Consider the following 57,671-nt stretch of genomic DNA (forward strand, 5'->3'; position numbering starts at 1 on the left):
CGAAAGAGAGATTATTGTCTCTAAGGTCCCTTTAGGAAATCCTTCCTGCTTTTCAAAGCCTTTTAATATTTCTTGATAGCTTTTAGATAATTGAATTTTAATCCACTCCATTTTTTTAAGGCACTTTACTAGAATACACTTTCTACAAACTAATCATAAACCCTTTGAAGGTATAAAAAAAAAGCAGTAAGATTACTACTGCAAGGCAGACAATGGTTTTTTCTTAGATAACAGAATCATCATCTTCTGTCTCTTGAATATATTCGGGATCATCCTCCTGCAAATCAACATATAGGTTACCATCTGTTGATAAGGTAGCCAAGAAAACATCTCTTATGTTCTTAATGCTTTTTGCTGAAAGCTCATTATACAACCATTCATGTGTAAGGCTATTTTGTTTCAAGTTCTGTTCTACTATACTACCATCTCTAATGATTTCAGAGGATACACCTTTATAGTTGGTGCTAATGTTTAAATCCTTTGGTGTAGCTGCCAAGTACTGACTTTTCTTCAGAACACTTAGCTGTCCATGGGGTTCTAAAATAGCAAACTCAACTTCACTTAAATCAAATACTCCCTTTTCCCGAAGTTGCATCATCAGGTCATCCTGATTATAACGTATTTTACTCATATTTTTCTCATATATCTTGCCATTTTGCACCATGACAAGGGGTTCACCTTCTATTAGTTTTCTAGCTGGTATACTTTTCAAGGATAAGTAACCTAAAGCTACCACAAACAAAGTTAGTACTATTGGACTGATGAGGACATAATAGCCCTCTACCTCCATAGTTACGTAAGCACCACCTATTGTGCCAATTATAATACCTGTAACAAAATCAAAGAATGTCATTTGAGATAGCAGTTTTTTACCAATTAAACGAGTTAATGTAACTAATAGGATAAAAACTATTACAGAATGATGGATTGCCTGATAAATCTCTGTAAAATCAACCAAAGGGTCACCTCCACTAGGCTTCACCTTGTCATATTGTACAAGTAGACCTTAAGTAAAGATTTCCCTTATATTCTTGTTTTATCCCCTTATCGAAAATAGAAAATAGCTAAAGTACCTGGCCCCGCGTGGGTTCCAATCGTACAACCTATTTCAGTAATTATCATTTCCTTTGGATTTAGTTGCTTGATTACTTCTTGTCTAAATAGCTCTACCTTATCAGGACTATTTGCATGTGCAAGGGCAAGAGTTTTGTCTGCAAAGTTTCCACCTCGTTCTTTTGCAAGGTCAATCATCTTTTGAATAACCTTTTTACTTCCCCTCACTTTATCCAAAGGCTCAACAAGACCATCAACGACTGTCAAAATAGGTTTAATATTAAGTATATTTGCTATCGTCGCTTTCATAGGCTTTAAACGACCACCCTTTTTTAAATTTTCTAACGTATCTACCGTAAACAAGTGGTCTACCTTAGGTTTTAACTCTTCAATTTTCTGTACAATTTCCTGTCTTTTAATTCCAGCTTCAGCCATTTTTGCTGCTTCATAAACAACCAGCCCCCCTCCAAAGGATAAACCCATGGTGTCCACCACATCTATTTGCGCATTACTGAGCTCTGCTTTTGCTAGAACAGCTGATTGATGGGTTCCACTAGCCCGGGAAGAGCCATTTATACAGAGGATTTCCTTTCCTTCATCTAGTGCTTTTTGAAAAACTTCGACAAAAGCAGGTGGAGTAACTTGAGACGTCTTAGGCAACTCCTTGATCTGAGTCAGCTTTTTGTAAAAATCAGGGTAGCTTAAATCCACACCATCAATATACTCTTCTTCCCCAAAATGAATCTTTAGCGGTACTATTTTAATGTCATACTTATCTATAATATCCTTTGGTATATCAGTCAAACTATCTGTAATAACCTGTATTTTGCTCAAAAATACACCCCCTAAGATAGTGAAATAGCCTTTATCAGCGTGCCACGCATACTAAATATTTCCACAATAATTAGTGAAATCCTGTCAAATTACAGGATGAACTATTATTTTTTCATTAAGTTGATATGCTCTTGTTAATTCCTATGCAATCTATTTCTCTAATAGCATTAAACTTTATGCTTGATGGGGTCTTTCTTTTGGTTTAAGTGGTTCCGCGCTTTTAATATTACGTGTCTTAGAAACAGTATATATCACTAGAGCCATCCATATGAAGCCAAAACTTATTAAATGAATCCTTGTGAACGCTTCTTTAAATACAAACACACCAAGAAGTAAGCTTATAGTTGGTGCTATATACTCCATAAAACCAACTGTAGATAACTCAAGCCTCTTTGCACTTTCAGCAAACCATAATAGGGGAGTAGCTGTAGCTATCCCAGAACCTAACAACAAAAGTATTACTGGTAAAGATACAGAACCTAATGATCCACTACCGTCGATTTGTCTGAATATAATATACCCTAGAGCTACCGGCGCTATAATTGCTGTCTCTAGAGCCAGACCGATAATGGGTTCTGCTTGAAGAATTTTTTTGGTTAACCCATATAATCCAAAGGTGATAGCTAATACAAGTGCTATCCAGGGTATCCTGCCATACTGCACCGTCATTATAACGACTCCAATCAAAGCCATTCCTACTGCTATACCTTGCCAAAAATTAAATTTTTCTTTTAAGAAGCTTACCCCTAAGAATACGGATACTAAAGGTAGCATGTAATATCCCATACTAGCTTCTATAACAAAGTTAGAATTTACTGCCCAAATATATGTACCCCAGTTGAGAGAAATTAATACTGAACAAATCAATAGTATAGATAAATTCTTTCTATTCATTAAATAGTCTCTTAGACTATTCAGTTTTCCAAGAAATATAATAATAGTTGTCACAAAAACAAATGACCACAAGATACGGTGAGCAAGAATTTGGTCTGCTGGAATCTGATTCAACATTTTCCAATATAAAGGCAAAAGCCCCCATGCAGAAAATGCAAATAAACCATAAACTAATCCAAGGGTTTTTTCACTAAGCTTTGAATTTTTCATTTTGTTAGCTCCTTAAAAGTGTATAATACTTCACTAATCATACGCAAAAAAGAAAAGCATTTCAATAGTTGATTCTAAAAAACACTAAGCAGGCAAATTATACTGCCTGCTTAGTGTTTCTCATATCCTAGCCCATACTTATTAGTGTTTTACCATAACTACATTAATTGCCTCTACTAGGGCATCAATAGTATCTCCCTGCTTAAAGTTTGCTTCTTCTAAACTGTCTCTCGTCATCACGGACGTGAGTCGTGGCCTATCAGGGCCTCAACCACCCAGTCACATGGTAACTTGGGCCATTAATTCATCTTGCTTTATGCTTTCTACCTCACCATGCAAAGAATTTTTCACACCAGGCTTCATCAAAATCACCTCCTATTTCTTCCTATTATTCGATATTAGTTACAATTTATTCAATTTACTTATTATTGGATAGCTTTCTAGAAAAACTGGAAAACTACCCGTAATAAGGAGGTGATACTTGATGCCTGATGATATCAACTGTCAAATAGAGGAATGTATATATAACGATCAAGTAGGTGGATGTAAAGCTCCAAACATTGAAGTCCGTTCAAGTCTACAAAGTAGAGTATGTGAAGAGTCAGACAACACGTGCTGCCAATCTTTTCAACCAAGATAAAAATCAGGCCTGAGCCTGATTTTTTTGGAAACCTAATCAATTTCAACATCATAAGACCATTCTAGCATTCCACCAGATAAATTATAAAGATTAGTAAATCCTTCATCTACAAGAATTCTAGCTGCTTGCATACTTCTATTTCCACTTCTGCACACTAGCAGTATCGGACTATCTGGGTTTAGGGTATCTAGGTGCTCCTGCAAAATGCCTAAAGGTATTAAAATCGCTCCTGGAATATGCCCCCCTTGAAACTCATGAGGCTCACGAACATCTAATATAATTAAATTAGGTTCACTTTCAATTAGATCTCTAGCTTGTTGAGAATTAATACTGACTACTTTATTATCACTTTCTGGAGTAGCAGTCATGTTTATGAACAATAGAACCAATAATAATGCTACAAATAGCGAAACTAAAAGCTTCTTATTTTTTAATAGCTTATCCACATTCAAACCTCCCTGTAAGTTAAACAATAATCATAAGTCTTATAATAACAGAAATAGCTTGGGCATGTTGTGGATAATTTATGAATTTGCTATGAAGATAGATGCATGAAATTTGTGATATTGAAGCATCCAAGTTATCAAGGGGATATCCTGTTTATTGATAGACGTTTTTCCTGAATGAAAAGGCCAATAATTTTGTTGGCTTTAATCTTTTAGGTTAGAATCCATTTTCCACATTCACCACATAAAAATACACGTACTGCATCAAAGCAGTACGTGTATTAGAGATACTTCCAATCTGATCTAAAGAATTTAGTGCCTATTAGTCATCAAAACTTAATGTAACATTCTTGACTCTTCTTGTGTTTTTTACAATAACCTTAATTTCTTTGGTTTCATATTCATCTAGGCTAAATTCCAGCAAATAAGTACCAGCTGGTACATCTATTGAATATTTTCCATCATCACCAGTACTATCAACCTCTCCATATTCTTCATATTTATCATCAAGCATTACGCTAAGGCTAACCTTAACATCTTCAAGAGGTTTATCATCATCATCTGTAACCATACCTCTAATAACAAATAAATCGTCATCGTCTATTGCTTCCATCTCTATATTAACAGGTGGTACATCCTCATCAACGTATACTGCTCTAGAGACCGGTTGATATAAATAGTGGTTGAATTTTATAGTGTATCTTCCAAATGGGATATCTTCAAAATCATACTCACCATCTTCATCTGTATAAGTGTAATCCTCTTCATCATCTTCTATAAATAAAGATACTTTTACATTTTCAATAGGATCTTTTTCTTCATCTATAACCTCACCACTAATAGTGCCTTCCTCTTCATCTTCCTCTTCATCATCAATATTTATTTTACCAGTATTCTTATCATGACTTACTTTTAGACCAAACGTTTCTGCAATAAATCTAAGGGGTACAAAAACTCTGTTGTTAATAAATCCGGGAGGAGCGTCAATTTCAACATCTTGTGCTCTTTCACCATCCTTACTTACAGTAACCCTACCATAATTGTCTTCGTCTTCTACGTCTAGATAAAACTTTATGACAATATCATCTCTTGAAACAGTAACTATCTCATTCTTCCACTCTACGCTTGCTCCCAAGCCTTGGGTAATGGCCCTAACTGGTATTAGTGTACGCCCTTCTTTGATAACTGAGGGAAGTTCAGAATCAATGTCCATGTTTCTAACCTTAATCATGTTTTTTTCCATTGCCTTAAAATTTGTTATATTCCTTTCATGTTTCAGCTGGCCTTTAACCTTGTCTAGCCCATTACCAACTCCCTGCTCTTGGGGATTGCCTGCTAAAGCAGGTAAGGAAAAACTCATTACAAAAAATAAAGCGATAAGTATAGCTAACCATTTCTTATTCTTTCTCAAACTAACATCTCCTTTAGATATATTATATTTTCTCATCTAACAGTATATTCGCAGGATCTGGTGAATTTTAGTAGGCACTTTATAAACTATTTGGATTTATTAGGAAATAAAACTATAGAAAAGTAAATAACGTGCCATGAGTAAAATAGCACGTTATGTATGGTTCCTATACCTAGTTGCCAACAGCAGGCAGATATATTTTCTTAATAATTTTCTGGAAGTATTTGATAGTGGGCTTGAGGATGAACACAAGCGGGGCATTCTTCTGGTGCTTCTTTGCCTATGTGCACATAACCACAGTTCCTACAATGCCATTTTACTACCTCTTCACGTTTAAATACTCTTCCTTTTTTAATGTTGTCTAATAATGCTCTATATCTCTTCTCATGCTCTTCTTCTACTTCACCTGTTTCATGGAAGAATTCTGCAATCTCATCAAAGCCTTCTTCTTTAGCCTCCTCTTCCATTCGCTTATACATATCTGTCCATTCAAAATTTTCACCTGAGGCAGCATTTTCTAGATTTTCTTTTGTATCTCCTATGCCTCTTAAAAACTTGAAAGCTCTTTTAGCATGCTCTTTTTCATTATCAGCGGTTTCTAAAAATACCCCAGCGATCTGCTCATAGCCTTCTTTTTTTGCTGCGCTAGCCCAGTATGTATACTTATTTCGTGCTTGGGATTCACCAGCAAAAGCTTCCTGTAAGTTTTTCTCTGTTTTAGTACCTCTTAATTCTTTCATAAATAATAGTCCTCCCTTAAAATATATAGATTTCTAAATCTCTGTTTTTACCTTATGAGTATAGATTACCATAATTATATGGGACAAAAATTAAAGTTTTTGTGAAGATTTTTTGTAGAATAGGATGGTTACGCTTTTTTCCGGTCAACAATGAGTTTGCCCCCTACAGCCACATTTTCAGGCGCGTTTTCTTTAAAAATAACAACAATATTAGATGGATCTAGCTTAGTTGCCTTAGAAATAGTATCAGTTATTTCTTTAGCAGCAGTTCGTTTATTCTCTAGAGGCAAAGCTGGACCATCATAAGTAATCGTAGGCATTCTTTCACCCCCCATCAATTCTATGTCTTAATCATACCCAATTTTCTTTATTATAATATCATGAAACTTTTTGATAGTGCCAAAAAGGCTTGAAGGACTAGCCCTTCAAACCTTCTTTTATTAATTATATATTATTTTATATCTTTAGTAAATTACTGTAGGTTTTCTTCTACAGCAACGCGCGGATTAGCTTTAAGGATGGTAGCCAGGGCCTGGATTGAGCCAACCTTTGGTTTTGCCAAACTTAATGTAATTATCTAAGAGGTCGACTTCTTCTAACAGTAATTTTTTAAAAATGTTTCTAACCCTATCATTAAAGGTACATTGTTTTAAAGCTTGAGCGTGAATGGTTAATGCTCCTTGGATACCTATCATGATAATCCGGTATGTGTAATCATCTTCAAATAACTCAGTATTTCCAGGAGAAACTGTAACCTCGGGAGGTTTCTTCGGTAAGGGAATACCAAAATATTGCAGTTCTTTCTCAAGTAGCTGAGCATGCTTTGTTAATTGGTTAATTCCAACTTTTAGAATCATTTTGTAATCACCGTCAAAAGTAAAGGCCTGATATAGCTGTGTTTGACGTCGATTATCGTAACGGTAGCCTAAATGATCCCAGAGATGATAGGCGTCAATAGTTGATAGTTTTTCCTTAATGTTCTTGTTGATACTCTGATACAAGGGGGGTGTCTCCAACCAGCCTTTGAGTTTTAAGTATCCAACAACCTCATTCTGCTGATTGATAGTCTTTACTGACAGCTTTTTAAAAAGTCCCCGAACAGAATCATTATTCATACTAGTTCTAAATGCCCTTAATAAATTTTCCACATGTTCCTGCAAATACACAAAGAAATCATCGGCAATAAATTGATCATGTACTGCTTCTGGATTAACCGGAGCATTCATAGCGTATCTATTCTGTCCAGGGCCTTTAATCCCATATGTTGTCATTTCCTTTTCTAATATTGTGGCATTCTCCATTATTTCTTTAAGGTGCCTGGCAAGTATAAGCTTCAGGTCCATATCATGGGTGAAATTCTCCCAAATCTTTAGTTTTTCTATAGTTACATATTTTGTTTGCAAAATACCCCATAAATTATATGCTTCCTGGACATCCACCTGTTTTTGCTTTTTTTCAGTTTTGGTGCGGAGGTTTGTAAAAACCATCCCATTACCTCCAAATATTTAAAATATTAAGCTTAGCTTTTCCCATCTAGATTTTTTTATTTAAAAAATCTAATTAAAAAGCCAACCCTTAGGTTGACTTTTTTGCAAAACCTATAAACATTTTGCTATGTTACTCTTTTGCTACCATTGGTATAATTACTATTGTTTCATTATCTTCTACTGAGACATCCATTGTAAAAGTTTCATAGTTTGCATGGCTAAACTCTAAACTATAATCTCCAAAAGGTACATTGCTAGTGGTATATTCTCCATTGCTATCTGTTCTAGTTCTTACAATTAAATCATCCCCATCATATACACGCACATATACATTTCTGATTCCAACTGTGGTGTTGCTTTTTGTAACTTTTCCACTAATGAAACCTTCTTCAATTTCTGGACTCATTGTTGCATTAACTCTTATTGTTTCACCGTCTTTTACTGTTCCACGCACATTTACGGTTTCATAGTCGTCATGGCTAAACTCTAACCTATAGGTGCCAACAGGCAGATCATTGATTGTATATTCGCCATTTCTATCTGTAGTAGTTCTTTTAACCCAATCATCTCCATCATATACACGCACATATACATTGCTGATTCCTGTTCTGGTGCCATCTATTGTAACTTTTCCAGTAACATCCCCAACTTCAGTTTCAACTTTTGACATTATAACGTTGGTAGTAGTTACTCTATCTTCTTTTACCTCCACATCATCCCTTGAAACCGTATTATAGTCATCATGGCTAAATTCCAGGGTATATGTGCCAGTAGGAATATCCTTTAGAATGTACTGCCCATCCTCATCAGTTTTTACTCTTTGAATCCTTTCATCTTCTTCAAACACAATTACCATAACATCTTCAATAGCTTCGCGTTTATCATCTATCATTTCGGAAACATATCCTTTAATGTCTCCTACTTCATCACCAATATTAATTTCATCATTATCAGGATTATATTTTACTTTTTCACCTAAAACTTCTGAAATAAACCTTAAAGGTACGAAAACTCTGTTGTTAATCTTACCAGGTGGTACATCAATTTCCACTTCTTTACCATTTACAAAGACTTCACCAGATTCCAAGTCAAACTCTATTTCAATATCTCCCCTGGTAACGGTAACAATTTTATTTTTTTCATCCCAGTCCACTTCAGCTCCTAATCCCTGGGTGATAGCTCTTACTGGTATTAGTGTACGCCCTTCTTTTATTACTGGAGGTACATCAAAATTAATATGCTTATTTCTAACCTTAATCTTATTCTGAGCCATTTCTAAATACTCAGTTATGGTTTGCTCATATTTGGCTTTCTCGGCTTTCTTTAACAGACCCTTGCCTACACCCTGCCCATTGTTACCTGCTAGGACAGGTAAGGAACAAATCATGACGAACACCAATGTAATAAGTAATGCTATTAACCTTCTACTTTTTCTCATATCAATCTCTCCTTTTATTTTTTTGTATTGTCTAATAGATAATTCGCACCCCTTGGTTAATTTTAGTAGGTACTATAAAATTATATTTACAAATTTCCTATTTATGTCATGTAACTCGTTGATTGAAAGAGGTTCAGATTAAGTAAGGGACTTATACACAAAAATAGTTTATAATTAATTGTAAATTTATAATAAGCAGCATCATTGAAAGAATACCTAAGGGGAGGAAAAAAATGGGGATATTTAGTGATAAAATGATATTAACATATTCTCTTTATGGTCTCGCTTTTTTTACAATGGCCGTTGTAATTGCATCTCAAGTCAGAAAAGATAGCAGCTTCATTTTAGCTAAACCTCTGTGGTTTTTATCAGTATTTGGCTTAATTCAAGCTCTTGCAGAATGGAGTAAAGTTGCTAAGTTACTTCATATGTATGAGATTGCTTTGTTAGATATTTTTACACTTCATGTGATTGATGTCCTAACAGTTGGAATATCCTCTACATTCCTATTTTTATTTGGAATCCATTTAGTAATTGCCTCTAAGGGTAAATATACTCAATTAAGATATTTACCCTTGATTCTAGCAGTAATATGGGCTACTAAGTTCATAATAATTGACTTAATTATTCTACCCACAGATGATCTTCGAACTTGGAATGCTAACAGCATAGCCTGGTCAAGATATGTACTAGCCCTTCCAGGATCTATTTTAGTAAGTGTAGGATTAATTCTTCAGCTTCCAGTATTAAAAAGACTGCGCTTAAAATCTGCCTATTACCATTGCTTAGGCTCAGCTGCTATATTTGGCGCTTATGGCTTTTTTTCAGGATTAATAACTTTTCCCATAAATTTTTGGCCTGGAACTGTGTTGAATACTTCAACCTTTACTCAACTGACCGGTATGCCCGTACAGCACTTCAGAACTGCCTTAGGCTTATTAATGGCTTATACAATTATTCGTACAATAACCATTTTCAATGTGGAGCAACAGAGGCGTGTGGAAGAGGCTGAGAGACTGAGTGTTCTTATGAAGGAGAGGAAGCGCTTCTCAATAGATTTACATGATGGGGTTATTCAATCCATTTATGCAGCAGGTCTAGTAATAGAAACAAGCCAAGACATGCTTAAAAATGGAGAGCAAGTAAAAGCAAACGAACATTTAGAAACTGTTAAGAAAAGGCTTAATAATGCACTAATTGAACTTAGAAGTTATATTGTAGATTTAGGCAAAGAAACTGAGGGCAGTCTACAGCATATGCTAACAAATCTAATTCATGAGTTTCGTAGTATATCCATGGTCAATATTGACATGATAGATAAATCAAAAGGTAAACTATATTTACAACAAGCACAAGAGAACAATGTATTTCATATAGTCCAAGAGGCCTTGTTTAATATTATAAAACATGCCAACGCTTCAAAAGTAAAGATTTTCATTGAAGAAGGGCTTCATAATGATATTACTATTAGAATAATTGATAATGGTATAGGCTATAACCCCAAAGGATACTCAAGAAGCGATGCTTCTAAAGGTAAGGGTCTAACAAATATGCATTATAGGGCCCAACGTTTAGGTGGCACTTTGACTATGGATACTAAGGAAGGTAAGGGGACTGAGGTAGTGCTTTGTTTTAAGAAGGGTTGATGGATAGATAAGATTCCTATTCGGGCCTTAATTGTTCACTCCGTCCCTTCACCGGTTAGCCGTTAGATAAAGCAAAATTGTCAACTTGTCTGCAACAAGACTTTCTTGATCTTACCTAGTTTTTTTAATTCATTACAAAAATAGACCAGTATCTGGTTTATTGATAGCTTCCATTAAAGTGACAGGTTAAATATATATCTGATTTATTTTTCAAATTTATACGCTAATCTTCTATAGATGCACCCCGAAACTCAGCCAACATTAGGTCAACCATTCTGCCATAACTGTTCACTCCGTCCTTTTGCCGGTTAGCCATGAGATAGGTGTTGTTTATGTTGGTGGATATCTGATCAATAGGGCCTTGATAATGAGTCCAATATTTTTTCATGTCCTCAATATCACGATTAACCCCTTCACTATACTCATTTCTAACCTCGATCCAGGTTTCTGGGTTGTATCTATATAGTGTATTCATTGTGTAGGTCAGGGCCAGCATTACTCCAGAATACTGAAAGTCAGGATCCGGATGTAATGTACTGGTCAGGTAGGCTATATAATTTGCCTCATCTTCTCTGGCAAAGCCACGCTGGTGAGCCATCTCATGGGTAGTAGTGGAGGCAAGCATGAAGTGAGGCATATTGGTATTTATATTAGCCTCGGCTGTAAAAGGAAAGAATACTCCACCAATACCAGTATAAGACCAATAGGGTGAAAGCATTACTCCCTTAGGTCTGCCGTATTGACCCCCCAGTTCCGGATAGATTTCCGCTGCCCTCTCGTATCCTAGATTTGCCCGGCCAAACATATCCCGAATCCCATTTGGTAGGGTCATTACACCTCGTTCGTCCTCGGCTACTTGCTCTCGCAAGTCGTTGGCCCAATGTGTCAAATGTATAGCTAATTCAGCAAGCTCTTCCACGGAGGCAGATTCTACTGGTAAACCGGATATTTCAGCGAAGGTCATTCGATTGTAGTTAAATCCCCACATCAGGTTAAAAGCCAGATATAAAACAGCCAAGGTAAGGAGTAGCCTAACAGCTTTTTTCGGTAATTCTTTGATAAAACACTTTGGATTCCTGTTCAAGATGACAATTGTTCTGACTACTTTATACATTATAAAACCTACTATTGATACAACTATCAGCTCACTTACTGAAAACGGGAAAAGGCCCGTCAATAGAGAATAAGGCCTTATAGTCCAATAGTATAATTTTGTGGAATAACCGGACTCAATTAGCGCGGAAAACCGTGATGCAAACAGGGAAAAAACAATCCCAAAAACAAACAATGCATAAAAAACCAACCTAGTTATTTGTCTGAGTTTCATTGTCTCTCATTCCCCTTGTGTGATATTTATACAAGAGGATTATACCATATATGCTACTAAATTTTTATAAAACCTAACATTAGAATTATCTTATAATGTTTAGATTTGCAATTGATGACAAGCCAAAATGTCAATTTGTCAAGCCTGACCCCGTGTAAAGCCTGACCCCGTGTAATATGCAATAGCTATGGCACCAGGACCAACGTGTAATCCGATTACCGGACCTATAGCTTGGATACTAATGTCTACATCTAAAATCTGCTTCATATCATTCGCTAGTTCTCTTGCTTCATCTATGCAGTCTATATGATGAACTATAATTTCTCCTAATCCTAGAGTTCTAATATCCTCTAACACTTGCTCTACCATGGTTAATACAGCCTTTTTCTTTGTTCTAACCTTTTTAAATATTGTAGTTACACCATTTTCTACAGTTAGTATGGGAATGATTTTTAAGAAGTTCCCGATTATAGCATTTGCCCTCCCAATCCTTCCGCCCTTTTCCAAGTATTCTAGACTGTCTGGTATAAATAAAAACCGACTTTTTTTCATATTTTCTTCAGCTACTTTTTTTACTTGGTCTAGGGTTTTACCTTCCATAGCAGCTCTTGCTGCTACTATGACTGCAAATCCTAGCTGCATACAATTTGACCGAGAATCTATAATCTCTAGCTTGGCATTAGGGTAATTCTCTAAAATCATATCTCTGGCCGTATTGGCTGTTGAGTATGTGCCACTCATTTCTGAAGATAAAAAAATAGCTAGCAGACTATGACCTACTTTTACTATGCCTTCCATCTCATTATATAAATCGCCTATAGAGGGCTGTGAAGATTTGGGAATACCCTTTTTCTTCATCATTTCATAAAAGCTTTTATTATCTATTTCCGTTTCCTTAAAAGCATTATCTCCAAAATCTACACTAAGTGGCACAACGGCTATATCTAATGACTCTCTCACCGCTTCATTAATATAGCTTGTACTGTCAGTCAATATCTTAATACCCATGCAATCAATCATCCTCCCCCATCAAAACCCGTAAAGTAGTAACCTATGAAGAACTCTAGAAACATTATAGACTAATACAATATCAAACTCCAACCCCTTATTAAATAATACTAATAATTGCTTTACATAACTACAGATCTAAGGCAATGGTCCTTTAGCCCTTTTTTTAGTTTGGGTAGCATAATGTGAAAGAAGGCCCATTGGGCTTTAATTTTTTTGTAAAAGATATTTGGAAAATTATTGAGTAAAATATGACTCGCAGAAATATCTTGGGAAGGAAGTACCTTTTTTGGAGAACAAAGAGTATGAATGATAGAAGGACCTCCATAAATTAATACCGGAGATCCTTCTAGTGGAAACCATGTTTACTTTTTATTGCTACATTTTAGAACATTACCAGAGACAGCGGATTATGTCTTAGGCCTGGTTTTAATAAAGCTCTACTTCAAAAGTGCCAAAAACATCTTCTTCATAAACTGCCCAGAGTCCAAAAGATCCTTCCTCAGCTTCGTCGGTTACGGTTAATTTTCCATTATCCAGTTCTACACCAATTAGTTCTGTAATTTCTTCCCCATCTTCATCGGTCAAATACCACTCTACTGCTATTCCTTGCATTTCATAATCAAACTGGTCCAGAACAGAAGCCTTATATTCCTTTTCAATCTCTCCTTCAGACGGTATAGCTACTTCTTCGTCCCCAGCTATAAAGACTTCGGCAACATAAGGATAGTATACAGTAACTTCCAGTTCATCATCCAGTACTTCATCATCAACAACATATACTGCCTTCAGAGTAAATACAAGCTTTTCCTCCGGAAGTTCACTCAAAGTTACTTCTCCATTATCTATCTTAATATATTCATAGTCATCCTCCGCAAGAAGCCAGCTAACTGTTTTTTCCATGTCTCTGCCTTCCTGGTCTTTAACTGCTGCAGAATACTCTAAAACAAGTGGGACTTCGTCATCTTCTGTCAACGCCACATATTTAGGTCCTGAAATTTCCACTGAATTAACTTCCGGAGAATACACTATAACCTCCAGCGTTTCACTTACCTCACCGTTCTCTGCCGTAACGGTGAATTCCCCTTCTTCCGCCGGAACTTCTAATCTCACCCTATTATCCTCTTCACTTGTAATATCAAGCTCAGAACTTATGCTCCATTCCACAGTCTCATTCTCTATTACTGATCCTTTTTGATCTAAAACCAATGCAGTATAATCTACATTAATGAAATCTTCTTGGCCTTCCATGAAGGTGATATACTCCGGACCTTCTATTTTGATTTCACTAATTTCCTGCTTGTAAAGTTCTACCTTAAGGGTCTTAGAAAATTCTTCGTCCCCAGTTGTATAAAGAGCAGATATAGTTATAGTGCCACTTTCTGCATCGAGGCTTACTTCTAAAGTACCATCTTCAAAACTTATTCCGGCAATCTCATCATCATTTTCAATGCTCCAGTCTACAGTTACACTTGTTTTCTCCCCATTCTCATCTACAAATACCGCATTATAATCTGATGTTAGCGTTTCATCGTCAGGTATAACAATGAACCTGTCACCCGATATTACTAATCCGGGCTCAACTGGTTTTTCCTGTAAAACTTCTGCAAACCTCATTTGAATACCAGGTGGAAGTACATCTCTACCCTGCATTCCGGGCGGTAAACCACCTTTATTTTGCAAACCAGGCGGGGTACCTTTCCCCTGTAAACCCTGAGGTGTTTCCTTTTCCTGTTTTTTCTCCTGCTCAGATTTTTCTTTAGTATTACGTTCGTCATCGTCAAAAAATAGATCATCCTCATAGTCAAGGCTGTCTATTGACGCATTTGGCCCACCCGCATGCTCAGGGGGAGCTGCTACAGCCAGCCCTCCAAGACTAAGTAGAAACGTCAACAGCAATGCAAGAATTATTAGCACATTCCTTTTCATGAAATCCCTCCATATATGCTTTATTGGTTGAATATTAACATATCTGGCTGCATCCTTATATAGGCCAAACTTCCTAATTATGGTTAGGACGTATCACAAACCAAGCGAGATTAGCTAGGTATATAACTACTTTTATTTCCAGTATAGTAAAGCACTAATCTATGTAGTGCTCTTGTGCAAGATATATATAGCAGATTTTTGTCACGCTCATTCCAATAATTTTCACTAGAAACATCATAAACCAATACAACATCAAATTCTAACCCCTTTGCTAAATATCCTGGAATAATCATTACTCCAGATAGAACTTCTTTATCGGTAGAATTTATTAGGTTTATAGGAATAAAATCCTTTAGTCTATTATGGAGTGCTTTTGATTGAACCGTGCTTTTACAAATAATAGCTATTGTTTCATAACCTTGTTTAATGTAGTCCTTAACCTTACTGACTACAGCATCATCCATGCTTTGTGTACTATGCTTATGAATAATTTCTGGGTGAGCTTCATGCCGTTCAATGCTTTCATAATCCTGATTAAGGTTCAATATTCGTTGTGTAAAGGAGCTAATTTCATAGGAAGATCTGTAGCCCTTATTTAAGGATAGATGTGTTGTTGTTCTTTTAGATAATATGTCGCTAATTTTATCATAGATGGATAAGTTGGTATCTCCATTCACTGCTTGATGAACATCCCCTAGGACAGTATATCTTGCATCCCTAAAGAGAGTATTAAATACTTGATAATGTAATGGAAGATAGTCTTGAGCTTCATCAATCACTACATGTTTAATTCCTTTGACTCCTGAAAAAGCATCACTACCTTCAACCTTTAATTTTAGATATAGTAATGGAGCACAATCTTCGTAACGCAAAACGTTACCTTCTATGTCTTCTCTAGTCAATTCTACAATGTGTTCTATATCGTTTGGCAGCTTCAAATCTCCAGCCAGCCTGAATAGGAGCTCCTTGTCTGCAAAAAGCATGTGATATATTTGTACATAGTCAATCTCCGTAAATCTTCTAATTATCTTTAATAATCTTTTCGCTTCTTTAATAGAAAGTAATCTGCTAAAAGCTTTAATTTCCAGATCACGACCTTCAACGTTTTGAACAAGGTCTTCAATCTTCTTCAGTCTTTCTCTTCTCAAAGGATGAATTCTTTTAAAAATATTCTCTTCAATTGCTTTTAATCTTTTAGCCAAAGGTCTTCCCGTTTTATCATTAATAAGTCGTGCTTTCAGTAGTTGTTTCGTAATAATAATCTGATTCTGGAAGTAAATATCCTCAAAGCTTATCAAATTTCTTTCATAATACTGAAGCATTCTATTAAGGATTTGAACAAATATCTTTGATCCTTTAAAATTTATGGATTTTTGGCGTCTTTCCAAATCTTCCTGATTTTTGTAACTCACTAGAGCTTCAAGCTGTTCAACGCTTTTTTCTGTCATCAATCTATCTTGCAAAAGTATGGAGACAATATCATCAAATGTCATTTGTTGAACGTTTTCTTCTCCTAGTTCAGGGAGAACTCCAGATATATATCTCCCAAATACTTTGTTTGGAGAAATAATTAACATGTTCTTTGCCTTTAGGTTTTGATTCATGCCCTGATATAGTAAATAAGCTATTCTATGCAAAGCAATGGAGGTTTTTCCGCTTCCTGCAACTCCTTGAACAATTAGTAACTCATTTTCTAAATCTCGAATAATACTGTTCTGCTCCTTCTGAATGGTATTTACTATATTTCTCATTTTGGGAGAGGCATTTCCAGATAGTACCTGCTGTAACATTTCATCATCGATTTTTAAACTACAATCAAAAAAGTACTTCAATTCACTATCATATATTTTATATTGACGCTTCAATTTTACTTTTCCAGCTATAATTTTACTTGGTGCTTGATAGCTAGCATTTCCTAATTCATGCTCATAGAATATACTTGAAATAGCTGCTCGCCAATCATAAACAAGAATATTAAAGGAGGATAAATCCATTACATTGTACATGCCAACATATACTTCTTCTTTTTCCTTTGTACCTTCCTCAATAAAATCAAATCGTCCAAAATATGGGCATGAAAGCATTTTTTGATATTTATCAATTTCCTTGACAGTATTTTGACAGCTTACCACCTGGTTATTTTCAATAGCAAGATATTGATTCATCTCGGTAAGCTTTGTAAAGTCATTTGAAGAGTGTGCTGTATTCTCCCACATATCCGTTCTAATGGTTAAAAGCTCCTCTTTTCTCCTAGCTAGTGTTTTATTTAACTCAGCCATTTCCACTTCTATGAATTTTAAAGTAGATTTTAAACGAACTTTTTCTTCTTCCTCGTTCTGTTTATATAGATCCATAAACATCAACTCCTTCAAATGTCACTATTATTTGCTAATGCTTTTGTCTAAACAAGCTCATTATTCCAAATAAGTGATATGAATTAACAATATTTAAATACTCTCGTACTTCATTAAGATCTTTTGTTAGTTCTAAAATATTAAGTATTGTATTAATAAGATTTTCATAGATAATTACTATTACTAAATCCGATTTACTTGTACTTAAAATATTACTTTCTGCTACAGTATAATTATCTTTAATGAAACCCAAAAGAAAACCAATCAAATCTTTTTTAGCATGTTCATATTTTGTGCCTTGGTTTTTCTTGAGAAGGATTAAAATACGCTCACGATTCCCAACCATAAACTCAATAACTTCATTATTTATTAACCAAAATTGATCCAAATGTAGATTATTTTTTACTTTGAGTGCTGATATTTTATCCATTAATAGGGATTTAAAGGTATCCAATAAATCCTCTGGCATAATGGAGTAAAAAATTTCCTCTTTACCCTTGTAATATGTATATATATTTCCTACAGAAACACCAGCAGTTTCTCCTATGTCGGATATTTTAGTACCTCTATAACCCTTTTCAGCAAATACAATTAATGCAGCGGTGTCAATTCTTTGTTTGATTTCATCCTTCTTGTACTGAACCATAATCCCCCCATAAAAATGAATATAGTATTCGTTTTTATTATATGCTTATTTTAGCATTTGTAAACACAATATACCAGCTAATAAACAGGATTCTTTATTCAGGTGGAGTTTTGACTCCATCTGAATATTAGAAACCGTTATCCAGGGGCTTAGTACCACTTATCTCCCACTACGCCAGTAGTTCTAGCATTGTGATTTTTGCAATGCGTAGAAATACCAGTGCAGAGCAAGAGGCGGGGAGTCTTAGTGGTAGTTAGCCATCGGATAAAGTATCCAATTCCTACTCTTAAAAAAGTTTAAACCCCAGACAAAATATAAATTGCTGTTCCCGACATTACATCAGGAGCAGTAATTCATTGAATTCGACAAGGGGATCGGGGACCTGATGTCGGTAGGCTTCAGATACTTCTTAATGTTGCAGGATTTAACCCAGGACCTATAGATGGAATATATGGTCCAAGGACTCAAGCTGCAGTTTTGGCATTCCAACGTAGTGTCCGGGAAATTGAAGTTACAGGTATCGTAGATTTTGAAACATGGACGGCTTTAGGGGCTGAATGTGAACCTGGTCCTACTGTAGCGCCAGGAATAGTCAGATATACAGTAAGGCCAGGAGAGTCACTTTTTATTATAGCTGCCCGCTTCAATGTATCCGTACAAGAAATCTTGCAAGTCAATCCACAAATTACTAATCTTAATTCCATTCTTGCTGGTCAGGTTATTAATGTTCCTGTTAGATAACTTCCAAAAATAATAGTTTTGTAGGTTAATGAAATATGTCTACTACAAGTGAAGGACCGGGAATTTTTATAAAACGCCCGGTCCTTTATTTATTGTGTACGAAGGTTAAGTATTATTTTAGGAAAAAAATACCTTTTGATATAAACAGACCTAATTGATCGGTTTAGCTGTTTTATGTGAAATGCTGACATTCTAATTATCTTATAATAATATCTAGGCCTGCTATTGATAACAACGCAAAATGTCAATTTGTCAAGCCTGACCCCATTCCAATATTTCTATTAACAGTTTTACCAAATCAGGGTCAAATTGACTCCCAGCGCAGTTTTTGAATTCATCAATGATTTCTTTTTGCGATAATGGTGCCTTGTACGGTCTTCCATTGCACATAACTTCATAAGCATCCGCAATAGCTATTATCCTTGCCAATAAAGGTATTTCTGTTTTCTTAATTCCTCTAGGATATCCTGACCCATCCCATTTTTCGTGATGACATAAAATATCACCTGCAACATGAGCAAACTCTTCCGTTGAGCGCGTAATGCGGCATCCTATTTCGGGGTGCTTCTTTATAATCTCCCATTCTTCTTGCGTTAAGTTACCCTTTTTCCTTAATATATCCTCAGGAATATTTATTTTTCCTATATCATGCATACTGATTAAGAGATATAACCTAGACATCTCTGATTCAGGAAGTCCTAGTTTCTCACCAATTTTCATACCAATAAATTGCATTTGCCGTACATGACTCTCTGTTTCATGGCTTTTTTCTTCCAAAGTCTTTAAGATGGCTTTAAATAATACACTTTTTGCACTTTTACTTTCGGTGAGTTTATTCTTATACATAATGTATTCTGCTTCTTTCAATAACTCTGGAATATCTTTCTCTCCACTATTTTTGGTTGCAACACCTAAAGCCATGGAACAGGGGATATCTTCCACATATGTTTCGTTACACTTTTTAATAATTCTTTTGCATATTGCACCTACTTGGTTTGCAGATGTCTGGGGTAGAAGGATTACAAACTCATCCCCACCCCAGCGGGCAACAATATCTTCTTCCCGGCAAGACTTTTTTAAAACTTCAGCACTTTTTACCAGCATTTCATCCCCCACACTATGCCCATAAGTATCGTTTACAAGCTTGAGGCCGTTTAAGTCTGCCACAATGATGCTGAATGGCAACTGTCTATCAGTATCTAACCTACGAATCTCTTCCTCAAAAAAATTGCGGTTGTATAAACCAGTAACCTGATCGTAAAATGTTAGCTGAGTTAATTCACTTTCTAACCTTCCCCTTTTAATAGCACTTGAAATAATGCCTCCAACTATCTGCAGTATTAAAACATCGTTTTCATTCCATCGGCTCTCTGAGCAAACGGCATCAACACCAATAAAGCCTGTAACCCTATCCTCTACAATAGTTGGTACACAAATAAGAGACTGTATAGAATGCCGTTGAAACTCCTGCCTTTCTACATTTGCTTCAAAAGGTAGATCATCTGCTTTATTGATATGAACAGTTTTTTTGTTCATAATCTGCTCATACAACCACGGTAAGGGTTCCATAGGCTGATTCTGAGTTGCATCGGTTTTAGGTTTAACGCCCTCAGAACACCATTCGTATGTATTAGACATAATCTTATTATTAGCCGAGAATTCTAAAAGATAACATCGATTGGCATACATAACATTGCCAATCACCATAAGGACATCTTCAATGTCTTTGTGAATATGATTTAGACTTTTATTTAAAAAGCTGGTAGCCAATTGAGCTGCCAATTCCTGCCTTTGGGCCTGTTCAAACAAGGCCCTTTCCGCCTGCTTGCGGTCAGTTATATCAATAATCAACCCCTCTAGTGCTTCTATTTCACCTTCTTCATTATAAACGGGAACTCCCTGCTCCCAAACCCATTTTTCTTCAAGGTTAGCTGAACGAATCCGATATTCTACGCCAACTGGTTCACAGGAAGAAACCCCTTTTTCCCATGCTTTCCGTACTTGTTCATGATATTCTGGTAAAATTATGTCATTAAATGAAATGGACCGATTATAGAGAAGTTCTTCCTGCTTGTATCCAGTCAGTTCATGGCATCCTTGCGATACAAATTCCATAGTCCAATTACAGTCATAATGGCATCTGTATGACATGCCTGGTATATTTGACAGTAGTACTGATTTGCTACGTTCGCTCTCCTGTAATGCCTCCTCCGCCTGTTTGCGGTCAGTTACATTCTCAAAAGATACACCAACACAGTTTTTCGGTAAAGGAAAAGCCTTTATGGAAAAATGAACTTGAACATTTTTATGATCACTATAATATAGATTATCTAATTCTATTGAGTTACCAGTTCGAACAACATCAGCATATTTTTTTGCAACACCCATAGCACGCAATTTTGGATAAACTTCATCTATAGTTTTGCCAAGAACATTCTCCTTCTTTAAACCAGTATGCAAACTTGCAGAAGGATTCGTAAGAATCATCCTAAGAGATCTATCATCTTCAAGATTCTCTAAATGATAAACATGTAGACCAACTTGCATATTCTCGACGATATCCTGATATTGTGTAAGTTTATCCTCCGCTAGCGTTCGCTCAGTAACATCATGAAAAACCACAGCAAAATAACCTGGCTCATCACTAAAAGATGTAGCAGTATACCATTTATCTAGACACTCAGAATACTGCTGAAAACTAATGCTTTTACCTGTTACTGCTTCTTTACCGTAGGTAGTAATCCAGTCAAAGTTGGAATATTTGATCCCAGGTAATACGTTGGTAACTCTTTTGCCAATAATATTGACTTTTTTAAGTCCCATCATCTCTTGAAAAGCTAGATTTACATCTAAAATTACATAATCTATAGGCTGATCTTTCTTATCTAAAATAATCCTATGATAGGCAAAAGGGTTTGGAAGGCGTTCTAGCAATAAACGATATTTATCTTGATTGAGTTTCATATAGTTACCTCCAAATCTCAATTGTTATCTAGTCCCTGTTAGTTTTGTCAACCAATATTCAACATTAATTGTCATAGTTCCTTTATATTTCTTTCAAAATTATCAGATATTTTCATTTTCATTGCAAGATTAAAACAAAAATCAGCGAAAAAGCTGATGTTTGTGCCAAAAACCTCACTATTAAATAATAGCAGAGTTTTATAAATGGATATATTATCGTATGAGATACTTTTTAGTGGAATCTTAGATTTGCTGCAATTACACATTGTAAATTTGTCAGGGCATTAGTGAGGATTTTAAGGCAACAAGGATGTACTGTATGGATAGGTGACAGCTCCGGTGGCGAGATAGCTGGGATAGCACCTACTGCACTAAGCATGAAGGTGGCAGGATATGAAAAAGTAGCAAAAAGAAGTGCTATAATTAAGAACTTTGATAGTGAAGGTGTTGTCCCTGTATACCCTGAAAATATGTATTGATTGTATGTGCTGTCATGAATTATGTATGCACAAAGCTATAGATTTAAAAAAGAGAATTTCTTAGCTAGTATAGCAACAAGTCTTTACCGAGGAAGAGATAAATAGCAACGAATCCCAAAGGACAAAACACTTTATTAATATATATCAGAAAATTCAATATTAATTTTGTCGATGTTCGGAGTAAATTCATTACCTGGAATTTCTTGTTTATCTACCAGATCTGGTATTGTCTTGTCAGGAATTTCTATAATAAATTCGCTGCCCTTTCCTTGTTCGCATATAACCCTAATACTCCCATCATGCATTTCTACCAAAGATTTTACAATAGAAAGACCAATGCCACTACCTTCCCTACTTCTTGTTGTTGTCTTATCAACCTGTACAAACATTTCAAATATCCAGTCCTTCTTTTCCATGGGTATACCTATACCCGTATCCTTGACAATAATAAGTACTTTATTCTCTTTTTCATGAAGATTCACATATATGCTACCGCCCACAGGTGTAAACTTAACAGCATTTGAAAGTAAATTAAGCATTATTCTTTCAATTTTATCCGCATCACATGCAACTATCTTTTCTTCCACATCTGTGTCGAAAATCAATTCTATATCTCTATCTTGAATATATTTTGCTACGCCTAAGCAAATATCCTCTACAACTCTTACTATGTCCCAATTTTTCAGATTAACAGTAAAGCATTCTGCATCCAATTTAGTTATATCTAGAAGATTATTTATAATGCGTACCAATCTGTTAGAATTCTGCTTTATCACATTCATATAGTGGTTAACTTCTTCCTTTTTACTATTACCTGCAATGTCTTCAAGCTTAACCCTTATCATTTGTTCGGCTGAGAGTATTACATTAAGAGGTGTCCTAATCTCATGGGAAATATTAGCAAAAAAAGCTGTTCTCAATTTTTCATATTCTATAGCCTCATTTAGCTCAAGCGAACGATCCTTCAAAGCATCCTCAGTATCCTTATACATACTATTTAATTGTTCATTCATTTTCAGGATAGTTTTATTATCAAGATAGCCATTGACATATGAATTATAATTAATACTTGATACAAAAATTGCCAATGCTGTTAGTAGTGTTGAGAAAAAAATAACCTCTATCAAATAGTTCTGGTCATTTAAAGCTATTGAGGCTTTGCCGATGTAAATAACATATGGAAAAAGAAATATAAGATATCTCTCCCAAGGCGAAAGTATAACTATAGGGGCAATACAAAACATTGCAATGATATATGCAAATGGCTGCTGATTTATCAGTATATTATGATGTCCTATTACAGAACATACAACTAAAACTACAATACAAATGTATATATGCAACAACCTTGAGAATATTTGCTTATCAAAATACTTGCCTTTTATTCTGTAGAAAATTAAAAATACCATCGGTAGTAACAGCAATAATAAATGTAGTTTTGAAAAAGGCAGAAAAACATACTTATCCAAGTTCAATACCCTAAGAACAATAGTATTCAGGATTAGTAAGCTCAATACTACTATGATCAGGATATAACCAAGGGTCTTTTCCCGATTTAAATTTATTTCCAGAAGTTCTTGGGTTAACTCCTCTTTATACTCCTTCGGGATTAATATTGATCTTTTCATAAAAAAAGCATTTTTCAGGGATTTTGGCTGATTATTAAACATATATCACCTTTTAGTATAAAAATTTGAGAATTTACCTTTCTTGCTAGTCACTATTTGGAAAACACCAGCAAGGACATTTATGTGGCATAATTCTGCAAAATATTGTAATATTCCTCTATTATTGTAGGTGATTTTAGATATATTTTCCATATTTTTGAGTCCCGTTCAGATTATCAATGGGAGAACTTTAATAATTAAGGAAACCACCACTAATACTGAGGATCGGTATGGTTAACCAGTATGCTATTTCTTGATTTTTACCCATTAATTCTTCTCTCAACAGTTAACCCTTCATTGTATTTGATGACTAAATATAGACTGTGATAGTCTTTTCCAGGATTTACATCTATATGCAGGACTTTTACTTCTCTATCCGATAAATCAGCATCGTCAAAAAACCAGCGTTCCTGTGAAACATTGCCAGCATTTCTGGCCTCCAAGTATACTTCCTGCACTTTATAATAGCTGTCATCTGAAGCTGCCCAATGAAACATACCGCGAATATTGCCATTCTGCAATATGGTGATATCAGCATTGATTGGACTAAATATTCCATAGGTTATTTCCCACAGGTTTAGGCTAAGCACATCACTATTACGTATGCTCCCCTGTGTTTGCGAGGAAATGTAATATTCATATGATAACTCAGGCTCATCTAGTACTTTTTCTTCTACTTGTACCGAGTGTCCGTTGGAGGCCACACTACTTTCCTGACTAAACTGGAGATTTACAATGGGCTCTTTGGGAGGATCGATGGGTAATCTAACTGTAAAATAGCCGTTTGACTTTTTATCAGCCTCAATCTCTGTAAACTCACCTATATTTCCATCTCTGTAGTTGAAGGTAATCCTGCTATCTTCTTGATAATCTCTTAGCTGCCATTTGACCCTTACTACTGCTTCGTCTTTCGATAAATCCTCAACCTGAACTTGGGCAGGTGTCCACCATCTTTCCTGCTCTCTCATATCAGCAACGATTCCCCTAATCCCTGACACTTCATTTGATACCTGCATACTGATATTACTTATCTCACTCTGCAAGTAATTGATTCGGTTTTGCATTTCTTTCATCTTTGCTGAATTTGACATGCTAAGAAAGATAATAATTGCTAGACATACAAAAATTATTCTTCTGTCTCTTTTTTCAAACATTGAGCTACCCCCATTTTATGATCATAGAGCTTTATGGTTCTATAATAGTATAGACGAACAATCAAATGGAAAGTTGCATTAAAAAACTTTACAGTCATTTTAGTAGGGTGCGGCATCATCGCCTTTTAAGGCACCAGAAGCGGAACAGATGATTCAATATTATAAGTTGGAAAAGAAAATTACAGTTGGAGCACAATTTATCCGATGGCTAACTACCACTAAGACTCCCACCTCTTTACTGTAGCTTTGGCTGAACGAGTTCACTAGCTAGCCCTATAGCTCGAGCAGCATTTGGCACACCTATTTTTACAGCTATCTCTTTGTAAGCTACCGTCTTACCATAGGGTATTTTACAAAGACTTTCCCAAACTTGCTTCATAAAAGCCGTACCTTCAGGTGCAAGGGGCAGAAAAAATCCTTAATTTCACCTGAAAGATAGACCTTAAGCTGCCTAGCTGCTTCCTTCAAAATAGGTGTTTCGCATATGTTGAGAACTTGTGGTAAAGGCTCATTTGCAAAATGTAAATGAGTGATTTTTCCATCTTTTTCTGCTATACCAATTTCACCAACGACAGTATCATAGTAATAAATAGGCACTACCTTTCACCTCTGCCTTTTCTGTAATGGTTAGGGGTATAGCCAGTCTGCTCTTTAAAGCATTTATAGAAATTAGATAGGCTATTAAAACCTGTCATGTAGGCAATATCAAGAATTTTTACTTCTGTTTTTTCCATCAATTCTACCCCCTTAGTTATTCTTAATTTAGTAATATATTGTGAAATGGTAAGACTAGTATGATATTTAAACAATCTTGTCAAATGATTTCTGCTAATTCCCAGCTGTTTTGAAATATATTTTAAGTCTATTTGCTTATTATAATTTGCATTAAATATGCCTTTAGCTTTTTTAACTAGATCTAAATCCGGCTGAAAAGTTATTTGATCAGGACAGCACTTTTTGCATGGTCTAAATCCTTCTTCCATAGCCTTTATTGCGTGATCAAAGAATACCACGTTTTCACGAACAGGGGTTTTTGCTCTACATGAAGGACGACAGAAGATCCTTGTAGTTTTTACACCATAGAAAAACAGACCGTCATAGCTTGCATCACAACTTACAAGAGCTTGCCACTTCTCATTATTAGAAATTTGATTAGAAATTTGCAATAGTCTTTTCATTGCTCTCATCCTTATTAGTGGGCGTCTATGAAGCCTTGCAATTCATTATGCCATGCGTCAGGTTCAATAGTGCCAAGCGAAGTATTTTCATCAAACAAAAGATCAATTATATACCGTGGTTTTTTACCACCGATATGCATTGATTTTATACAAGAAACACAGTAAACTACTACATTATCACAAGGCATTTCTTTTGCACGTTTTTTCATCTGTCCTTTTGCCTTATCTATCTGATCCTTTGTCTGTTCTTTAGGTAATGCTCTGTAAAAGCTGTCCCCGCAACATACCGATTTGGTTCGAGTATTTGTGGGTTCAACAACTTTTATATTCATTCTTTCAAGGAGTTTTCTAATTGTTAAATGTACCCTTTCCTCTGTACGTGTAGGGCACGCATCATGTATAGTCATTTCTATACCATTATAATTAGGAAATGAAAAGGTTTTACTTTGGGCTAATATTTCCCAGAGTGATATGGTGGAAAATCCTTCATAAAGTTCTCTGTATCTTCTGTCACAGCCTGGACAGATATTGATGACCTGTGTTTTACTTTCAAGATTTGGTTCATGTCTGCAACATGTTAAGTGTTCATGTAGCTCTCCTAACTCTTTTTTCAAAAAATCTAATATTTTTTCAGCAAGCTCCGGCTTATAGATCATAAGTGCACAACCTGGTGCATAAACTTGTCTCAAGATTACCACTCCTCTAGTTACTATCACAATCCTATTTTACATGAAATACAACACTAATTCTTCCTACATTTCACCAAGTAATTTTTCCATTAAGAACAACCAGCAAAAATCAACCAACAAAACCTTCGCCAGTCAAAATACTCTCAATCACGATGACAATTTTCCTATGGCCTCTTCTGCACTTTCCAAGGGTACGTAGGTTTTATTTTTACCAGAATGAAAGTAGTTCTCCCCATGTGCTTTTTTCAAGCGGCATTTTGCAGAGAATGTTCTCATCTTTAAAAAAGCGATTCCCGCGTCGAACCCCTTATCTATACATAAACAAAAAAACCAGCCCCATAAGCTGATTTTGCGAACTCCTATCCGAGTTCATCCAACTATAACTATGTGTAACCTTTCAAGTATAGGAGAAACTAAAATATAGTGACACATTAGGAGGGCAATAACTATGATTATATTTTTTAAAGTACTGACTTTATATCTAATAGGCATTGCTACTATGAGAATATTAGGCAAGTCCACAATAGTACAAATGACACCTTATGATTTACTTGCTATTATAATTATTGGCACAGTTGTTTCAGAACCCTTAATTAGTACAGAATATGTGCCAACATTAATTTCTTTAGGAATTCTCACAGTATTACATATAGCTTTTGCACGGCTAACACTAACTTCTATGGGTAAAAAGCTATTCTTAGGCGAGCCTACTCTACTAATTAAAAGCGGTCAAATCGTAGAAGATAATTTAGAAAAGACAACAATATCCCTTGCCCAATTATTATCAATTTTAAGGAGCAAAGGATACCCCAAAGTGTCGGATATTGATTATGCAATACTTGAACCAATTGGAGAACTTAGTATTCTTCCCAAAGTGGAAAACACACCTATCACCGTTGGGCATATGGGTATTTCTATTATAGATAAAGGTTTACCAATTGCGGTAATTATTGACGGCAAAATCCAAGAACGAAATTTAGAATTGTTAAATCAATCCGAAAAATGGCTTCTTAGGCAGTTGAAGAAAAAGAGTGTTAAAATTGAAGATATTATATATGCCTTTGTGCCCGAAAGAACAAAAGAGCTAGAAATTAGTCTCCGTCAAGAAGCATCTCATGAAAATGCTAAGCCTAAAACTAAAACATCAATCATCAGTCTGATGAAAGTTGTATATTCAATTCTTAAAACAATTCGGAAGACATAATAGAGATATAACCAACATTTTTAAATGACCTAGCAATACCCTCTCAAATAGTAGTTTGTGGAGCTGGAATACTGTGTGGCACAATCCCATCGAAACCCTCTTTTGCACAAACAAAAAAACAGCTTATTTCAGCTGATTTTGTTTACATATTTGGTGGAGACGAGGAGAATCGAACTCCTGTCCGAAAGCCTTCAAACCAGTCCCAATTATTATTTCTGTTCTCTATCTTTTTCTGGTCGCTCAGGTAGGAATTCTTCTGAAAACTCCATATATGTTTGTGGCGTAAGAGTTTTTAAAGGAGTAATAGGTACCTCTTCAAGGGTCTTCCCTTTACCGTCAACATATCTTTTAGACAATATCTTCTTGCCAAGGAATATTCCTAAATAAAAGATAGTTAAAATCATTCCTGCCAGTAAACCGTATCCTTGTCCGGGAACTAGAGGCATGCTGAATATAATGCCAACTAGACTGATGATTGCTATCCACGAAGTAAATGGATAACCTGGTAGTTGACATTTCCCCTTAGGTGGGCAACCATTTTTCTTTCGAAATTTATGATGGGTCGCTAAAATAACCACATACGTAAAAAGAAGAGAAAATCCACCTGAACTAACTAGAAAAATATATACCTTTTCTGGCAAGACAAATCCAAAGAATAACCCTGCAAGCATCGCAGCACCAGAAAAAAGAATTCCTCTGTAAGGAATCTCACCTTTATCTTTTAGCCAATGTGGCGCATGTCCCTCGTCAGCAAGAGATCGTATCATCCGCCCTAGGCCAAACATAGCTGCAAGCATAGTAGAAAGGATTGCCGTTATAAGAACGATATTCATTACCCTTCCCGCCCAGCTTAAATTCCATGTGGTTAATGCCAATACCATTGGGCTTTTTTCTTCTGTAAGTTGATTAGTAGGGATCAGCGGCAAAAGGACGACTATGACTGCTATGTAAAGACCAACGAGACTGATTACAGTATAGTTTATAGCTCTTGGAACAATTCTATTTGGATCGTTTGTCTCAGAAGCAGCCAATCCAATGATCTCAAAACCAGCGTACGTAAACATAACTATAAGCATACTCCCAGCTATTCCTCCAATCCCACCGGGAAACAAATCGCTTTGTCGTAAAGCCCCCATTCCAACTTTTGGTACATCCAGAGCAATCCCCAAAATCAGGAAGGCACCTAAAATAATAAATCCAACAATGGCTAGAAGTTTAATCGCAGCCAAACCACTCTCCAGTTTAGTTAGCTTTTCAGCCCCCAGTAAATTTAGCAACGTAACCGCAACAATTATAATCGAGCCTATCAGTAGTAAAGAAACACCCGGTAACCATGCCCGAAGAAAAATCGATACTGCTGTTGCTTCACTAGACATTGCAAGTGCAATCCCTGTCCAATAAACCCACCCTACCACAAATCCCAACCCTGGCCCGTATGCTCTTTCTGCAAAGGTTCGAAAAGACCCTGGCGCTGCATCGGCTACTGTCATTTCTGATAAGGCAAAAAGTATAAAATATACTAAAACACCTCCAAGCATGTAGGAAATGACAACACCCGGGCCTGCTGCGCCGATTGCTACCGAAGATCCAAGAAAAAAAGAACCCCCAACCACCGTTCCCAATGCCATCATGGCAAGTTGTCCTGCTGATAATCCTTTTTGATGTTTTTTCATCATTACACCTCAATCTTATCTTTCCAAATAGTATCTGCAACTCGGGGTCTGACTACTCAACAATCAACATTTCTTTAAATATATCCCCACTTTAAGGGCATCCCTTTATTGAGGAAATTAGTATTCATGTGTCTCTGAAATGAAAAAACACCAAATTAATAAAATTCTAAATGGAAGAAATAAGGGATTTAAAGAGTTGGAGGAAGAAATACTGAAGCTAGAGAAAAATAGAATACAGGACGTGATTGTAGCAATTTTATAATGGACATCGAATCCCTCATTTTACACAAACAAAAAACAGCCCTATTTCAGCTGTTCCCATTTACATATTTTGGTGGAGGCGAGGAGAATCGAACTCCTGTCCGAAAGAGTACCCACAAGAGCTTCTACGAGTGTAGACTATAATTTGGTGTTTCGCCTCTCGCTGCGCCTATAGACAGGCTCAGCAGTCAGCTATCCCGATTTATTTCCCCAATTGACTATCAGGAGGTGGTCATTGGGTAGCCCGTTCATTTGACACCCAGGTCTTTCCCCACGGACTTAGGAAAGTTGGATGAGCTGCTATTAAGCAGCTAAAGCGTAATTATCTTTGCCAGTTAATTGGCTTTTCCACTGTTTAACGAGATCAAGTGGAATCTCGACTCGCTACTCATGCTCATACATCCCCCGTCGAAACCAGTACGCCCCCATGAATGAAATATTTACTATTTTATATACCCTATTATATCATAAAATCAACAATACTTCAATTTTCCTACCTAGTAATTGTCAAAAATTACATTTTTTGTCTTTCTCTTAGTGCTTTGGCAACTTGTCGCTCAGCATCTTTTTTAGCTAAGTCATCCCTCTTATCATATAGTTTTTTACCTTTTGCCAGGCCTATTTCTACCTTAACTCTATTCTTCTCATTAAAGTATAGTTTTATTGGAACAAGGGTTAATCCCTTTTCTCTAGTTTTACCCCATAAGCGCATTATTTCTTTCTTATGCATTAGTAGTTTTCTATCACGTACTGGGTCATGATTAAAATGGCTAGCCTTATCATATGGGCTAACGTGCATGTTAGACAGGATAAGCTCTCCATTTTGAATGTGAGCATAGCTATCCTTAAGATTGACTCTACCAAGCCGCATTGATTTTACCTCTGTACCCTGCAAGGCAATACCTGCCTCGAAGGATTCTTCAATGAAAAAATCATGGCGAGCTTTTCTATTATCTGTAATTACTTTTCCAAATGCCATTTAAACACCCCATTGTGAGTACTATCTCTACTTAATTACCCCTCCATAAGTTAGCCCTGTCAATGGATTTTTCCAAACCAGGGTCAAATGTAGGTAACATTTATTATATAATTATTTAATCAAAAATGTCAAGTTCTATTTCTTCCTTTCCTTGTAGCCGCACAGGAAAATTCCTTTAGCTATATAAACCTCGTAAGATGACTAGACAATTATTAAATGCAACAAATTATGTTGTAACTTTTTTCTTTCTTAAGAAAACTGTAAGAATTATGATAGTAGAATCTTAGAAAATATATGATATTATGCTAATGAGATATCTCAAAAGGGTTTAGGAGTGAAAACATGTACAATATTCTTGTGGTTGATGATGAAAAAGAAATAACAGATGCAATGGAGGTATATTTAAGGAACCAAAATTACAATGTTTTTAAAGCATATGATGGGCAAGGGGCACTTAGCATTTTTGAAAAAGAAGAAATTCACCTGATACTGATGGATATTATGATGCCAGTATTAGATGGTATCAAGACTACCATTAAAATAAGGGAAAAAAGTACAGTACCCATTATTATGCTCTCTGCAAAGTCAGAGGATATGGATAAGATTTCTGGTTTAAATATTGGAGCCGATGATTACATTACCAAGCCATTTAACCCATTAGAGCTATTAGCAAGAGTTAATTCAAATCTTAGAAGATACACAAATTACTCAAAAATTTTAACTAATGGCGCGACAGATGAGGAAAATATCATAAAGATAGGCGGAATCGATTTAAATGATGCAAATAAAGAAGTGCTTGTAGACGGCAAAGCTGTCAAAATAACCCCAATAGAATATAAAATTCTATATTTGCTGATGAGGAATCCCAATAGAGTATTTTCCATAGAAGAGATATATGAAAAGGTCTGGAATGAACCAGCATACAATCCAGATACAGTAACAGTTCATATTAGAAGGATTCGCGAAAAAATAGAGATTAATCCGAAGGAACCAAAATATTTGAAGGTGGTGTGGGGCATTGGATACAAATTCGAACAATAGGTTAACAGCTACTACATGGGGAACATTGCTAATCATCTTAATACTAACAGTTATCTCTGTAGGTATTTATGCACCTATAAAGGACTATGCTTTTAAGGATGATACGCAGCAATATCTAGAAAGTGACAATTTTGTCCTTACATTAACAGATTTAACAAGATACTTAAACCAACCAGAAGATCAGTCTTATTATCATAGATTTGAAAACTTAAAAAATATTAAGTACTATATTGGTCATGTGGATGCGGATGAAAATAAAACCAAAGTTATAAGTAATATATCACTTATATCAGATGATACTAACAGCAAGCTGCGGCAAGAGATAAACAACAGCCAGTTTTACTTGCAGGTAAAATTTGATGAAAAGGGTAATTCCACAATAGAAAGCTCACAAGGAAATGGATTTAATAAAGATTTTTTTATAAATAGATTATTAAGCCGAAGTGAAAATGGATTGGAAGAATATGCAAACTTAGAAATCGCTTATACAATACCGAAAAATATAGGTCAATATGATGATATTTTTACCTATGAGGTTAAATCATACAATTTAGTCCAATATATGATTTTGATTTTAACAATAGGTGCAATAAGCATTCTTCTGTTAACTGTTATAGCGTTTGCCATACCTTATTCTTCACAAAAAAGGGTTTCTATCATTAGGGTTTTTAATAAAATGTTTTTGGAACTTAAATTGTTAGCTTGGTTTCCTGGTCTCTTTTTAACATTCGGTATACTTCCAACCGGCTACAATCCTAATCGTGCTACTGACTATGTGCATATAATTTATGATGCTAATCAATATTTTTATTTAATTGGAATACCTGTGACATTTGCATTGAGTTTACTAATCTATTTAAGCATTTGCTATATCAAATATGTCTATAATGAAGGAATTAAAGAAGGACTGATTAAGAATAGTTTCATCGGTAAAGCATTCTTCTATGCAGTTGACAATATAAAGAAACTATCTGAACAGGTCATCGAGATCGATATGGCCAAGGAATATCATAAAAAATTCATGATGCTGTTGGGAATTAATTTGCTCACATTATGGATTATTGCCTCAGCTGGTGCTCTAGGTCTAATTCTGGCTATAGTTTATACCATCTTCTTATTTAAATATTTTATAAAAATGCTTGATAAGGTTAGGACCTTAAACTTTGCTACCAAACAACTGGCACAAGGAAACTTTGACATTGTCCTTGAGGAAGATTTCGGCATCCTAAACCCAATCTCCAAAAACTTAAGTAATATTAAAGATGGATTTAAAGTAGCAGTTGACAAAGAAGTAAAAAGTCAAAATTTAAAAAATGAGCTTATTTCAAATGTGTCACATGATCTTAAGACTCCTCTAACATCTATTATTACCTATGTAGATTTATTAAAAAATGAGGATACCACTAATGAGACTCAAAGGGAATATATCGATGTACTTGATAAAAAGTCTCATAGATTAAAGGTGCTCATAGAGGATTTATTCGAGGCAAGCAAGGCAAGCAGCGGCAATGTTGAACTCTATTTAGAAGAATTAGATATAGTAGCCTTGCTTAGGCAAACCCTAGGAGAACTAGAAGAAACGATAAATAATAGTTCCCTGGATATTAAAGTTAACGCGCCAGAAACCAAGATTATCTGCAAATTAGATGGCAAAAGAACATATAGAGTATTTGAAAATATTATGAGTAACATCTTAAAATATTCTATGCCAAATTCAAGGGTATATATCGATGTTTTAGAAAACGAAAAAGAAGTAAGCTTTATATTTAAAAACATTTCTGCCTATGAGATGAATTTTGATGCGTCTGAAATAACAGAGCGTTTCACAAGAGGAGATGAGTCCAGAACTACCGAAGGCTCAGGACTTGGGCTGGCAATAGCAAAAAGCTTGGTAGAACTACAAAACGGCAGTATAACCATAACTATCGATGGTGATTTGTTCAAGTTGATACTCAGCTTTAATAAGTCACCAGGAAAACCAGAAGGAATCGATGAAGCAGATAACAGTATTGCAGAAGCTTAATATATTCTCTCTCTTTTCAATCTTTACAGATTAAAAGCCAGGTTCATCACCTGGCTTTACTATTTAATTATAATTACTTTCTACTTCCCGGTTTTTCAGCAGTTGATCCGTCCTTACACATTGGACAATCTTCAGGCTTATAGGTTGGAATATCCAGTTCAAGAAGTGCTTTAAATGGTACTCCAAAGTCAGCCTTTCCACCACTTCTATCAATTAAGGAGGAAACTGCAACAACATCTCCACCCATTTCTTTAATAAGCTTGATTGCTTCCTTAGCTGAACCACCAGTTGTTACAACGTCTTCTACAACTAACACCTTTTGTCCAGGTTTTATTTCAAAACCCCTTCTAAATGCCATTTCTCCATCTGTTCTCTCTGCAAATATGCCAGGCACATTTAAGGCTCTTGCTAATTCATAGGCTATCACAATACCTCCAAGGGCTGGTCCAACAACTATTTCTATATCAATATCAGCTAGTTTTTCTGCTAATGCTTTACAAAGATTTTCAGCTTCCCATGGATAGCTTAAGACTAAAGCACATTGAACATATTTATCACTATGTAATCCTGAACTTAAAAGAAAATGGCCAGTTTTTAATGAATTAGTTTTTTTTAGAATTTCAATTATTTCTTCTCTTGTTAACATTTAAAACCCTCCTCCATTTCTTCAAGAACCTTTCTAGCAGCCTCTGCAGGATCATCTGCCCCAGTAATTGGTCTGCCAACTACTAAGTAGCTTGCTCCCTGGTTAATTGCATCTTTAGGAGTCATGATTCTTTTTTGATCTCCTGTAGCCGCCCAAGTGGGTCTTATTCCTGGACATACTGAAATAAATTCTTTGCCGCATGCATTCTTAATTTCTGAAGCTTCCTTTGGTGATGCCACCACACCGTCTAATCCAGCTTCCTTAGCAAGCTTTGCCCGAGCTATGACTAAATCCTTGACATCCTGTGTAATGCCAAGCTGCGATAAGTCATTTTGGTCTAGGCTGGTAAGAACAGTAACGCCAATTAGTAAAGGCTTTGGTTGTCCACCTACTGCTACCTGTTCTACAGCTTCTCTGGCACTTATCATCATTTGTTTTCCACCAGGAACATGCACGTTAAACATGAATACTCCCATTTTTGTTGCTTCTCTTGCTGCACCTGCTGCAGTATTAGGAATATCCATAAACTTTAAATCTAGAAATACCTTCCTGCCTTTTTCATGTAAGTATTCAACTACCTTACCTTTAGAGGCTAAGTATAGTTCTAATCCTACTTTAAATATTTCTACATCAGTCTCTAGCTTTTGGATCATGTCAATTGCCTTTTCCTTGGTGTCAAAGTCAAGGGCTACTATCAGCTTATCTTTTGCCTTCATAATATTCTCTCCTTTCACTATCACTTCCATGCCCTATCTGTAAGTTCACTAGCATTATTAATATTTCTTTCAACACAATACCTTTTTATTCCTTCAATTACCTCTACGGCAATCATTGGATTTGCAAAATTACCAGTTCCAATACAAACTACATCGGCGCCTGCCAACATAAACTCTATAGCATCCTGCCACGAACTAATGCCACCCATACCTATTATCGGTATATCTACTGCCTGGCTAACCTGCCACACCATGCGCACCGCAACAGGCTTAACTGCAGGTCCTGATAGACCACCCATTACATTTCCAAGTGCAGGTTTGCCAGTTCTAATATCAATTGCCATACCAAGTAGTGTATTGATTAATGATAGGGCATCGGCTCCTTGTTCTTCAACAGCCTTGGCAACCGATACTATATCTGTGACATTAGGACTTAGTTTTACTATTAAAGGTAAATCAGTTACTTTTCTGACTTCCTTTACCACATTAGATGCCACATTGGGGCAACTACCAAATGCCATGCCACCTTCTTTAACATTTGGACAGGAGATATTAATTTCTAAAGCTGCTATTCCTTCTTGTCCATCTAAGGAAGATGCAACCATGCAATATTCTTCCACAGTACTACCAGAAATATTAGGTATGATTGCTGTTGTTAAATCTTTTATTTTAGGTAGATATTCCTTGATGAATACCTCTACTCCTGGATTTTCTAAACCAATAGAATTTAGTATTCCAGAGGGTGTCTCCCAAAGCCTTGGAGGTGGATTACCTTCCCGTGGCTTATATGTAATACCCTTTGTAAAAATTGCCCCTAGTTTTTCTGGGTCATAAAATTCAGCATATTCAAGTCCAAAGCCGTATGTACCTGATGCTACAGTTACAGGGTTATCAATTTCCAATTTGCCTAGCTTCACTTTTAAGTTTACCATTTAAAGCTTCACCTCACTAGACCAAAATACCGGGCCATCTTTACACACCTTTGGATATCCCCCATGAACTCCCTTGACACAGGTACACCCTAGACATGCTCCCACTCCACATGCCATAGCTGCTTCAAGTGATATCTGACATGGCACATCCACTTCGGAAGCTGCTTTAACCACAGCCTTTAGCATGCCTTCTGGGCCACATGTATAAATTATTGTATTGTTCTTATCTATCAGGGGCTGGAGATACTCAGTAACAAGTCCCTTTTCACCTAGGCTTCCATCCTCTGTTATCTCTACAATATCACCGTAGGCTGCAAATTCCTTTGCTCTAACTAAACCCTCAGCTCCTGCTGCTCCTAGTAATGATACTACTTCTTTTCCATTAGCTTTTAATTCCTCTGCCAAAGCAAGCAGGGGGGCAATGCCTATGCCACCACCAACTAAAACAGTTCTTTTCTCTGGTACATTTAATTCAAAACCCCTTCCGAGAGGCCCCATAAGTGATATTGTGCTGCCTACTATCTTAGCAGACAATAAGGTAGTTCCTTTTCCTACAACTAGGTAATATAATTCTATAGTATTTTTTTCTTTGTTTATCCTGTGGATACTAATAGGTCTTCTTAGTAATGGATTTGCGCTTTCTGCTCCACAGGATATATGTACAAATTGCCCAGGTACTGCATCAGCAGATACCTGGGGACATGAAATTTCCATTAGGTATTGGCCATTTCCTAGACTTTCATGAGAAATGATCTTTCCATCTTCTAAAAACATTATTTCACCTCATTCGGAGTCGTGGAACATATCTCAAAGCCCTGTTTAAGGTCATTCTATAACTGGCTAATAATATGACCATGAGATATGCCTAACTTATATTTAAACGTCCATTTATTACCATCCCTGATAGAAACCAGCCAGGAGAACCGTCCCCATGGTTGTTCACCCGGCGATGTAGTCTTGAAGGGCTTTGACGCGGACCATGGATTCCATAATCTTTAAGATGGCAATTGCTGTATCAAGAGAGGTTGTGCAGGCTACTCCGTATTCAACTGCTGCTCTTCTTATCTTAAATCCGTCTCTTTCAGGCTCTTTACCCCTTGTTAGGGTATTGATTATAAGGTCAGCCTTGCCCTTTCTAATATATTCTACGACATTGTGGTTCCCTTCTTTAAGCTTGTTAACAACGTCTACAGGAATACCTTCCTTTTCTAGCATTTGTGCTGTCCCTGGAGTTGCTGCAATGTTATATCCTAGCAGATGATACCTTTTTAACATTGGAAGTGCTTCGGTTTTATCTTTATCAGCTATGGTAGCAAGTATTGTACCCTGTTGTGGTATATCATATCCAGCAGCCAGGAGTGCTTTATACATTGCTTTTGTGGGATCTGCATCAAGTCCTAGAACTTCACCTGTGGATTTCATTTCTGGTCCAAGAGAGGTTTCAACTTCAGTTAGCTTAGCAAAGGAAAAAACGGGCATCTTTACAGCTGTTAGATTTTTTGGCTCTATAAAGATGGTTTGTGCGTTATAGTTTGGTTTAAAACCCTGGTCTGCTAAACTTTTTCCCATCATAATCTTAGTAGCTACTTTTATTAAAGGTATATTTATCACCTTTGATATAAAGGGTACTGTTCTGCTTGAACGTGGATTAGCTTCTATCACATATACTTGATCATCTTGAACAACATACTGGATGTTTAACATACCTATCACTTGAAGTCCCTTAGTAAGTTTAGTTGTATAATCAATTATTTTATCAACTACCTTGGGCGCTAAAGATCGTGAAGGATATACTGCACTACTATCTCCAGAATGAACTCCCGCCCTTTCCACGTGCTCCATTATTCCAGGTATCAACACATTGATACCATCACTAATTGCATCTACTTCTACTTCTCTTCCTAGTATATATCGATCAACAAGTATTGGTTGGTTTTTTGATATTTTAACAGCCTGTTCTAAATACTGATTTAATTCTTCCCTATTATATACAATTTCCATGGCCCTTCCACCTAAAACATATGAGGGTCGCACCAAAACTGGAAATCCTAATTGGACTGCTATGCTTTCTACCTCAACTGCAGAAAAAGCAATTCTACCTTCAGGATGGAGAATATCTAGCTCCTTTAAAACTTCATGAAACTTTTCCCTATCCTCTGCTACATCCATATTCTCTACACTTGTACCTAACAACTTAACTCCAGCTGCTGCAAGAGGCTTTGCTAGGTTTATAGCAGTTTGACCTCCAAACTGTGTAATGACACCCATTGGTTTTTCCTGTTCTATAACATTTAAGACTTCCTCTTCACTTAATGGCTCAAAAAACAGAATATCGCTTGTATCAAAATCAGTACTTACCGTCTCAGGGTTATTGTTTATTACAATGGATTCTACCCCTATTTCCTGTAAAGCCCACGATGAGTGTACTGAACAATAATCAAATTCTATCCCCTGTCCTATACGAATAGGTCCCGACCCAAGAACAAGAACTTTTTCATGATGATTATCCTCTAATTCATTTGCTTCTCCATATGTGGAGTAATAATAGGGAGTTGCAGCAGGGAATTCCCCAGCACATGTATCCACCATTTTATAGCTTACATTGATACCTAATTCCATTCGCATTTCTCTAACTTGTCCTTCTGACATTTCCCATATAGAACCTATTTGTTTATCACTAAAGCCAAGAATTTTTGATTCTTTTAATAGCTCTTTATCTGGTCCTGTTGCAAGTTTACTCTCCCAATCTACTAAACCCTTTATCTTGAATAGAAAAAAACTATTAATTGATGTAATATCCTCAATCTCTTCAACTGTAAATCCTCTTCTAAAGCCTTCAGCTACTACCCATAGTCTTCTGTCATCAGCATTTTTAAGTCCATTAATTATATCTTCTGTAGATAACGCTTTTAATGAGTCCATAATCAGAGTGTCTGTATCCAACTCTAAAGAACGTATCCCCTTCAACAGGGCAGATTCAAAGTTTCTTCCAAGAGCCATTATTTCCCCTGTGGCTTTCATCTGTGAACCTAACTTTCGGTGAGCACTTTCAAATTTATCAAAGGGCCATCTGGGAATTTTCACAACCACATAGTCCAGTGCAGGTTCAAAGCAAGCTGATGTACTACCAGTTACGACATTTGTAATTTCATCAAGACTATAACCTATGGCAATCTTTGTTGCCACCCTAGCTATTGGATAGCCTGTTGCTTTTGAAGCCAGGGCACTAGAACGGCTTACTCTTGGATTAACCTCAATTACATAGTATTTTAACTCTGTAGGATGGAGGGCATATTGAATATTACAACCGCCTTCTATTTCTAAAGCCCTAATGATTTTTAAAGAAGCCGAACGTAGTGTCTGATGCTCAACATCAGATAAGGTTTGTGTGGGTGCCACAACTATACTGTCCCCAGTATGGATGCCAACAGGATCAATATTTTCCATACTGCAGATTGTAATACAATTATCTTTTCCATCTCTAATAACTTCATATTCAATCTCTTTCCAACCTGCAACTGATTGTTCTATTAAGAGCTGACTAATGGGACTAAGTTTTATTCCCTTAGATGCAATTATTTCCAGTTCTTGTGCATTGTTGGCTACGCCGCCGCCTGTTCCTCCTAAGGTATAGGCAGGTCTCACAATAACCGGGAATGATTGCTTTTTAGTAAATTCAAGTGCTTCTTCAACTGAGTTAACTATGGCACTTTTGGGAACAGGCTCATTTAGTTCTTCCATCATATTCTTAAAAAGCTTTCTATCTTCAGCCTTTTTAATGGCATCTGCCGAGGTCCCTAAAAGCTTAAGATTATACTGTTCTAACATTCCCAATTCCCAAAGCTTTTCAGCCATGTTTAGCCCGACTTGTCCCCCCAGGGTGGGTAATAAACCATCTGGCCTCTCCATTTTTATAACCTCTTCAACAAAATCCAGAGTCAAAGGCTCAAGATATACCCTGTCAGCTATTTCAGTATCTGTCATGATAGTAGCTGGGTTACTGTTAATCAGTACAACCTTTATGCCTTCTTCTTTTAATGTCCTACAAGCTTGTGTCCCAGCGTAGTCAAATTCTGCAGCCTGACCTATAATAATTGGCCCTGAGCCAATAACTAAAACCTTCTTAATAGATGTATTCTTAGGCACAGCTGCCACCTCCCTGAAGTGATATCATATTCATGAATTCCTTAAATAAGTAAGCTGTATCCTTTGGCCCTGGGGCCCCTTCAGGGTGAAACTGTATTGAAAATACAGGCAAATGCTTATGCTTGATGCCTTCAACTGAACCGTCATTTAGATTCAGATGAGTGATAACCACATCACTAGGCAAGCCCTCTTTGCTTACGCAAAAACCATGGTTTTGTGAAGTTATGAATACCCTATCCTTTTCTAAGTCTTTAACTGGCTGATTGCCACCCCTGTGGCCGAACTTCATTTTATAGGTACTCCCACCTAAGGCAGCTCCAAGAACTTGATGACCTAAGCATATTCCCATGATTGGCATGGACTCCAGCAAATCTTTAACAGTATCTATTACATCCGATATCATGCTAGGATTTCCTGGCCCATTTGATAAAACTAATCCATCGGGCTCCACAGATTTTATTTCATCTAGCGTAGAATTAGCTGGTAACACTACTACTGTACATCCTAGCTTGTTTAAGGACCTGATAATATTGCTCTTCACTCCAAAATCAAGTACAGCTACTGTGGGCCAACCACCAGGAATAGTATATTTTTTTGTAGTAGAAACCTCTTCCACAAGTTTCTGCTCTGTAATTAAAGGCAACTCATTAGCTTTTTGCACTAATTCTTCAACCGAAGTTTCTTCGCTGCTAATAATACCTCTCATTGATCCATGAGTTCTTAAATGTTTGGTTAATGTTCTTGTGTCTACTCCCTTTATTCCTACAAGTCGGTTTTCTTCTAAAAATTGCTGTACAGTTTTACCCTTAAAGCCTTTTTGGCAGGTAGTTGTCTCTTCCTTAACTATGATACCCTTTGCGGCTGTGCGAGCTGACTCTTGATAACAGCTAGCAATACCATAGTTTCCAATCAATGGATAGGTTAATGTGATGATTTGTCCAGCAAAGGAGGAGTCCGTAATTATTTCCTGATATCCTGTCATCGCCGTACTAAAAACAACTTCCCCACCGACCTCTCCTGCTATGCCACATGAAATTCCGTCAAATACAGTTCCGTCCTCTAAAACCAAAACCGCCTTCATAGGAGCCCCCCTTATAGTAAACCTTAACTATTTGTGTCTAATGTTTCAGTATTCGAAAAAGGTGACAAGCGAAACGTCCCCTTGACACCTATTTGATGACTTGTCCTTTATATATTGTCATAACTGGCCAGCCCTTTAGTTCTTTTCCATGATAAGGACTGTTTTTCCCCATGGAAACAAAACTATTTACATCTACCTTTTTAACCATGTCTATGTCTAGTATTGTAAGATTAGCTACCGCTCCTGGCACTAAGCCTTGATACTCAAGGCCTAAAATAGATGCTGGTCCTGTTGTAAACTTATGAAGCAATTCCATTAAAGGCATCTGCTTTTCATAGTATAAATGGTGCAATGATACTGCAACAGATGTTTCTATTCCTGATATACCAAAAGCTGCATAATCATATTCCACATTTTTATCCTCGCTTGTATGGGGAGCATGGTCAGATGCTATTGCATCAATTGTTCCATCCATTAGACCAGCAATAACTGCTTCAAGATGTTCCTCAGAACGAAGAGGAGGATTGACCTTTGTAGCAGTATTATACCCTACCACATCTGCATCAGTAAGTGAGAAATGATGGGGAGCTGCTTCAGATGTTACCCTTAGACCTTTTTGTTTAGCAATTCTAACCATGTCTACTGCGCCAGCGGTACTTATATGTTGTATATGGAGCTTAGCACCTGTATATTGTGCAAGGGCAATGTCTCTTGCTACTGCCACATCTTCTGCCACACTTGCTATACCCTTAAGACCAAGAATTGTGCTGAAATAGCCTTCATGCATGGAACCAATGCTCAAATTTTTATCTTCACTATGGGAAAGAATTGGCATGTCAAAGAGTATCGAGTATTCCATTGCTCTTCTCATTACTTCCGGATTTGTAACTGAATCTCCATCATCTGATATGGCAACTGCACCCGCTTTTTTCAGGATACCATATTCAGAGATTTCTTCTCCCTTGCGTCCCTTTGTAATAGCTGCACAAGGAAGAACTTCAATAACACCTTCTTTTTCAGTCTTACACTTCACATATTCAACTGTTGTTTCATTGTCTATTGCAGGCTTTGTGTTTGGCATGGCAACGACAGTAGTAAAGCCTCCTACTGCTGCTGCCTTTGTGCCTGTTGCAATAGTTTCTTTTGCTTCATAACCTGGTTCTCTCAGATGAACATGCATATCTATAAAGCCGGGGGAAACCACCTTGCCATCTAAATCTATAACCTTTGTATCTGGTCCAGGCTTTAATCCTTGGGCAATTGTACGAATTTTATCATTAATAATTAAGATATCTCCCGTGCTTTCAGTATTTGCAACTGGGTCTATTAAACGACAATTTCTAAGCAGTAACTGCATCAGTAGCTCCTCCTCCCATTAAGTACAGTAATGCCATTCTAACTGCAACACCGTTTGTAACCTGTTCTTCTATAACTGACTGTATTCCATCAGCAACGTCAGAAGCAATTTCTACTCCCCTATTCATTGGTCCTGGGTGCATCACAAGGGCATCTGGCTTTGCAAGCTTCAATCTTTCTTTATTTAAACCATAAAACTCTGCATACTCTCTAATTGAAGGAAAAAGACCCTTTTGCTGTCTTTCTAGCTGAACCCTCAGCATCATCACAACATCTGCATCTTTTACGGCTTCATCCATATTAGTTACTATCTTTGCTCCTGCCTTTTGAAAATCTCTTGGAATAAGAGTAGTAGGCCCACAAAATACCACATCTGCTCCCATTTTAGTAAGTCCCCAGAAGTTAGACCTTGCCACACGACTATGGGCTAAGTCACCAATAATCGCTACTCTTAAGCCCTCTATTTTACCCTTATATTGTTTAATAGTCAGCATATCAAGAAGTGCCTGTGTTGGATGCTCATGATAGCCATCTCCTGCATTAATGATCCTTGCCTTCATAGCCTTACCAAGAAGAGCAGGTGCCCCGGCGGCACTATGACGAATTACTACAATATCAGTTGCCATGGCATCTAAAGATTTTCCTGTATCTATCAGGGTTTCACCTTTTACAACACTACTAGTTGCCACATTTAAGTTTGACATATCTGCACTCATATACTTACCTGCTAATTCGAAGGATGTTCTTGTTCGGGTACTTGGTTCATAAAAAAGGTTTATAACAACCCTTCCCCTCAAGGTAGGGACCTTCTTTATGTCTCTATTCATAATATCTTTTAGTGAATCTGCAGTATTTAGAACCAGTTCTATTTCTTCCTTGGACACATTTTGTAAACCTAATAAATCCTTTGATTTAATACCCACAAATTTACCCCCTTCTTATTTTATCCTATCCCAACGGCGTTACTAGACTCCCACTTTAGAACGATTAGGAGTAATTGCCGCCAAGTTTCGAAATAAGTGTGTAAAGATTCCATCTGTACTAACTCTTATTTATTATTCCACTTTGTGGCGTAAAAAAACTCCTTACTTTCCCGGTAAGGAGCCTGTCTTTTTTAAAAAACCCTCTGGTTTGCCTGCCACCAGATTCCTTTTTAGCCTCACCGGACTAAATTAAAGGTTGCGTATTTAATTTTTGTACCAAAAAAGCCACCAACTGTGTGACACACAGCAAGTGGCTCTACTTACACCAATACAACCTTGCCAGCCTCACGGGACTCACTTAAAGGTACTTTATAAGATTGTAGTCTATAAACTTACCTTAGTCAAGTAAAAACGACAAAAAATCAGTAATTTTCTTAATCGTAGTTTAATCTAACTTTTGTACTTTTTCAAAGGTGTAACCATTGCGTTCAATAACGATCTTATTGATCCCGTATCTTTAGCGATACAGGCAAATATTTTACTTAATCAGTTCGAAGTCTATGTTCCTATCTTCTACATTGACTTTAGCAACTAGGACTTTCACACTATCTCCAATTTTAAAGGTTTCACCTGTGTGCTTTCCAGATAACATAATATGTTTATCGTCAAAATAATAATAGTCATCTGTGAGGGTAGATACATGCACTAAACCTTCAACAGAGTTATCTAGCTCCACAAAGAAGCCAAAGTTTGTAACACTACTTATAATGCCTGTGAATTCTTCACCAAGATGCCTTAGCATAAATTCAACTTTTTTAAGATCTACAGACTCTCTTTCCGCTTCTTCAGCAACCCGCTCTCTAGCAGAAGACTCTGCAGCTGCCTTGTGTACAAATTTAGCAAGTTTTTTCTTGCGTTTTTCTGTTGGTGTACCATCTAACAGGTTCTCTCTAATTATCCTATGAATAACAAGATCTGGATATCTACGGATAGGAGAAGTAAAATGTGAATAAAACTCAGAAGCAAGCCCAAAATGTCCAATAGGTTCATCAGAATAGGCAGCATGCTTCATTGAACGTAAGATAACAGTATTTACAGACTTTTCTTCTGGTCTTCCTTTAACCTTTTCTACGATTTCTTGCAAACTCTTGGGAGTGACTTTATCCAAACTTGTCCTAACATGGTAGCCAAAAGCATGAAGAAATTCATTGAGGCTTAGCAGTTTCTCTTCATTTGGTTCTTCATGAACTCTGTATATAAATGGTATTTCTAGCCAATACATATGTTGTGCAACAGTTTCATTTGCTACGATCATAAACTCCTCAATTATCTTTTCAGAAACTCCCCTGTCTAGTTTAATTATTTTATCGGCCTTTCCATTTTTATCTAAAATCACCTTGCTTTCAGGAAACTCAAAATCAATGCTTCCTCTGTTAGTCCTCTTGGATTTTAATATCTCAGAAAGTTGCTTCATTGCAAGGAATGTATCTACAAATCCCTGATATTCTGCTTTAGCCCCTTGGTCTCCAGCTAAAATCTCATTCACTTTATCATAGGTCATTCTATGATCAATATTAATTATAGAAGGTTTAATCTCATAGTTTTTAACATGACCCTTTTTACTTATTTCCATAAAAACAGTCATTGCCAGCCTATCCACTCTAGGATTTAGAGAGCAAATATTATTACTTAGTTCCTGAGGAAGCATGGGAATTACCCTATCAACCAAGTATACGCTTGTGCCTCTCTCTTGCGCTTCTTTATCTAGTATACTTCCTTCTTTAACATAAAACCCAACATCAGCAATATGTACACCAAGATAATAGCTGCCATCATCTAGTATTTCTAAGGACACAGCATCATCTAAATCCTTCGCATCTGCTCCATCTATTGTTACCATTGGATACTTTCTTAAATCTAGCCTATTAGGCGCTTCTTCATCTATCGGCAATTGGGATACCTTTTGTGCTTCATCTATAATCTTTCTCGGAAACTCCTCAGGCAGCTTATATTTTCTAACAATACTAAGAATATCTATTCCTGGATCATTCTTTTTGCCTAAGATTTCGATTATTTCACCTTCTGGGTTTCTTCTTGGCTCCGGCCAACGAGTAATTTTTACAACTACCTTATCTTTATCCTGAGCTCCCTTCATTTTTTCAAATGGAATAAAGATGTCCTGCGCAATTCTTTTATCATCAGCTACTACAAATCCAAAATTAGGACTCTTTTCAACAGTACCTACACACAACTCATTTTCTCTTTTAAGTACCCTAATTACTTCACCTTCTGGTTTACCCTGCATGTCAATGTGGGATATTAGCCTCACTATTACCTTATCCTTGTGCATAGCACCATTGAGATCTTTAGCAGAAACAAATATATCTCCACCTTTGTGAAAGTCTGGTGACCTTTCCGGGACCAAAAAACCAAATCCCTTTGCATGAGCATCTATTCTACCTACATAAAGTCCCATACCTTCTGTTATACCATACCTATTTTTACGAGTTAGAATAATTTCCCCTTCACTTTCAAGTTCATTTAACATTTCAAGAAATTCTTTAACATTTTCTATATTTAGTGTTCCTACTAAATCCTCTGCACTAAGTGGTTTATAAGTACTTATGCGCATATAATTAAGTATTTCTTCTCTATTCAAATCATTTCCTCCATATCTGTTATTTTTAGACTCTTTATTTTTATTTATTTTTGCTTGATTTTCAAATCTTATGTATCTGCTTATCTTATGATTCTTCATGTATGTATATTATTTTAGTTTTTTCCATTAATTCATCTTCTTAGTACTACCTTTTAAAGATATTCTTTATTTTTGTGCAGTTAAAGTAATAAGCCGGTCAAGACTGCTCCGGCTTAATTTAATAATAAGGATAATTAAATTTTCCTCTTCTTATAGAAACAATACTATATTCTGGCAGTTTTTGTCAAGTCAGACCCTTTAGTGGCTTACTTTACTCCATTGATGAAATAATTAATTTGTGCAAACATTTCTTCTCTTTCAGCTCCCATGGTTATAACATGGCCTGAATTTGCAAGCCATTTCAATATCTTAAGTGGAGACTTTATCTTATTGTGTAAATACTGAGCTCCCGTAGGCAATGACACCTTGTCATCCTTTGATTGAATAATTAATACTGGTTTTTTTATCTTAGATAAGCCCCGCTTAACCTTTCCCCTTAATTTAAGCAGTTCATGAATTCCATGGGTAATCTGTTCATTATAGGTTACCCTATAGTTACCATTAATGGTACTAGGGTTTCTATCCTTCTTAACACTCTTTCTGAAAAATTTAAGTAGTGGTGCTGTATAGGAAAGACGGTTGCCCATATGTATGGGTGGCGCCATTGTAACAACCCCTGAAATAGGCAATCTATTTACTGCACCATGTAAGGCAAGGAGTCCACCTAAAGATAAACCTATAAGATATATTTTTGTACATCTCCCTTTTATTTGGGAAAGAGCCTTAGCAACCTCCTGATACCAATCCTGCCAGGAGAAATTTCTGATATCCTCAGGCTTGGTGCCGTGGCCAGGCAACAAAGGAGCAGTAACTGTATAGCCTTTACTATGTAAATACTCACCTAAGAGCCTCATCTCTGATGGGCTACCTGATAGTCCATGTATTAACACACAGCCTATATGATTCCCTTCTAAGAAGAAAGGTTCTGCACCTTTTATTATCATAACCTAATACCCCCGTGACATATGGATGCTAATGCATAACAGGAACATTTTACCACAAATAAGCAAACCTTGGCTAGTTAGCTTGAAATAAAAAAAGAGTATTGCAGCTTAATGTGCAATACTCTTATCTATACCTTGAAGTTTGTGTCTTACATAAATAATGGAGCAAACACAAGTGACACAATTGTCATAAGCTTAATTAAAATGTTAATTGATGGACCTGAAGTATCCTTAAATGGATCACCTACAGTATCACCATTTACTGCAGCAGCATGTGCTGGGGAACCTTTTCCACCAAATTCACCTGTTTCGATGAACTTCTTAGCATTATCCCAAGCTCCACCTGCATTTGCCATCATAATAGCAAGCAAGAAACCTGTAACTAAAGCACCTGCTAACATTCCACCTAATGCTTCCTTGCCAAGACCCGGAAACAGTCCAACGGCTATGGGAGCAGATACAGCTATAATCCCAGGTATAATCATTTCTCTTAACGCAGCTTTAGTACTAATACTAACACAGTTAGCATAATCTGGTTTTGTAGTTCCTTCCATAATGCCAGGAATTTCTTTAAACTGTCTACGAACTTCCTCAATCATATCGAAGGCAGCACGACCAACTGCTTGCATGGTCATGGCAGAGAATAGGAATGGTAACATACCACCTATAAATAAACCAGCTATAACATTTGGAGATGTAATATCGATTGATGTGATTCCCGCCGCTTGAGTATAAGCAGCGAATAAAGCAAGAGCAGTTAATGCTGCAGAACCAATGGCAAAACCTTTACCAATAGCTGCAGTTGTATTTCCAACAGAGTCTAAAGCATCTGTGATTTTTCTTACTTTTGGATCAAGGTGAGCCATCTCAGCAATACCACCAGCATTATCTGCTATAGGTCCATAAGCATCAACAGCTACTGTCATACCAGTTGTAGACAACATTCCTACTGCCGCAAGAGCTATTCCATATAATCCAGCAAATTGATAGGCTACAAGAATTGCTATTACAATTACAAAGATAGGAATCATGGTACTCATCATACCTGTGCTTATACCTTGAATAATATTTGTAGCAGTACCAGTTTGTGAAGCCCTGGCAATCTCTTGAGTAGGCTTAAAGTCAGCAGAAGTATAGTATTCTGTAATTTTACCAATGGCACCACCTGCTAATAGACCAGAAACAGTTGCAATGAACACTCCTAAGGCTAGATCTGCAGATAATAAACCTCTAGTAAGGAAGAATATTGCTGCTACGGATAAAGCGTATGAAACCATGGAACCTGTATTTAAAGCCTTCTGGGCATTTGCACCTTCATTAGTTCTAACAAAGAAAGTCCCAATTATGGAAGCAACTATACCCGCAGCTGCAACCATTAATGGAAGTAGTATACCACCTTGTATGCCAAGGGCAGCCGCTAAAGCGATTGCCGCAATTATTGAACCAACATATGATTCAAACAAGTCTGCACCCATACCAGCCACGTCACCAACATTATCACCAACATTATCTGCAATAACAGCTGGGTTTCTTGGATCATCTTCAGGAATTCCTGCTTCTACTTTTCCAACTAGGTCAGCACCAACATCAGCAGCCTTTGTATAGATACCGCCACCAACCCTTGCAAATAATGCAATTGAACTGGCACCTAAGGCAAATCCGTTAACTATCTGAGGATTATCAAATATTATGTGAACTATCCCTAATCCAAGTAAGCCTAAACCAACAACAGACATGCCCATAACGGCTCCACCTGAAAAAGCGATACCTAATGCACTATTAGCACTAGTTTGAGCTGCATTAGCTGTTCTAACGTTAGCTCGTGTAGCAACACTCATACCTATATATCCAGCAACACCGGAACATAGAGCTCCAATAATAAAAGCTAAAGCTGTAGCAGGTTGCAAACTACCTGAACCTGGTGTCATATATCCTGCAACTACTATGATTACCGCTAAAATTAAAACGAATACGATTAGTGTAGTATATTGCCTTTTTAGAAAGGCCATAGCACCTTCCTGAATCGCTGCTGCAATCTCCTGCATATTTTCTGTGCCAGGATCCGCACTATTAACCCTATTAATAAGTACAAAAGCAAAAGCTAAAGCTAACACCCCTGCAATTGGGGCCAAGTATTCTAATGGAAACAAATTTTATTCCTCCCTTTAACCACAACAGTATTTTATTTTTTAATTATTATTTTTATAAATTTAAATAATAGATAATAGTAGAGTTAATAGCAAAAAACCCACCGCAAGGCCTGCTGCAACCTTGCCGAGTAATTGATCCATGCCCTTCTTTTTACCAAAAAAGGTTTCTGCGCCACCTGCAATGGCACCTGAAATTCCCGCACTTTTTCCTGATTGCAGTAATACTGAGGCTATGAGTCCCAATGAAACAAAAATTTGAATAAATACTAAAACAGTCTTCACTAAATGGTTCACCTCCTCATCATTTTCCTTATAGCAAACAAATATATTTTAGCATAACCCTTGGCAAATTACAACAAATTACAATTACATACCTTTATGGGTATTTTTGTTTATTTTTCAAATTTTTATACTAATATTCTCTAAACTTTCATAGCTAGAACAATAGTATATCACAATACAGAATTCAGGAAGCCACGCCCCTTACCTGAGATTATAAAACACTTTCTTTCCACGATATTGTGCTAAGTAGTCAAGTTCTCCCTCTATCCTTAAAAGTTGATTGTATTTAGCAACCCTATCAGTTCTTGAGGGTGCACCTGTCTTAATTTGACCAGCATTAGTAGCTACTGCTATATCTGCAATTGTGCTATCTTCAGTTTCACCCGATCGATGAGAAATTACACATGTATAGCCTGCTCTTTTTGCCATTTCAATTGTATCAAGTGTTTCTGTTAATGTGCCAATTTGATTAACCTTAACGAGAATTGAATTTGCTGTATCTGATTCAATACCCCTAGCCAGTTTAGTAACATTGGTTACAAACAGATCATCACCAACTATTTGAATTTTTTTGCCAAGCCTATCAGTCATTAGCTTCCATCCATCCCAGTCATCCTCAGATAGACCATCTTCTATTGAAAGAACGGGGTATTTATTTATTAGGTTTTCATAAAAATCAACTAGCTCTGTTGATGAAAAGACTTTGCCTTCACCTTCAAGGTGATATTTTCCGTCTTTAAATATCTCTGTTGCTGCCACATCTAGAGCCAGGCAAACCTCTTCTCCAGCCTTATAGCCTGATTTTTCAATGGCTTCCATAATAATCTGTAGGGCTTCTTCATTGGAGGATAAGTCAGGGGCAAAGCCACCTTCATCTCCAACAGATGTATTCAAACCTTTTGCTTTTAATACCTTCTTCAAGTTGTGAAAAATCTCTGTGCCCATTCTCAAAGCATGTGCAAATGATTCTGCACCAACAGGCATGACCATGAATTCCTGAATGTCCACATTGTTATCTGCATGCTTTCCGCCATTAAGAATATTCATCATGGGAACAGGCAGTTGTTTAGCATTAACCCCACCTATGTACTGATACAAAGGAAGTCCTAATTCTTCTGCCGCTGCCTTTGCCACCGCTAATGATACTCCTAGCATGGCATTTGCACCAAGCTTTTCTTTGTTATCTGTTCCATCTAATTCAAGAAGTAACCTGTCAATACCGATTTGATCTATTGCATACATACCAACTACCTCAGGAGCTATTATTTCATTTACATTTTCTACTGCCTTTAATACACCTTTGCCCATATATCTATCTAAGTCACCGTCTCGCAGTTCCACAGCTTCATAAGCCCCAGTTGAAGCTCCAGAAGGAACTGCGGCCCTACCCACAACACCGCCTTCTAAATAGACTTCAACCTCAACAGTAGGATTGCCTCTAGAATCTAAAATCTCTCTTGCAAAAACTTCACTAATAATTGTCATAAAATAACCTCCTTTTAATGTACAGTTTATCTTGCAAAGCATAGGTTGTTTTGATTGAATAAATCTTACTATTGCTAAAATTTAATTGAAGGTGAGCAAGCACACAACACTTTCAGTATGCTTTTTAAGTTAATAAACTTTGTCCTGTCATTTCTTTTGGTTTTTCTATTTCTAATAGTTCCAATATTGTAGGAGCTAAATCTCTCAAGCTACCCCTACAGCTTAACCCTTTATCTGCAGGTAACCCAAGAACAATAAGTGGTACTGGACTTGTTGTATGAGACGTGCATGGACTACCCTTAGCTTCTAGCATCTCTTCAGCATTTCCATGATCAGAAGTAATAAGCATTACTCCCTTTTTTTCAAATACTGTATCAACTACTTTACCAAGGCATTTATCAACTACTTCTATTGCTTTTACTGCAGCATGAAAATTGCCGGTATGGCCAATCATATCAGGATTTGCATAATTAATGATGATTACATCGTATTTGTCATCATTTATCTGCTCAACAACAGCATCAGTAACCTCGTAAGCTTTCATTTCAGGTTTCAAATCGTAAGTGGCTACCTTAGATGATGGTATTACTATTCTTTCTTCTCCTGGGTTTGCTAATTCTTCACCCCCATTAAAGAAGAATGTAACATGAGCATATTTTTCCGTTTCTGCAATTCTAAGCTGTTTTAAATTATTTTTTGCAAGAACTTGCCCTAATGTATTACTAAGCTTTTCAGGTGGAAAAGCTACTGGCGCATCAATTGTATTATCATATTCAGTAAAACAAAGGTAATCTAAATCCAGCCAGCCTGTTGGTCTTTCAAAGCTATCAAAATCAATATCAACAAAAGCCCTTGTTATCTCTCTTGCTCTGTCAGCTCTAAAGTTGAAAAAAATTAAAGAATCACCTTTCTTTACTGTTGCTACTGGTTCCTGATCTTTTAAAATAACTGTAGGCATAACAAATTCATCATTCTTCTCTTCTTCATAAGAATTGGCTATAGCTTCCATTGCAGTAGAAGCTTTATACCCTTGTGCAGTAACCATTGCTCTGTAGGCAGTTTCTACCCTTTCCCATCTTTTATCTCTGTCCATTGCATAATATCGACCAGAGATAGTGGCAATTTCACCAATACCAGCTTCCTTTAATTTATCCTCAAGTCTTCTAACATATTCTAGAGCACTTTTTGGGAGAACATCTCTTCCATCTAAAAAACAATGTATGTATAGACTTTCAACATTCATTTTCTTTGCCAAGTCTATAAGTGCAAAAACATGTTCAATGTGACTATGTACTCCTCCGTCAGATAATAGACCCATTAAATGAAGAGACTTCCCAGTTCCTTTGACACAATTAGCATAGACCTTTTGTAATGCAGGATTTTCAAAAAAATCTCCTTCTTTAATTGATTTACTTATTCTGGTTAAATCCTGATAAACAATTCTACCTGCACCAATGTTTAGATGACCCACTTCACTATTGCCCATTTGTCCAGCAGGTAGACCAACTATCTCCCCAGATGTCTCAAGAATGGTGTTTGGATATTGATTAAGATAACTATCCATATTAGTGGTCTTAGCGCTTAAAATAGCATTGCCCTGTTCATTGCTCGAAATTCCCCATCCATCTAAAATTGTTAATACAATTGGTTTATATTTTGCCATAAACATCACCTTTATCCTCGATCTCAGAATTTCGGTTAGGAGATGGTTTCCTTCTGAATTCTGTGTTCTCTTCTGTATTCTGACTGTATTCAAACTTCTGACTTCTGTATTTTAGTAGTTGATGAGCTTTAAGAAACTGCCTACTTCTAAGCTAGCACCACCAACTAGAGCTCCATCAATATCCCTTTGCTCCATAAGTCCTTTAATGTTATCAGGCTTTACGCTTCCTCCGTACTGTATCCTTACCTTAGCTGCGCTTTCATTACCAAAATCATTTGCAACAAACTCTCTCAGCTTTGCTATAACCTCCTGAGCATCGTTAGCTGATGCTGTTTTTCCTGTACCAATGGCCCAAACAGGCTCATATGCAATGATTAGTTTGTCCACTTGAAATTGACTTAAACCTTGCATAGCAACCTTAATCTGTCTCTCAATTATATTAAAAGTATTGCCATTTTCTCTTTCTTCAAGGGTTTCACCTACGCATAGAATAGGCATGATTCCATTAGCAAAGGTAGCTTTAAGTTTTTTATTAACAGTTTCATCAGTTTCTGCGAAGTACTGTCTTCTCTCAGAGTGTCCTACTATACAGTAACTAACACCTAGATCCTTCAACATACCTGGGGATATTTCTCCTGTAAAGGCACCCTTGTTTTCCCAATGCATGTTTTGAGCAGCTATTTTAACCTGACTACCTTGCGATGCCCTAACTGCCACATCCAAACAAGTAAAAGAAGGGCAAATAATGACATCAACTGCATCTGTTCCTTTCACTTCGGATGCTAGCTTCTCTACAAATTCATAGGTTTCTTGTGTTGTCTTATGCATCTTCCAGTTACCCGCTATAACCGGTTTTCTCATTCAACCACAACTCCTTAAATAAGATAAGGGGGCCGAGGGATGTCCCCAATTAACTCTTGCTTCTTGAATCAATTATGCATCTTGAAGGGCCGCGACTCCAGGTAGATCCTTTCCTTCTAGGAATTCCAAAGAAGCTCCTCCACCAGTAGATATATGGTAGATTTCACCCGTAACTCCGACCTTTTCTACAGCGGCTACAGAATCCCCACCGCCTACAATGGTTTTACCATTACATTCTGCCATGGCTTTCGCGATTGTTTCAGTACCTTTTGCAAAAATATCCATTTCAAAAACCCCCATAGGTCCGTTCCACAATACCAAGGCAGATTTCTCTACAACCTTGGCAAAAGCTTCAGCTGAAGCTGGCCCTATATCTAAAGCTTTAAACCCTTTTGGTACTTGTGTGTTAATGACCTGGGTTTTTGCATCTTCTTTCATTTCCTGCGCAACTATTAAGTCTTCAGGTAAAAATAAATTAACCCCTAATGCTTTTGCATTTCTTTCAATGATCTTTGCTAATTCTAGTTTATCTTCTTCGACTAGGGAGTCCCCCATGTCTAATCCTCTAGCCCTCAAAAAGGTGTTAGCCATACCACCACCAATAATCAGGTTATCTACCTTTTTTACCAAGTTCTCCAAGACAGCAATTTTGTCTGACACTTTAGCTCCACCAATAATAGCGGTAAAAGGCCTAGCTGGATTATCTAAAGCCTCTGTTAGTACAGCTAACTCCTTCTCAAGAAGAAAACCTGCTACAGCAGGTAAATACTCTGAAACACCTGCAGTAGATGCATGGGCGCGATGAGCCGCTCCAAAGGCATCATTCACAAAGACTTCCGCCAAAGAAGCTAGCTCTTTAGCGAAACCTTCTTCATTCTTTGTTTCACCTGGATAAAAGCGTGTGTTTTCCAGCAAGAGGACTTCTCCTGGCTGTAATCCTTTAGCTAATTCTTTTGTTTCATTTGAAATACAGTCATTTGCTCTTTTTACATCTTTCTTTAAAAGCTGCGAAAGTGTCTCCACAACTGGTTTCATGCTATATTTTGCATCAAATTCACCCTTGGGTCTTCCAAGGTGGGACATGAGAATTACTTTACATCCTTGATCTATAAGGTAATTTATTGTAGGTAAAGCTGCTTTAATACGTGTAGCATCTGTAACATTTCTTTGTGAGTCTAACGGAACATTAAAGTCAACTCTTACAAGTACCGTTTTTCCATTTACATCAATATCCTTAATGGTCGCCTTATTCATTATTTTACCTCCTAAAAACCTGACAAGGGAAACGTCCCCTTGTCTTTCCCTTGTCTTTTTACTTCATCATATATTTAGCTAGATCAACTACCCTAGAAGAATAACCCCATTCATTATCATACCATGCAAGGACTTTAACTTGAGTAGACTCCATTACCATAGTAGATAAACCATCTACTATAGAAGATCTTGGACTTCCATTGTAGTCTTTCGATACTAATGGAAGCATATTAAATCCTAAGATTCCTTTTAGCGGTCCATTGGCAGCTTCCTCAAGGGCCTTATTTACTTCTTCAACACTGGTCTGCTTTTCTACTTCTACTACAAGGTCAACTACTGAAACGTTAGCAGTTGGTACTCTCATTGAAAAACCATTTAGTTTTCCTTTTAATTGTGGAAGAACAAGCCCTACAGCTTTGGCAGCGCCTGTTGTAGTAGGTATTATGGATAAAGCACAGGCTCTAGCCCTTCTTAAATCCTTATGGGCTTGATCTAGGTTTCTCTGGTCATTGGTATAGGCATGTACTGTAGTCATAACACCATATTTAACACCAAATTTTTCATCTAAAACCTTAGCAACTGGAGCAAGGCAGTTTGTTGTACACGATGCATTAGAAACTATTTTATGTTTCTGAGGGTCATAAACACCTTCGTTTACACCCATAACTATAGTAGCATCTTCATTTTTGGCAGGAGCAGAAATTAATACCTTTTTTGCTCCTGCATCTAAATGTGCCTTTGCTTTATTTGCATCTGTGAAAATACCTGTAGATTCAATTACAACATCGACACCCAATTCGCCCCATGGAATTTGAGTTGGATCTTTTTCTGCATAGACCTTTACTACCTTTCCATTTACTAAAAAAGAATCTTCCTTTATCTCAACATCTGCATCCCATACTCCATGTACAGAATCATATTTTAGTAAATGGGCATTGGTCTCGGCACTTGTAAGATCATTAACCGCAACCACCTCTACCATTGGATCCTTTTCTGCAATTCTATGTACTAATCTACCTATTCTTCCAAAGCCATTGATACCAATTTTAATACTCATTATTTTTGTTACCCCCTTAAATTATATAGTGTATATTATTCTTCATTTTGCCTTAGTCTATGAACAAATACAACAAATTTGCAGGAAAATCCTTCAAATCTTAAAAATTGTATAGTTAAAAAATTACTTTGAAATATAACAATATTGCATATATGCATAGTTGTTAATTTATTTACATAATTTTATACCTATATGAAATACTTGTCAAAAGTATTTTCTACAAAAAAATTACAGAATTCAAAACTGAACTCTGTAAGTATCATTGTAGATATAATACAGTAACCAGGAGTCAGGAGTCAGAATGAAATATCAAAAACTAGATTTTCTTCTGAATTCTGTCTTCTGAATTCTGTCTTCAGCCTTATATTCTTCCTGAAACTAAATCATTAATTCTATCAATACCCTTTTTCATATACTCAATGGAGTTTGTGTATGAAAGTCGAAGGTTCCCAGGTGACCCAAAGGGTGAACCAGGTACCACTGCCACATAAACCTTTTCTAGTAGGAGTTTTGCAAACCCATTATCATCTTTAACTGTTACACCAGCTATAGTTTTTCCATAGAGACCAGTCATATCTGGGAAAGCATAGAAGGCTCCTTTGGGAAGTTGGCAGGTAATTCCTGGTATCTTATTTAACTCATCCACCATAAACTTCCGTCGTTTATCAAATTCTTTTCTCATATCTTCTACTGCGTCCTGATTACCTGCTATTGCTTCATAACTGGCCTTTTGAGATATGGATGCTGCGCCAGAAGTGGCGTGACTTTGGAATGCATCCATTGCATTAATAATTTCCTTTTCAGCAACAGCATAACCAATTCTCCATCCAGTCATTGCATATGCTTTAGACACTCCATTAATTGTAACTGTAAGTTTTTTAATGTCTTCATTAAAAGATGCAATACTCACATGTTTTTCATTGTCATAAATTAATTTTTCATAAATTTCGTCTGAAATAACATAAATGTTGTTTTCCACGCATACTTGTGCAATTTCTTTCAATTCTTTCTCTGTATAAACTGCACCTGTAGGATTATTTGGACTGTTGATAAATAGTACTTTTGTTTTCGATGTCACAGCATCTTTGAGTTGCTCGGCTGTCATCTTATATCCAGTTTCGCTGGTAGTTGCAATTACAACTGGAACACCGTCTGCTATCTTAACCATTTCAGGATAGCTTACCCAATAGGGACTTGGAATTATTACTTCGTCCCCCACATCACATAATGCCATGATTGTATTGAATACACTATGCTTTGCTCCAGAAGACACAATTACCTGCTCTGGAGTATATATAAGG

General features: G+C 36.6%; 46 protein-coding genes and 1 pseudogene (2 of these 47 cut by a window edge). 6 read left to right on the plus strand and 41 right to left on the minus strand.

The window, feature by feature from the left end:
- From APF76_11250 to APF76_11295, 10 genes are all read right to left on the minus strand, one after another.
- Window positions 1-111, minus strand: partial view of a hypothetical protein gene (locus APF76_11250; GenBank protein KUO50280.1) — the beginning only. Its footprint begins 1,908 nt before the window's first position; the window shows 111 of its 2,019 coding nt (coding positions 1-111); the start codon lies at window positions 109-111; its stop codon lies off the left edge, out of view.
- A 112-nt stretch (window positions 112-223) separates the two neighbouring features.
- Window positions 224-853, minus strand: coding sequence for a hypothetical protein (locus APF76_11255; protein KUO50387.1), 630 nt, complete (start codon window positions 851-853; stop codon window positions 224-226).
- Between the two features lie 191 nt (window positions 854-1,044).
- Window positions 1,045-1,887 carry a fatty acid-binding protein DegV gene (locus tag APF76_11260; protein KUO50281.1) on the minus strand — a complete coding sequence of 281 codons (843 nt, stop codon included), beginning with the start codon at window positions 1,885-1,887 and terminating at the stop codon, window positions 1,045-1,047.
- A gap of 174 nt (window positions 1,888-2,061) precedes the next feature.
- Window positions 2,062-2,991: a transporter gene (locus APF76_11265; protein ID KUO50282.1), complete on the minus strand. Its 930-nt coding sequence runs from the start codon at window positions 2,989-2,991 to the stop codon at window positions 2,062-2,064.
- A gap of 672 nt (window positions 2,992-3,663) precedes the next feature.
- Complete coding sequence (locus APF76_11270; GenBank protein KUO50283.1) at window positions 3,664-4,077, minus strand: hypothetical protein; 414 nt, start codon at window positions 4,075-4,077, stop codon at window positions 3,664-3,666.
- A gap of 322 nt (window positions 4,078-4,399) precedes the next feature.
- Window positions 4,400-5,488 carry a hypothetical protein gene (locus tag APF76_11275; protein ID KUO50284.1) on the minus strand — a complete coding sequence of 363 codons (1,089 nt, stop codon included), beginning with the start codon at window positions 5,486-5,488 and terminating at the stop codon, window positions 4,400-4,402.
- A 203-nt stretch (window positions 5,489-5,691) separates the two neighbouring features.
- Window positions 5,692-6,228 carry a rubrerythrin gene (locus APF76_11280; GenBank protein ID KUO50285.1) on the minus strand — a complete coding sequence of 179 codons (537 nt, stop codon included), beginning with the start codon at window positions 6,226-6,228 and terminating at the stop codon, window positions 5,692-5,694.
- A 128-nt stretch (window positions 6,229-6,356) separates the two neighbouring features.
- Window positions 6,357-6,548 carry a hypothetical protein gene (locus APF76_11285; protein ID KUO50286.1) on the minus strand — a complete coding sequence of 64 codons (192 nt, stop codon included), beginning with the start codon at window positions 6,546-6,548 and terminating at the stop codon, window positions 6,357-6,359.
- Between the two features lie 192 nt (window positions 6,549-6,740).
- Window positions 6,741-7,715, minus strand: coding sequence for a hypothetical protein (locus APF76_11290; protein ID KUO50287.1), 975 nt, complete (start codon window positions 7,713-7,715; stop codon window positions 6,741-6,743).
- A gap of 130 nt (window positions 7,716-7,845) precedes the next feature.
- Window positions 7,846-9,153 (minus strand): hypothetical protein, encoded by a 1,308-nt coding sequence (locus APF76_11295; GenBank protein ID KUO50288.1) that lies wholly within the window; start codon window positions 9,151-9,153, stop codon window positions 7,846-7,848.
- A 233-nt stretch (window positions 9,154-9,386) separates the two neighbouring features.
- On the opposite strand from APF76_11295, the gene APF76_11300 reads away from it, so the two are divergent.
- On the plus strand, window positions 9,387-10,799 hold the full coding sequence (locus tag APF76_11300) for a hypothetical protein (GenBank protein KUO50289.1): 1,413 nt from the start codon (window positions 9,387-9,389) through the stop codon (window positions 10,797-10,799).
- 223 nt (window positions 10,800-11,022) lie between these two features.
- On the opposite strand, the gene APF76_11305 is transcribed toward APF76_11300, so the two are convergent.
- From APF76_11305 to APF76_11325, 5 genes are all read right to left on the minus strand, one after another.
- Complete coding sequence (locus APF76_11305) at window positions 11,023-12,126, minus strand: hypothetical protein (GenBank protein ID KUO50290.1); 1,104 nt, start codon at window positions 12,124-12,126, stop codon at window positions 11,023-11,025.
- 138 nt (window positions 12,127-12,264) lie between these two features.
- On the minus strand, window positions 12,265-13,134 hold the full coding sequence (locus APF76_11310; protein KUO50291.1) for a fatty acid-binding protein DegV: 870 nt from the start codon (window positions 13,132-13,134) through the stop codon (window positions 12,265-12,267).
- Between the two features lie 429 nt (window positions 13,135-13,563).
- Window positions 13,564-15,063, minus strand: a complete 1,500-nt coding sequence (locus tag APF76_11315) for a hypothetical protein (GenBank protein KUO50292.1) — start codon at window positions 15,061-15,063, stop codon at window positions 13,564-13,566.
- A 110-nt stretch (window positions 15,064-15,173) separates the two neighbouring features.
- Entirely contained in the window at window positions 15,174-17,417 is a 2,244-nt protein-coding gene (locus tag APF76_11320) for an ATP-dependent DNA helicase (protein ID KUO50293.1), read from the minus strand.
- Window positions 17,418-17,451: 34 nt separating this feature from the next.
- Window positions 17,452-18,063 carry a hypothetical protein gene (locus tag APF76_11325; protein KUO50294.1) on the minus strand — a complete coding sequence of 204 codons (612 nt, stop codon included), beginning with the start codon at window positions 18,061-18,063 and terminating at the stop codon, window positions 17,452-17,454.
- Between the two features lie 477 nt (window positions 18,064-18,540).
- Here APF76_11325 and APF76_11330 point away from each other — a divergent pair, with 477 nt between their 5' ends.
- Entirely contained in the window at window positions 18,541-18,804 is a 264-nt protein-coding gene (locus tag APF76_11330; protein ID KUO50295.1) for a hypothetical protein, read from the plus strand.
- Between the two features lie 252 nt (window positions 18,805-19,056).
- Here the strand turns inward: APF76_11330 and APF76_11335 are convergent, their stop codons facing one another.
- Entirely contained in the window at window positions 19,057-21,768 is a 2,712-nt protein-coding gene (locus tag APF76_11335; GenBank protein ID KUO50296.1) for a hypothetical protein, read from the minus strand.
- 287 nt (window positions 21,769-22,055) lie between these two features.
- On the opposite strand from APF76_11335, the gene APF76_11340 reads away from it, so the two are divergent.
- Window positions 22,056-22,247, plus strand: coding sequence for a hypothetical protein (locus tag APF76_11340; protein KUO50297.1), 192 nt, complete (start codon window positions 22,056-22,058; stop codon window positions 22,245-22,247).
- Between the two features lie 134 nt (window positions 22,248-22,381).
- Here the strand turns inward: APF76_11340 and APF76_11345 are convergent, their stop codons facing one another.
- The 5 genes from APF76_11345 to APF76_11365 all read right to left on the minus strand — a co-directional run bounded on the left by APF76_11345 (window position 22,382) and on the right by APF76_11365 (window position 26,935).
- Entirely contained in the window at window positions 22,382-23,239 is an 858-nt protein-coding gene (locus tag APF76_11345) for a histidine kinase (protein KUO50388.1), read from the minus strand.
- Window positions 23,240-24,174: 935 nt separating this feature from the next.
- Window positions 24,175-25,068, minus strand: a complete 894-nt coding sequence (locus APF76_11350; protein KUO50298.1) for a hypothetical protein — start codon at window positions 25,066-25,068, stop codon at window positions 24,175-24,177.
- A gap of 375 nt (window positions 25,069-25,443) precedes the next feature.
- Window positions 25,444-25,665, minus strand: a complete 222-nt coding sequence (locus APF76_11355; protein ID KUO50299.1) for a hypothetical protein — start codon at window positions 25,663-25,665, stop codon at window positions 25,444-25,446.
- Window positions 25,665-26,246, minus strand: coding sequence for an AraC family transcriptional regulator (locus APF76_11360; protein KUO50300.1), 582 nt, complete (start codon window positions 26,244-26,246; stop codon window positions 25,665-25,667). The genes APF76_11355 and APF76_11360 overlap by 1 nt, the downstream gene beginning before the upstream one ends.
- Before the next feature lie 14 nt (window positions 26,247-26,260).
- Window positions 26,261-26,935, minus strand: coding sequence for a hypothetical protein (locus APF76_11365; protein ID KUO50301.1), 675 nt, complete (start codon window positions 26,933-26,935; stop codon window positions 26,261-26,263).
- A gap of 448 nt (window positions 26,936-27,383) precedes the next feature.
- Here APF76_11365 and APF76_11370 point away from each other — a divergent pair.
- Window positions 27,384-28,040 (plus strand): annotated as a pseudogene (locus APF76_11370).
- A 308-nt stretch (window positions 28,041-28,348) separates the two neighbouring features.
- Here APF76_11370 and APF76_11375 read toward each other — a convergent pair.
- On the minus strand, window positions 28,349-29,812 hold the full coding sequence (locus APF76_11375; protein KUO50302.1) for an amino acid permease: 1,464 nt from the start codon (window positions 29,810-29,812) through the stop codon (window positions 28,349-28,351).
- 775 nt (window positions 29,813-30,587) lie between these two features.
- On the minus strand, window positions 30,588-31,052 hold the full coding sequence (locus APF76_11380; GenBank protein KUO50303.1) for an SsrA-binding protein: 465 nt from the start codon (window positions 31,050-31,052) through the stop codon (window positions 30,588-30,590).
- Window positions 31,053-31,394: 342 nt separating this feature from the next.
- Between APF76_11380 and APF76_11385 the strand changes: the two genes are divergently transcribed.
- Both APF76_11385 and APF76_11390 read left to right on the plus strand, forming a co-directional pair.
- Window positions 31,395-32,093 (plus strand): PhoB family transcriptional regulator, encoded by a 699-nt coding sequence (locus APF76_11385; GenBank protein KUO50304.1) that lies wholly within the window; start codon window positions 31,395-31,397, stop codon window positions 32,091-32,093.
- On the plus strand, window positions 32,071-34,116 hold the full coding sequence (locus tag APF76_11390; protein KUO50305.1) for a histidine kinase: 2,046 nt from the start codon (window positions 32,071-32,073) through the stop codon (window positions 34,114-34,116). Before APF76_11385 ends, APF76_11390 begins: the two co-directional genes overlap by 23 nt.
- 73 nt (window positions 34,117-34,189) lie before the next feature.
- Here APF76_11390 and APF76_11395 read toward each other — a convergent pair whose 3' ends face one another.
- The 18 genes from APF76_11395 to APF76_11480 form a co-directional block, all read right to left on the minus strand.
- On the minus strand, window positions 34,190-34,762 hold the full coding sequence (locus tag APF76_11395) for an orotate phosphoribosyltransferase (protein KUO50306.1): 573 nt from the start codon (window positions 34,760-34,762) through the stop codon (window positions 34,190-34,192).
- Window positions 34,756-35,478, minus strand: a complete 723-nt coding sequence (locus APF76_11400; protein ID KUO50307.1) for a hypothetical protein — start codon at window positions 35,476-35,478, stop codon at window positions 34,756-34,758. Before APF76_11400 ends, APF76_11395 begins: the two co-directional genes overlap by 7 nt.
- Before the next feature lie 20 nt (window positions 35,479-35,498).
- Complete coding sequence (locus APF76_11405; protein ID KUO50308.1) at window positions 35,499-36,410, minus strand: dihydroorotate dehydrogenase; 912 nt, start codon at window positions 36,408-36,410, stop codon at window positions 35,499-35,501.
- Window positions 36,411-37,184: a hypothetical protein gene (locus tag APF76_11410; GenBank protein KUO50309.1), complete on the minus strand. Its 774-nt coding sequence runs from the start codon at window positions 37,182-37,184 to the stop codon at window positions 36,411-36,413. It abuts the gene before it with no gap.
- A 165-nt stretch (window positions 37,185-37,349) separates the two neighbouring features.
- Complete coding sequence (locus APF76_11415; protein KUO50310.1) at window positions 37,350-40,556, minus strand: carbamoyl phosphate synthase large subunit; 3,207 nt, start codon at window positions 40,554-40,556, stop codon at window positions 37,350-37,352.
- A complete protein-coding gene (locus tag APF76_11420) occupies window positions 40,549-41,637 on the minus strand; it encodes a carbamoyl-phosphate synthase small subunit (GenBank protein ID KUO50311.1) in 1,089 nt (362 codons plus the stop codon). Before APF76_11420 ends, APF76_11415 begins: the two co-directional genes overlap by 8 nt.
- 88 nt (window positions 41,638-41,725) lie before the next feature.
- Window positions 41,726-42,994, minus strand: coding sequence for a dihydroorotase (locus tag APF76_11425; GenBank protein ID KUO50312.1), 1,269 nt, complete (start codon window positions 42,992-42,994; stop codon window positions 41,726-41,728).
- Entirely contained in the window at window positions 42,978-43,916 is a 939-nt protein-coding gene (locus tag APF76_11430; protein KUO50313.1) for an aspartate carbamoyltransferase, read from the minus strand. Before APF76_11430 ends, APF76_11425 begins: the two co-directional genes overlap by 17 nt.
- 538 nt (window positions 43,917-44,454) lie before the next feature.
- A complete protein-coding gene (locus tag APF76_11435) occupies window positions 44,455-46,575 on the minus strand; it encodes a ribonuclease R (GenBank protein ID KUO50314.1) in 2,121 nt (706 codons plus the stop codon).
- Window positions 46,576-46,880: 305 nt separating this feature from the next.
- Window positions 46,881-47,618 (minus strand): hypothetical protein, encoded by a 738-nt coding sequence (locus APF76_11440; GenBank protein KUO50315.1) that lies wholly within the window; start codon window positions 47,616-47,618, stop codon window positions 46,881-46,883.
- A 149-nt stretch (window positions 47,619-47,767) separates the two neighbouring features.
- Entirely contained in the window at window positions 47,768-49,768 is a 2,001-nt protein-coding gene (locus APF76_11445) for a potassium transporter (GenBank protein ID KUO50316.1), read from the minus strand.
- A gap of 60 nt (window positions 49,769-49,828) precedes the next feature.
- On the minus strand, window positions 49,829-50,050 hold the full coding sequence (locus APF76_11450; GenBank protein KUO50317.1) for a preprotein translocase subunit SecG: 222 nt from the start codon (window positions 50,048-50,050) through the stop codon (window positions 49,829-49,831).
- Between the two features lie 201 nt (window positions 50,051-50,251).
- Window positions 50,252-51,535 carry an enolase gene (gene eno / locus APF76_11455; protein KUO50318.1) on the minus strand — a complete coding sequence of 428 codons (1,284 nt, stop codon included), beginning with the start codon at window positions 51,533-51,535 and terminating at the stop codon, window positions 50,252-50,254.
- A 124-nt stretch (window positions 51,536-51,659) separates the two neighbouring features.
- Window positions 51,660-53,198 carry a 2,3-bisphosphoglycerate-independent phosphoglycerate mutase gene (locus tag APF76_11460; GenBank protein ID KUO50319.1) on the minus strand — a complete coding sequence of 513 codons (1,539 nt, stop codon included), beginning with the start codon at window positions 53,196-53,198 and terminating at the stop codon, window positions 51,660-51,662.
- Between the two features lie 111 nt (window positions 53,199-53,309).
- On the minus strand, window positions 53,310-54,059 hold the full coding sequence (tpiA, locus tag APF76_11465; GenBank protein ID KUO50320.1) for a triose-phosphate isomerase: 750 nt from the start codon (window positions 54,057-54,059) through the stop codon (window positions 53,310-53,312).
- A gap of 72 nt (window positions 54,060-54,131) precedes the next feature.
- Window positions 54,132-55,313, minus strand: coding sequence for a phosphoglycerate kinase (gene pgk / locus APF76_11470; GenBank protein KUO50321.1), 1,182 nt, complete (start codon window positions 55,311-55,313; stop codon window positions 54,132-54,134).
- Between the two features lie 58 nt (window positions 55,314-55,371).
- Complete coding sequence (locus tag APF76_11475) at window positions 55,372-56,370, minus strand: glyceraldehyde-3-phosphate dehydrogenase (GenBank protein KUO50322.1); 999 nt, start codon at window positions 56,368-56,370, stop codon at window positions 55,372-55,374.
- A gap of 361 nt (window positions 56,371-56,731) precedes the next feature.
- Window positions 56,732-57,671: the 3' portion of an aspartate aminotransferase gene (locus APF76_11480; protein ID KUO50323.1), read on the minus strand. Its footprint extends 254 nt past the window's final position; only the last 940 of its 1,194 coding nucleotides appear in the window; the start codon falls outside the window, past its right edge — the gene reads right to left on this strand; its stop codon occupies window positions 56,732-56,734.

Source organism: Desulfitibacter sp. BRH_c19, assembly GCA_001515945.1.
Taxonomy (GTDB): domain Bacteria; phylum Bacillota; class DSM-16504; order Desulfitibacterales; family Desulfitibacteraceae; genus Desulfitibacter.

Excerpts from the sequence above, each read along its gene's own strand:
- APF76_11380 (KUO50303.1), bottom strand. The coding sequence starts at position 31,052 with ATGGCATTTGGAAAAGTAATTACAGATAATAGAAAAGCTCGCCATGAT.
- APF76_11335 (KUO50296.1), bottom strand. The coding sequence starts at position 21,768 with ATGAAACTCAATCAAGATAAATATCGTTTATTGCTAGAACGCCTTCCA.
- APF76_11375 (KUO50302.1), bottom strand. The coding sequence starts at position 29,812 with ATGAAAAAACATCAAAAAGGATTATCAGCAGGACAACTTGCCATGATG.
- APF76_11280 (KUO50285.1), bottom strand. The coding sequence starts at position 6,228 with ATGAAAGAATTAAGAGGTACTAAAACAGAGAAAAACTTACAGGAAGCT.
- APF76_11400 (KUO50307.1), bottom strand. The coding sequence starts at position 35,478 with ATGAAGGCAAAAGATAAGCTGATAGTAGCCCTTGACTTTGACACCAAG.
- APF76_11310 (KUO50291.1), bottom strand. The coding sequence starts at position 13,134 with ATGGGTATTAAGATATTGACTGACAGTACAAGCTATATTAATGAAGCG.
- APF76_11405 (KUO50308.1), bottom strand. The coding sequence starts at position 36,410 with ATGGTAAACTTAAAAGTGAAGCTAGGCAAATTGGAAATTGATAACCCT.
- APF76_11395 (KUO50306.1), bottom strand. The coding sequence starts at position 34,762 with ATGTTAACAAGAGAAGAAATAATTGAAATTCTAAAAAAAACTAATTCA.
- APF76_11420 (KUO50311.1), bottom strand. The coding sequence starts at position 41,637 with ATGAAGGCGGTTTTGGTTTTAGAGGACGGAACTGTATTTGACGGAATT.
- APF76_11285 (KUO50286.1), bottom strand. The coding sequence starts at position 6,548 with ATGCCTACGATTACTTATGATGGTCCAGCTTTGCCTCTAGAGAATAAA.
- APF76_11440 (KUO50315.1), bottom strand. The coding sequence starts at position 47,618 with ATGATAATAAAAGGTGCAGAACCTTTCTTCTTAGAAGGGAATCATATA.
- APF76_11300 (KUO50289.1), top strand. The coding sequence starts at position 9,387 with ATGGGGATATTTAGTGATAAAATGATATTAACATATTCTCTTTATGGT.
- APF76_11305 (KUO50290.1), bottom strand. The coding sequence starts at position 12,126 with ATGAAACTCAGACAAATAACTAGGTTGGTTTTTTATGCATTGTTTGTT.
- APF76_11475 (KUO50322.1), bottom strand. The coding sequence starts at position 56,370 with ATGAGTATTAAAATTGGTATCAATGGCTTTGGAAGAATAGGTAGATTA.
- tpiA (KUO50320.1), bottom strand. The coding sequence starts at position 54,059 with ATGAGAAAACCGGTTATAGCGGGTAACTGGAAGATGCATAAGACAACA.
- eno (KUO50318.1), bottom strand. The coding sequence starts at position 51,535 with ATGACAATTATTAGTGAAGTTTTTGCAAGAGAGATTTTAGATTCTAGA.
- APF76_11410 (KUO50309.1), bottom strand. The coding sequence starts at position 37,184 with ATGTTTTTAGAAGATGGAAAGATCATTTCTCATGAAAGTCTAGGAAAT.
- APF76_11265 (KUO50282.1), bottom strand. The coding sequence starts at position 2,991 with ATGAAAAATTCAAAGCTTAGTGAAAAAACCCTTGGATTAGTTTATGGT.
- APF76_11255 (KUO50387.1), bottom strand. The coding sequence starts at position 853 with ATGACATTCTTTGATTTTGTTACAGGTATTATAATTGGCACAATAGGT.
- APF76_11460 (KUO50319.1), bottom strand. The coding sequence starts at position 53,198 with ATGGCAAAATATAAACCAATTGTATTAACAATTTTAGATGGATGGGGA.
- APF76_11320 (KUO50293.1), bottom strand. The coding sequence starts at position 17,417 with ATGGATCTATATAAACAGAACGAGGAAGAAGAAAAAGTTCGTTTAAAA.
- pgk (KUO50321.1), bottom strand. The coding sequence starts at position 55,313 with ATGAATAAGGCGACCATTAAGGATATTGATGTAAATGGAAAAACGGTA.
- APF76_11425 (KUO50312.1), bottom strand. The coding sequence starts at position 42,994 with ATGCAGTTACTGCTTAGAAATTGTCGTTTAATAGACCCAGTTGCAAAT.
- APF76_11290 (KUO50287.1), bottom strand. The coding sequence starts at position 7,715 with ATGGTTTTTACAAACCTCCGCACCAAAACTGAAAAAAAGCAAAAACAG.
- APF76_11315 (KUO50292.1), bottom strand. The coding sequence starts at position 15,063 with ATGAAAAGGAATGTGCTAATAATTCTTGCATTGCTGTTGACGTTTCTA.
- APF76_11385 (KUO50304.1), top strand. The coding sequence starts at position 31,395 with ATGTACAATATTCTTGTGGTTGATGATGAAAAAGAAATAACAGATGCA.
- APF76_11350 (KUO50298.1), bottom strand. The coding sequence starts at position 25,068 with ATGTTTGAAAAAAGAGACAGAAGAATAATTTTTGTATGTCTAGCAATT.
- APF76_11345 (KUO50388.1), bottom strand. The coding sequence starts at position 23,239 with ATGTATAAGGATACTGAGGATGCTTTGAAGGATCGTTCGCTTGAGCTA.
- APF76_11295 (KUO50288.1), bottom strand. The coding sequence starts at position 9,153 with ATGAGAAAAAGTAGAAGGTTAATAGCATTACTTATTACATTGGTGTTC.
- APF76_11325 (KUO50294.1), bottom strand. The coding sequence starts at position 18,063 with ATGGTTCAGTACAAGAAGGATGAAATCAAACAAAGAATTGACACCGCT.
- APF76_11360 (KUO50300.1), bottom strand. The coding sequence starts at position 26,246 with ATGAAAAGACTATTGCAAATTTCTAATCAAATTTCTAATAATGAGAAG.